This is a genomic window from Microbacterium sp. 20-116 (assembly GCF_041079415.1).
In the GTDB taxonomy this organism is placed as follows: domain Bacteria; phylum Actinomycetota; class Actinomycetes; order Actinomycetales; family Microbacteriaceae; genus Microbacterium.
Genome location: NZ_JBFYGP010000009.1, coordinates 1 through 55,917, shown reverse-complemented (window position 1 = coordinate 55,917; position 55,917 = coordinate 1). Strand labels below are relative to the sequence as shown.

The 55,917-nt window shown below is 69.2% G+C and carries 55 protein-coding genes (1 of these 55 only partly in view); 14 read left to right on the top strand and 41 right to left on the bottom strand.

Annotation, left to right across the window (positions count from 1 at the left end; genetic code table 11):
- Positions 1–574, bottom strand: partial view of an SDR family oxidoreductase gene (locus AB6V29_RS14885; RefSeq protein WP_369359580.1) — the 5' portion only. Its footprint begins 287 nt before the window's first position; only the first 574 of its 861 coding nucleotides appear in the window; the start codon lies at positions 572–574; its stop codon lies beyond the left edge, outside the window.
- Between the two features lie 93 nt (positions 575–667).
- Here AB6V29_RS14885 and AB6V29_RS14880 point away from each other — a divergent pair, with 93 nt between their 5' ends.
- The 3 genes from AB6V29_RS14880 to AB6V29_RS14870 all read left to right on the top strand — a co-directional run bounded on the left by AB6V29_RS14880 (position 668) and on the right by AB6V29_RS14870 (position 2,830).
- Positions 668–1,036 carry a winged helix-turn-helix transcriptional regulator gene (locus AB6V29_RS14880; RefSeq protein WP_369359578.1) on the top strand — a complete coding sequence of 123 codons (369 nt, stop codon included), beginning with the start codon at positions 668–670 and terminating at the stop codon, positions 1,034–1,036.
- 2 nt (positions 1,037–1,038) lie between these two features.
- Positions 1,039–2,094 (top strand): aromatic acid exporter family protein, encoded by a 1,056-nt coding sequence (locus tag AB6V29_RS14875; RefSeq protein ID WP_369359576.1) that lies wholly within the window; start codon positions 1,039–1,041, stop codon positions 2,092–2,094.
- Positions 2,095–2,176: 82 nt separating this feature from the next.
- A complete protein-coding gene (locus AB6V29_RS14870) occupies positions 2,177–2,830 on the top strand; it encodes an LON peptidase substrate-binding domain-containing protein (RefSeq protein WP_267786762.1) in 654 nt (217 codons plus the stop codon).
- Between the two features lie 120 nt (positions 2,831–2,950).
- Here AB6V29_RS14870 and AB6V29_RS14865 read toward each other — a convergent pair whose 3' ends face one another.
- The 4 genes from AB6V29_RS14865 to AB6V29_RS14850 all read right to left on the bottom strand — a co-directional run bounded on the left by AB6V29_RS14865 (position 2,951) and on the right by AB6V29_RS14850 (position 5,273).
- Positions 2,951–3,727, bottom strand: coding sequence for an isocitrate lyase/phosphoenolpyruvate mutase family protein (locus AB6V29_RS14865; RefSeq protein ID WP_369359573.1), 777 nt, complete (start codon positions 3,725–3,727; stop codon positions 2,951–2,953).
- Positions 3,724–4,398 (bottom strand): SDR family oxidoreductase, encoded by a 675-nt coding sequence (locus AB6V29_RS14860; protein ID WP_369359571.1) that lies wholly within the window; start codon positions 4,396–4,398, stop codon positions 3,724–3,726. The genes AB6V29_RS14865 and AB6V29_RS14860 overlap by 4 nt, the downstream gene beginning before the upstream one ends.
- Position 4,399: 1 nt before the next feature.
- A complete protein-coding gene (locus tag AB6V29_RS14855) occupies positions 4,400–4,783 on the bottom strand; it encodes a PPOX class F420-dependent oxidoreductase (RefSeq protein ID WP_369359569.1) in 384 nt (127 codons plus the stop codon).
- Positions 4,784–4,874: 91 nt separating this feature from the next.
- A complete protein-coding gene (locus AB6V29_RS14850; RefSeq protein WP_369359567.1) occupies positions 4,875–5,273 on the bottom strand; it encodes a YchJ family protein in 399 nt (132 codons plus the stop codon).
- 48 nt (positions 5,274–5,321) lie between these two features.
- Between AB6V29_RS14850 and AB6V29_RS14845 the strand changes: the two genes are divergently transcribed.
- Positions 5,322–6,233, top strand: coding sequence for a 5'-3' exonuclease H3TH domain-containing protein (locus AB6V29_RS14845; protein WP_369359565.1), 912 nt, complete (start codon positions 5,322–5,324; stop codon positions 6,231–6,233).
- A 6-nt stretch (positions 6,234–6,239) separates the two neighbouring features.
- On the opposite strand, the gene AB6V29_RS14840 is transcribed toward AB6V29_RS14845, so the two are convergent.
- Both AB6V29_RS14840 and trpD read right to left on the bottom strand, forming a co-directional pair.
- A complete protein-coding gene (locus AB6V29_RS14840; RefSeq protein ID WP_369359563.1) occupies positions 6,240–7,232 on the bottom strand; it encodes a PHP domain-containing protein in 993 nt (330 codons plus the stop codon).
- 2 nt (positions 7,233–7,234) lie between these two features.
- The gene (gene trpD, locus AB6V29_RS14835) at positions 7,235–8,296 is read right to left on the bottom strand and encodes an anthranilate phosphoribosyltransferase (protein ID WP_369359561.1); all 1,062 of its coding nucleotides are present in this window, start codon (positions 8,294–8,296) and stop codon (positions 7,235–7,237) included.
- Positions 8,297–8,428: 132 nt separating this feature from the next.
- On the opposite strand from trpD, the gene AB6V29_RS14830 reads away from it, so the two are divergent.
- From AB6V29_RS14830 to AB6V29_RS14805, 6 genes are all read left to right on the top strand, one after another.
- A complete protein-coding gene (locus AB6V29_RS14830; protein WP_094733763.1) occupies positions 8,429–9,100 on the top strand; it encodes a heme-copper oxidase subunit III in 672 nt (223 codons plus the stop codon).
- Positions 9,101–9,116: 16 nt separating this feature from the next.
- A complete protein-coding gene (locus AB6V29_RS14825; RefSeq protein WP_210076288.1) occupies positions 9,117–9,929 on the top strand; it encodes a c-type cytochrome in 813 nt (270 codons plus the stop codon).
- 39 nt (positions 9,930–9,968) lie between these two features.
- A complete protein-coding gene (locus tag AB6V29_RS14820; RefSeq protein ID WP_210076290.1) occupies positions 9,969–11,027 on the top strand; it encodes a ubiquinol-cytochrome c reductase iron-sulfur subunit in 1,059 nt (352 codons plus the stop codon).
- 125 nt (positions 11,028–11,152) lie between these two features.
- On the top strand, positions 11,153–12,865 hold the full coding sequence (locus AB6V29_RS14815) for a cytochrome bc complex cytochrome b subunit (RefSeq protein ID WP_369359645.1): 1,713 nt from the start codon (positions 11,153–11,155) through the stop codon (positions 12,863–12,865).
- Between the two features lie 191 nt (positions 12,866–13,056).
- Positions 13,057–13,464 carry a rhodanese-like domain-containing protein gene (locus AB6V29_RS14810; protein WP_369359558.1) on the top strand — a complete coding sequence of 136 codons (408 nt, stop codon included), beginning with the start codon at positions 13,057–13,059 and terminating at the stop codon, positions 13,462–13,464.
- 37 nt (positions 13,465–13,501) lie between these two features.
- On the top strand, positions 13,502–14,452 hold the full coding sequence (locus AB6V29_RS14805) for an alpha/beta fold hydrolase (protein ID WP_210076296.1): 951 nt from the start codon (positions 13,502–13,504) through the stop codon (positions 14,450–14,452).
- Between the two features lie 50 nt (positions 14,453–14,502).
- Here AB6V29_RS14805 and AB6V29_RS14800 read toward each other — a convergent pair whose 3' ends face one another.
- The 6 genes from AB6V29_RS14800 to AB6V29_RS14775 all read right to left on the bottom strand — a co-directional run bounded on the left by AB6V29_RS14800 (position 14,503) and on the right by AB6V29_RS14775 (position 20,361).
- Complete coding sequence (locus AB6V29_RS14800; RefSeq protein WP_369359556.1) at positions 14,503–15,294, bottom strand: PP2C family serine/threonine-protein phosphatase; 792 nt, start codon at positions 15,292–15,294, stop codon at positions 14,503–14,505.
- 4 nt (positions 15,295–15,298) lie between these two features.
- Positions 15,299–15,715, bottom strand: a complete 417-nt coding sequence (locus tag AB6V29_RS14795) for a cytochrome c oxidase subunit 4 (RefSeq protein WP_210076301.1) — start codon at positions 15,713–15,715, stop codon at positions 15,299–15,301.
- 2 nt (positions 15,716–15,717) lie between these two features.
- The gene (gene ctaD / locus AB6V29_RS14790) at positions 15,718–17,481 is read right to left on the bottom strand and encodes a cytochrome c oxidase subunit I (protein ID WP_056227796.1); all 1,764 of its coding nucleotides are present in this window, start codon (positions 17,479–17,481) and stop codon (positions 15,718–15,720) included.
- A gap of 2 nt (positions 17,482–17,483) precedes the next feature.
- Complete coding sequence (coxB, locus tag AB6V29_RS14785; RefSeq protein ID WP_210076303.1) at positions 17,484–18,365, bottom strand: cytochrome c oxidase subunit II; 882 nt, start codon at positions 18,363–18,365, stop codon at positions 17,484–17,486.
- Positions 18,366–18,529: 164 nt separating this feature from the next.
- A complete protein-coding gene (gene erpA, locus AB6V29_RS14780) occupies positions 18,530–18,895 on the bottom strand; it encodes an iron-sulfur cluster insertion protein ErpA (RefSeq protein WP_210076305.1) in 366 nt (121 codons plus the stop codon).
- Positions 18,896–18,966: 71 nt separating this feature from the next.
- A complete protein-coding gene (locus tag AB6V29_RS14775) occupies positions 18,967–20,361 on the bottom strand; it encodes a dipeptidase (RefSeq protein WP_369359552.1) in 1,395 nt (464 codons plus the stop codon).
- 46 nt (positions 20,362–20,407) lie between these two features.
- Between AB6V29_RS14775 and AB6V29_RS14770 the strand changes: the two genes are divergently transcribed.
- A complete protein-coding gene (locus AB6V29_RS14770; protein WP_210076309.1) occupies positions 20,408–20,980 on the top strand; it encodes a DUF3043 domain-containing protein in 573 nt (190 codons plus the stop codon).
- Positions 20,981–21,180: 200 nt separating this feature from the next.
- Here the strand turns inward: AB6V29_RS14770 and AB6V29_RS14765 are convergent, their stop codons facing one another.
- The 24 genes from AB6V29_RS14765 to AB6V29_RS14650 all read right to left on the bottom strand — a co-directional run bounded on the left by AB6V29_RS14765 (position 21,181) and on the right by AB6V29_RS14650 (position 47,974).
- Positions 21,181–22,206, bottom strand: a complete 1,026-nt coding sequence (locus tag AB6V29_RS14765; protein ID WP_267786746.1) for a quinone-dependent dihydroorotate dehydrogenase — start codon at positions 22,204–22,206, stop codon at positions 21,181–21,183.
- A gap of 10 nt (positions 22,207–22,216) precedes the next feature.
- On the bottom strand, positions 22,217–22,708 hold the full coding sequence (gene nrdR / locus AB6V29_RS14760; protein ID WP_369359549.1) for a transcriptional regulator NrdR: 492 nt from the start codon (positions 22,706–22,708) through the stop codon (positions 22,217–22,219).
- 12 nt (positions 22,709–22,720) lie between these two features.
- Entirely contained in the window at positions 22,721–24,022 is a 1,302-nt protein-coding gene (gene hisD / locus AB6V29_RS14755) for a histidinol dehydrogenase (protein ID WP_369359547.1), read from the bottom strand.
- A gap of 63 nt (positions 24,023–24,085) precedes the next feature.
- Positions 24,086–25,369 carry a hypothetical protein gene (locus AB6V29_RS14750; RefSeq protein ID WP_369359545.1) on the bottom strand — a complete coding sequence of 428 codons (1,284 nt, stop codon included), beginning with the start codon at positions 25,367–25,369 and terminating at the stop codon, positions 24,086–24,088.
- Positions 25,370–25,464: 95 nt separating this feature from the next.
- Positions 25,465–28,977, bottom strand: a complete 3,513-nt coding sequence (gene dnaE, locus AB6V29_RS14745) for a DNA polymerase III subunit alpha (protein ID WP_210076316.1) — start codon at positions 28,975–28,977, stop codon at positions 25,465–25,467.
- A gap of 142 nt (positions 28,978–29,119) precedes the next feature.
- Complete coding sequence (locus AB6V29_RS14740; protein WP_307316280.1) at positions 29,120–30,043, bottom strand: RluA family pseudouridine synthase; 924 nt, start codon at positions 30,041–30,043, stop codon at positions 29,120–29,122.
- A gap of 1 nt (position 30,044) precedes the next feature.
- Positions 30,045–30,629 carry a signal peptidase II gene (lspA, locus tag AB6V29_RS14735; protein ID WP_307316278.1) on the bottom strand — a complete coding sequence of 195 codons (585 nt, stop codon included), beginning with the start codon at positions 30,627–30,629 and terminating at the stop codon, positions 30,045–30,047.
- A 9-nt stretch (positions 30,630–30,638) separates the two neighbouring features.
- Positions 30,639–31,259 (bottom strand): DivIVA domain-containing protein, encoded by a 621-nt coding sequence (locus tag AB6V29_RS14730; protein WP_210076322.1) that lies wholly within the window; start codon positions 31,257–31,259, stop codon positions 30,639–30,641.
- A 133-nt stretch (positions 31,260–31,392) separates the two neighbouring features.
- Positions 31,393–31,695, bottom strand: a complete 303-nt coding sequence (locus AB6V29_RS14725; protein WP_094733641.1) for a YggT family protein — start codon at positions 31,693–31,695, stop codon at positions 31,393–31,395.
- A 2-nt stretch (positions 31,696–31,697) separates the two neighbouring features.
- The gene (locus AB6V29_RS14720) at positions 31,698–32,168 is read right to left on the bottom strand and encodes a cell division protein SepF (protein ID WP_103210686.1); all 471 of its coding nucleotides are present in this window, start codon (positions 32,166–32,168) and stop codon (positions 31,698–31,700) included.
- A gap of 31 nt (positions 32,169–32,199) precedes the next feature.
- Positions 32,200–32,886: a YggS family pyridoxal phosphate-dependent enzyme gene (locus AB6V29_RS14715; protein ID WP_369359541.1), complete on the bottom strand. Its 687-nt coding sequence runs from the start codon at positions 32,884–32,886 to the stop codon at positions 32,200–32,202.
- Between the two features lie 65 nt (positions 32,887–32,951).
- Entirely contained in the window at positions 32,952–34,139 is a 1,188-nt protein-coding gene (ftsZ, locus tag AB6V29_RS14710; protein ID WP_074694330.1) for a cell division protein FtsZ, read from the bottom strand.
- A 151-nt stretch (positions 34,140–34,290) separates the two neighbouring features.
- The gene (locus AB6V29_RS14705; protein WP_369359538.1) at positions 34,291–35,223 is read right to left on the bottom strand and encodes an FtsQ-type POTRA domain-containing protein; all 933 of its coding nucleotides are present in this window, start codon (positions 35,221–35,223) and stop codon (positions 34,291–34,293) included.
- A 2-nt stretch (positions 35,224–35,225) separates the two neighbouring features.
- On the bottom strand, positions 35,226–36,632 hold the full coding sequence (gene murC, locus AB6V29_RS14700) for a UDP-N-acetylmuramate--L-alanine ligase (RefSeq protein WP_267786737.1): 1,407 nt from the start codon (positions 36,630–36,632) through the stop codon (positions 35,226–35,228).
- A 247-nt stretch (positions 36,633–36,879) separates the two neighbouring features.
- Positions 36,880–37,953 carry a glycosyltransferase gene (locus AB6V29_RS14695; RefSeq protein WP_369359536.1) on the bottom strand — a complete coding sequence of 358 codons (1,074 nt, stop codon included), beginning with the start codon at positions 37,951–37,953 and terminating at the stop codon, positions 36,880–36,882.
- A 47-nt stretch (positions 37,954–38,000) separates the two neighbouring features.
- Positions 38,001–39,254 (bottom strand): putative lipid II flippase FtsW, encoded by a 1,254-nt coding sequence (gene ftsW / locus AB6V29_RS14690; RefSeq protein ID WP_210076334.1) that lies wholly within the window; start codon positions 39,252–39,254, stop codon positions 38,001–38,003.
- A gap of 10 nt (positions 39,255–39,264) precedes the next feature.
- Complete coding sequence (gene murD / locus AB6V29_RS14685; RefSeq protein ID WP_307461229.1) at positions 39,265–40,782, bottom strand: UDP-N-acetylmuramoyl-L-alanine--D-glutamate ligase; 1,518 nt, start codon at positions 40,780–40,782, stop codon at positions 39,265–39,267.
- Entirely contained in the window at positions 40,779–41,885 is a 1,107-nt protein-coding gene (mraY, locus tag AB6V29_RS14680) for a phospho-N-acetylmuramoyl-pentapeptide-transferase (RefSeq protein ID WP_267786734.1), read from the bottom strand. Before mraY ends, murD begins: the two co-directional genes overlap by 4 nt.
- Positions 41,882–43,294 carry a UDP-N-acetylmuramoyl-tripeptide--D-alanyl-D-alanine ligase gene (murF, locus tag AB6V29_RS14675; RefSeq protein WP_307459868.1) on the bottom strand — a complete coding sequence of 471 codons (1,413 nt, stop codon included), beginning with the start codon at positions 43,292–43,294 and terminating at the stop codon, positions 41,882–41,884. The genes mraY and murF overlap by 4 nt, the downstream gene beginning before the upstream one ends.
- A gap of 62 nt (positions 43,295–43,356) precedes the next feature.
- Positions 43,357–45,150 carry a peptidoglycan D,D-transpeptidase FtsI family protein gene (locus tag AB6V29_RS14670; protein WP_369359534.1) on the bottom strand — a complete coding sequence of 598 codons (1,794 nt, stop codon included), beginning with the start codon at positions 45,148–45,150 and terminating at the stop codon, positions 43,357–43,359.
- A 5-nt stretch (positions 45,151–45,155) separates the two neighbouring features.
- Positions 45,156–45,779, bottom strand: coding sequence for a hypothetical protein (locus AB6V29_RS14665; protein ID WP_267786731.1), 624 nt, complete (start codon positions 45,777–45,779; stop codon positions 45,156–45,158).
- Complete coding sequence (gene rsmH, locus AB6V29_RS14660; protein ID WP_369359532.1) at positions 45,776–46,729, bottom strand: 16S rRNA (cytosine(1402)-N(4))-methyltransferase RsmH; 954 nt, start codon at positions 46,727–46,729, stop codon at positions 45,776–45,778. The genes AB6V29_RS14665 and rsmH overlap by 4 nt, the downstream gene beginning before the upstream one ends.
- 100 nt (positions 46,730–46,829) lie before the next feature.
- A complete protein-coding gene (gene mraZ / locus AB6V29_RS14655; RefSeq protein ID WP_056227713.1) occupies positions 46,830–47,261 on the bottom strand; it encodes a division/cell wall cluster transcriptional repressor MraZ in 432 nt (143 codons plus the stop codon).
- Between the two features lie 335 nt (positions 47,262–47,596).
- On the bottom strand, positions 47,597–47,974 hold the full coding sequence (locus AB6V29_RS14650; protein WP_210076348.1) for a DUF3040 domain-containing protein: 378 nt from the start codon (positions 47,972–47,974) through the stop codon (positions 47,597–47,599).
- A gap of 64 nt (positions 47,975–48,038) precedes the next feature.
- On the opposite strand from AB6V29_RS14650, the gene AB6V29_RS14645 reads away from it, so the two are divergent.
- Complete coding sequence (locus tag AB6V29_RS14645) at positions 48,039–49,130, top strand: polyprenyl synthetase family protein (protein ID WP_369359530.1); 1,092 nt, start codon at positions 48,039–48,041, stop codon at positions 49,128–49,130.
- 12 nt (positions 49,131–49,142) lie between these two features.
- On the opposite strand, the gene AB6V29_RS14640 is transcribed toward AB6V29_RS14645, so the two are convergent.
- The gene (locus AB6V29_RS14640; RefSeq protein ID WP_324289885.1) at positions 49,143–49,487 is read right to left on the bottom strand and encodes an Rv2175c family DNA-binding protein; all 345 of its coding nucleotides are present in this window, start codon (positions 49,485–49,487) and stop codon (positions 49,143–49,145) included.
- A 147-nt stretch (positions 49,488–49,634) separates the two neighbouring features.
- Between AB6V29_RS14640 and AB6V29_RS14635 the strand changes: the two genes are divergently transcribed.
- Both AB6V29_RS14635 and pknB read left to right on the top strand, forming a co-directional pair.
- A complete protein-coding gene (locus AB6V29_RS14635; protein ID WP_369359528.1) occupies positions 49,635–50,621 on the top strand; it encodes a LysM peptidoglycan-binding domain-containing protein in 987 nt (328 codons plus the stop codon).
- Between the two features lie 67 nt (positions 50,622–50,688).
- Complete coding sequence (gene pknB / locus AB6V29_RS14630) at positions 50,689–52,641, top strand: Stk1 family PASTA domain-containing Ser/Thr kinase (protein ID WP_267786727.1); 1,953 nt, start codon at positions 50,689–50,691, stop codon at positions 52,639–52,641.
- Positions 52,642–52,764: 123 nt separating this feature from the next.
- Here the strand turns inward: pknB and AB6V29_RS14625 are convergent, their stop codons facing one another.
- From AB6V29_RS14625 to AB6V29_RS14615, 3 genes are read right to left on the bottom strand one after another with little or no spacing between them, the layout of a single operon-like run.
- Complete coding sequence (locus AB6V29_RS14625) at positions 52,765–54,102, bottom strand: class II 3-deoxy-7-phosphoheptulonate synthase (protein ID WP_369359525.1); 1,338 nt, start codon at positions 54,100–54,102, stop codon at positions 52,765–52,767.
- A gap of 9 nt (positions 54,103–54,111) precedes the next feature.
- The gene (locus tag AB6V29_RS14620; RefSeq protein WP_210076358.1) at positions 54,112–54,825 is read right to left on the bottom strand and encodes a 1-acyl-sn-glycerol-3-phosphate acyltransferase; all 714 of its coding nucleotides are present in this window, start codon (positions 54,823–54,825) and stop codon (positions 54,112–54,114) included.
- 2 nt (positions 54,826–54,827) lie between these two features.
- Positions 54,828–55,763: an ROK family glucokinase gene (locus AB6V29_RS14615; protein ID WP_210076359.1), complete on the bottom strand. Its 936-nt coding sequence runs from the start codon at positions 55,761–55,763 to the stop codon at positions 54,828–54,830.
- Positions 55,764–55,917 lie beyond the last annotated feature (154 nt).

The window sequence follows — 55,917 nt, the reverse complement described above, 5'->3', positions numbered from 1 at the left end:
TGCGGTCGGCGAGGTCGTCGGTGGTGAGTGCGATGGCCGCCGCCTCGGCGTAGTCGCGACGATTCGCGCTGGCGACGCGCGCGTCACCCGTTGCCGCGACGATCTCGCCGGTGTCCGCCGCGCGGGAGACCGCGTCGAGGTAGTTCTCCGTGTACCAGTTGTGGCGGAGGATGGTGGCGCTGACGCCCGCCGCGGCGATCGCCTGCTCGGTCGCCTTGTGATCGGCCCCGAGGGCGTAGTCGATCTCGTCGACGCGGGGGGCGCTGGTGTAGACGAGGCGCTCGACACCGGCGGCGCGGACGGCGTCGATGACGTTGCGGTGGCCCGCGACGCGGTCGGCGTCGGTGCCGGAGATGAGCAGAACGCGGGTCACGCCCTCGAGGGCGGGTGCGATTGTCTCGGGGCGCGCGTAATCGAGCTCGGCGACGGCGATGCCGCGGGCGGCGAGGCCGTCGACCTTGGCGGGGGTGCGCACACCGGCCACGATGTCGGAGGCCGCGATGCCGCGCTCGAGCAGAGCGTCGACGACGAGGCGCCCGAGGTGGCCGGAGGCGGCGGTGACGAGGAGGGTCATGATGGAATCCTTTCGGTGGGTTCGTCGGGCTCAACGCCCCGTGGCTCGTCACATTCCGGAATGCCGGTACCCACTTTCTGGTTAGGTACTTACATGAGCGTCAGTCTCGCGTCGATGCGCGCCGAACACCCCGGACTCTTCGCCGACGGGTGCCCCACACGCACGGTCCTCGATCACGTCATGGGCAAATGGGGGGTCCTGGTGCTGCTCGCCCTCTCGGACGGCACGCAGCGCTGGGGAGCCCTCCGGCGCAACATCGAGGGCATCAGCGAGAAGATGCTCGCGAGCACGCTGAAGACACTGGAGGCCGACGGCCTCGTCCTCCGTACGGCCTATCCCGAGGTTCCACCCCGCGTCGAGTACGGCCTCACCGACCGCGGGCGCGGCCTCATGACGCACGTCATTCCCCTCATGGGATGGGTCGCCGATAACGCGACCGACATCGTCGGACGACGGGAGTGAGGGTGCGCGTCCCCTCCGCCCGCGCCATGCGCGACAGCCTCACCTTCCGCGCCCCGCGGCGCGTGCCGCTGCTGCAGGTCGCCAAATCGGCCATCGCGATCGTGGCCGCATGGCTGCTGGCCGGCTGGCTCGTCCAGGGCCCGCCCCCGATCTTCGCCGCCATCGCCGCACTGCTGGTGGTCCAGCCGAGCATCAACCAGTCCTTCACGAGGGCGGTCGAGCGCAGCGTCGGAGTGATCGTCGGCGTGCTCATCGCGGCCCTGCTCGGCCTCGTGTTCGGCTCGCACCCGTGGGTCGCGTTGCTCTCGGCGGGAGTCGCCCTGGTGGTCGCGTGGGCGGCGCGCATCTCCGCCGGAGCGACGAACCAGATCGCGATCAGCGCCCTGCTCGTACTGGCCCTCGGCACGGCGACCCCGAACTACGCCCTCGACCGCGTCCTCGAGACGCTGATCGGCGCGGTCATCGGCATCGTCGTCAACGCCGTGCTCGTTCCCCCCGTCCTCGTCCCCACCGCGCGCACGAAGGTCGACATCCTCGGTCGCGAGCTCGCGGCGGCACTGGAGCGTCTCGCAGACGCCCTCGAGACGCCGCAGACGTCGGCCTCTGCCGAGGGGCTCCTGCTCGAAGCGCGTCTCCTGCGTCCGGTTCGGGATGCCGCGGCCGACGCGATCCGCGACGGTGCCGACTCGCTGGCGCTGAACCCTCGGAGCGGTCGGCACCGCACCGCCCTCGCGGAGATGGATGCGCTCGTCGAGCGCTTCAGCCCCGTCGTCACGCAGACGATCGGCATGACGCGCGCCGTCTACGACGGCTACGAGCCGACGATCGTCGACGAACCGGCCGTCCGCGCGATCGCCGAGCAGCTGCACCGCGCCGCACACGACGTGCGGCTGGCGTTCGCCCTCGACGCGGGTCCCGAGCGCGTCGTCGAGGAAGAGCCGGCCCTCACCCGCCCCCTGCAGATCCGCACGCCGTCGACCGCGCACTGGGTGCTCGTGGGCTCTCTGCTCATGGACCTGCACCGCATCCACGAGACGCTGCGCGACGACCAGGACTGAGAGCGCACGGCCGACCTGGGAACTCGCTCGCTGATCGCGCTCCCCCGGCCCCGCGTCCGCCCGCCCCTGATTGACTGAGCGCATGGGTACCGCGATGTTCCCCCTCGGGGCCGTCCTCTTCCCGCACACGCCCCTCGCGCTGCGGATCTTCGAGGAGCGCTATCTGGTCATGCTCGGGCGTCTGCTCGACGAGACGGATCCCGCCTTCGGCGTCGTCCTCATCGAGCGCGGCAGCGAGACCGGCGGAGGCGACCAGCGCTTCCCCCTCGGGACGATGGCACAGCTGAGCCAGGTCGTGCCGCAGGCCGGACAGATGCAGATCGTCGCTCTCGGAACCGAACGCTTCGAGATCGTCGAGTGGCTCGACGACGACCCCTACCCGCGGGCAGACGTGCGCGCGCTCCCCGATCTCGAGTGGAACGACGCCCTGCTCCCCCTGCTCGAGGAGGCCGAGAGGATCGTCCGACGTGTCCTGGGCCGCGCCCAGATGTTCGGCGGCACGCGGTGGGATCCCGAGGTGGAGTTGGCCGAGGAACCGCTCCCCCGCGCCTGGCAGGTTGCAGCGATCGCCCCGCTCGGCGAGCTCGACCAGATGGAGCTGCTGCGGTCGGCGACCCTCGGCGGGTTGCTGCGCGCGACGATCGACCTCACGCTCGCGGCCGAGCCGCTGCTCGGCGACCCCGTCCCCGACGGCGTGATCATCGTCGACGACGAGGGCCCGAGCGACGCGGACTGAAACGCACCGCCGCCCGCCACCGCGGGCGGGCAATGCCGGGGCACTGCATCGCGTCAGCGCCGGCGTCCCGACCAGGAGCCGGCCGGGACGCCGCGCCGAGGAGCGACGTCCCGACTCTCGTCAGTTGAGTTCGCGCACCGACGAGGGGATGACCCCGTCGCCGTAGAGATCGACCGCGAGATCCTGCAGCGAGGTCAGCGCGACCCGCTGAGTGAGCGGACCGTACGAGATCCGGGCGACGCCGAGCTTCTCGTACTCGCCGGCCGAGAGCGCCCCGGGGAAGCCGATGACGCTCAGACGCTGCTCTCCCAGACCCTCGACCAGCCGACGGGTCGTCTCCGCGTCCAGAAGACCGGGGACGAAAACCGAGGTCGCTCCGGCATCGAGGAAGGCGCGTCCGCGCTTCACGGCATCCGCGATCTTCTCGTCGAGCGGGCGATCGCCGCCCTTGACGAACACGTCGGTGCGCGCGTTGAGCACGAAGGGCACGCCCTCGGCCTCCCCCGCCTCGATGACGGCCTCGACCGCTGCCACCGCCTCGTCGAACGGCTTGACCCGGTCCTCGACGTTGGCGCCGACGATGCCGACGCCGATCGCGCGGCGCGTCGTCTCGCCGGGGTTGCCGAAGCCGGCGTCGAGGTCGGCGGTCACCGGCACATCCACCGCCGCGACGATGCGTCCCACCATGTCGAGCATGACCTCGAGCGGGATGTTCTCGCCGTCCTCGTAACCGAAGGTGGCGGCGATCGAGTGTCCGGCCGTGGCCAGGGCCTTGGTCTCGGGCAGGGCGGCGACCGCACGGGCCGAGACGACGTCCCAGATGTTCACGACCCGCAGGATCTCGGGCGCCGTGTGCAGCTTCGCGAAGGCCTCGGCCTTCTCGCTCAGAGCGTTCATGCCTGTTCTCCGTTCGTGCGACCGGCATCGGCCACGACGGCCTCGGCGATCGGGGTCTGCCCGGCGCCGAAGCGGATGAAGCGCCCCACCGTGGCGGGCTGGAGGAGTACGGCCGCCGCGACGGCCGCGACGTCGGCTCGCGAGACCTCGGCCTTGCCCTGCGGCGCCGTGGTGATGCGACCCGTGGGCTCGTCCGTGGTGAGCGTCCCGGGGCCGAGGATCGTCCAGTCCAGATCGCTGGCGCGCAGGTGGTCGTCGGCCGCGAGCTTCGCATCCGCGTAAGCGAAGAACGCGTCGTCGGGGTCGATGCCGTGGTCGGGCGTCGAGCCGATCCACGAGACCATGACGAAACGTCGAACGCCGGCCTTCGAGGCCGCGTCGATCGCTCGTTGCGCGGCATCGCGGTCGACCGCGTACGTGCGCTCGGCGCTGCCGCCGCCCGCTCCCGCCGACCAGACCACGGCATCCGCTCCCGAGAAGGCCTCGACCATCTCGCCCACATCGGCCTTCTCGACATCGAGCACGAGCGGCGTGGCGCCCGCGCTCTCGATGTCGGACGACTGCTCCGCCGCGCGGATGACCGACGTCGCCTCGTCTCCACGGTCGGCGAGCAGCCGAGCCAGATGGAGGGCCACCTTGCCGTGCCCTCCCACGATCACGATGCGTTCCATGTCACTGTCCTCCTACTTTGTCGATCGACATCTTCAGGATCACTCGATCCGCGCTGTCCGGCGGAGCCGCCTGCTCGGCGTTGCCGTAGCGCTGCCCGAGGCGCACGTAGAACGCCCCTGTCGGGTCGGGCTCGGCCGCGATCAGACGCCCGCGCACCTCGACATAGCGATACGGGCGTTCGGGATCGAACACCATCAGGCTCATCGAGGGGTTGCGCTGCAGGTTGCGGAACTTCTGCCGCGTCGAGGTGTGGGTGAAGAGCAGGTGCTCCCCGTCGAACTCGAACCACATCGGATTGACCTGCACCGTGCCGTCGGGGCGAACGGTACCGAGGCTGCCGTAGTTCGGGTTCTCGAGGAGGTCGCGGTGTTCGTCGAGGATCATCCGTGTCCTTTCGCCGAGGATCCTGGACCGACCCTACGCACCACCCCCGACATGCCCCGCGGGCTTGACGACCCCCGCGAGCGGCTCCGTGTCAGTCGACGTCGCCGTCCACGTAGACCCAGCGCCCGCCGCGCCGCGCGAACCGGCTGCGTTCGCGCAACTCGCCACGCTCACGGCCATGCCGCCAGGCGGCGCGGAAGGTCACGGTCGCGGCATCGCCGTCCTCGGAGGCATCCTCGATCACGAGCGCTATCCACTCCGTGCCGTCGTCGACGACGATGTCGTCGGGGCGGGTGCGCGGATGCCATGACCTGGCCAGATGCACCGCGTCGCCGACCGAGAACGCGGTGTAACGCGAACGCATCAACCGTTCCGCGCTCGGGGCGACCGCGCCGTCCAGGATCGGTCCGCAGCACTCGCCGAAGGGAGCGCGACCGCACGGGCACGCGGCATCCGGTGCCGGACGATACGAGGCGGAGCCGAAGGACATCCGGCCACTCTAGGTCAGCGGGCCACCCCGCGTGCCAGGATCGAGGGCGTGACCGATCGCCTCATGCTCCTCGACACCGCCTCGCTCTATTTCCGCGCGTTCTACGGGGTACCCGACAAGGTCAAGGCGGCCGACGGCTCGTCGGTGAACGCCGTGCGGGGCCTGCTCGACATGATCGCGAAGCTGGTCACGGCATACGAGCCCTCGCGGCTCGTCGCCTGCTGGGACGACGACTGGCGCCCCGCGTGGCGCGTCGATCTCCTGCCGAGCTACAAGGCCCACCGCGTGGTCGAGGCCGTTCCCGCCGGGGCCGACGTCGAGGAGGTCCCCGATCCGCTCGAGGCGCAGATCCCCCTCATCCGCGAGGCGCTGGCCGTGCTCGGCATCCCCGTGGTGGGCGCCGCCGAGCACGAGGCCGACGACGTCATCGGGGTCCTCGCCACGCGCGCCGACGTCCCGGTCGACGTCGTCACCGGCGACCGCGACCTCTTCCAACTGGTCGACGACGATCGCGGCATCCGGATCGTCTACACCGCTCGAGGGATGAGCAATCTCGAGCTCGTCGACGACGCGGCCGTCTTCGCCAAGTACGGCGTCCACGCCAAGCAGTACGCCGACTTCGCGGTGCTGCGCGGCGACCCCTCCGACGGGCTGCCCGGCGTTTCGGGCATCGGCGAGAAGTCCGCTGCGGCGCTGCTCACCGCGTGCGGCGACCTCGACGGCATCCGCGCGGGGGTCCTCGAGGGCACCGCGGGAACACCCGCCCAGCGCGCGAAGATCGCCGCCGCCGCGGACTACCTCGAGGTCGCCCCGACCGTGGTGCGCGTCGCGCGCGAGCTCGACCTCGAGCCCTTCGACGACCGCCTCGGTCCCGTGGACCGGTCCGCCGCCGAAGAACTCGCCGAACGCTGGAACCTCGGATCGTCGATGACGAGGGCGCTGGCCGCCCTCCCCGCCTGAGCGGGCTCAGCGACCGCGCTCGAGCCAGGCGCGCAAGCGCTCGAGCGGCCAGGTCGTGACGATCCGGTCGACGGGCACCTGCAGAGCCTCGGCGCGCGCGGCACCGAAGTCCAGCAGCGACAGTTGACCGGGAGCGTGCGCGTCCGAATCGATCGCGAAGAGGCATCCCGCCTCGATCGCCAGAGCCAGCAGGTCGTCCGGAGGATCCTGTCGCTCGGGTCGCGAATTGATCTCCACCGCCACACCCGAGGCCGCCGCCGCTGCGAAGACCTCGCGCGCGTCGAACTCCGATCGAGGTCGCGTCCCCCGCGCTCCCTCCACGAGCCGGCCGGTCACATGCCCGAGCACGTCGACCCGCGGGTCGCTCGCCGCCGCGACGAGCCGTTTCGTCATGGGCCCGCGTTCCATGCGCAGCTTGGAATGAGCGGATGCCACGACCACATCGAGCGCGTGCAGCAGCTCGTCCTCCTGGTCGAGGGCACCGTCGTCGAGGATGTCGACCTCGATGCCGCTGAGGAGCGTGAACCCGTCGCCCCGATGACCGCGCACGATGTCCATCTGCGCGCGGAGCCGCTCGGGCGAGAGTCCGTTCGCGACGGTGAGTCGCGGAGAGTGATCGGTGAGGGCGAGGTACTCGTGACCGAGTCCGCGCGCCGCGTCGACCATGGCCTCGATCGGCGTCAGTCCGTCGGACCACTCGCTGTGGCTGTGCAGGTCGCCTCTCAGCTGCGCCCGCAGCTCGGAGCCTCCCACCGGCGCCGATTCGGCGCGCAGCTTCGCCAGGCGCTCGGGCACCTGGCCCGCGAGCGCCTGCTGGATGACCGAGAAGGTGGACTCGCCGATGCCCGCACGACGACGCAATGCAGGATCGCGCAGTTGCACGTCGCTCAAGCCCGCGATCGCGGCAGCCGCCGTGCGGAAGGCCTTCGACTTGTACCGCGAGGATCGCTCCCGCTCGAGCAGGTACGCGATCTCCGTGAGCGCGTCGAGCGGGTCCACGGCTACTCCGCCAGCGCTCTCGACGCCTCGACCCAGTCGTCGAGCTTCGCGGAGGCGCGGCCGTCGTCGATCGCGGCCGCGGCATCGGCCATGGCCTCGGCCAGTCGCTCGAGGATCGGACGCTGGACCTGCGCGGCATCCTGGAACAGTCGGAACGACACCAGACCGGCCGCGGCGTTCAGCAGCACGATGTCGCGCACGGCCCCGAGGTCGCCGCCGAGCACGCGCCGCACCACGGCGGCGTTGTGGTCGGGAGACCCACCCAGCAGGTCGTCCATGTCGGCGAGCGGGATGCCGAGATCGCGCGGATCCAGGTCGTGCTCGTGGACGTCACCGCGGCTGATCTCCCACACCCGGCTGTGCCCGGTGGTGGTCAGCTCGTCGAGACCGTCGTCGCCGCGGAACACCAGGGCGGTCGCTCCGCGCGTGCGGAAGACGCCCGTGATGAGCGGCACGCGGTCGAGGTGCGCGACGCCCACCGCATTGGCCTCGGCGCGCGCGGGGTTGCAGAGCGGGCCGAGGAAGTTGAACACCGTCGGCACGCCGAGCTCCGACCGGGTGGCCGCTGCGTGGCGGAAGCCCGGGTGGAAGGCCGAGGCGAAAGCGAAGGTGATGCCCGTGCGGTCCAGGATCTCGGCGACCTTCTCGGGCGACAACGTCAACCCGATCCCCAGAGACGACAACACGTCCGAAGACCCCGAGGCCGAGCTCGCGGCACGGTTGCCGTGCTTGACGACGGGAACTCCGGATGCCGCGGCCACGACAGCCGCCATCGTCGAGATGTTCACGGTGCCGTAGCGGTCGCCGCCCGTACCGACGATGTCGAGGACATCGGCGCGGACCGGGAGGGGCACCGCGGCTTCGAGGATCGCGTCGCGGAAGCCGACGATCTCCTCGACCGTCTCGCCCTTGGCCCGCAGCGCCATGAGGAACCCGCCGAGTTGAGAGGGCGTCGCCTCCCCCGCCATGACCTTGCGCATGGCCCAGGTGGACTCCGACACGCTGAGGTCGTCGCCGGCCAGCAACGACGTGAGGATATCGGGCCAGGTGAAACGTTCCGCCATGCCATGATCCTTCCACACGCGTGTCGCGCGACAGCGCTCCGCACCCGCCGACGAAACAGCCTCCGTACCGGGGATTACTTGGAGATTCTGAGGCTTCCCTAAGTCTCGACGATGGAATATCGCAGGGTAGGGATGGGAATATCGGGCTCTCGGATCGCGCATAATGGAACGGTGACGACCTCAGCGACGTATTCCCAGGCTGTGCGTGCCGTGAAGCGGCCCGACCCGGTCGCCGTGGGCACCATCGTGTGGCTGGGCAGCGAGGTCATGTTCTTCGCCGGCCTGTTCGCGATCTACTTCACCCTCCGCAGCACGTCGGCCTCTCTGTGGGCCGAAGAGACGCAGCTGCTGAACGTTCCCTTCGCGACCGTCAACACGATCATCCTCGTGCTGTCTTCGGTCACCTGCCAGATGGGCGTCTTCGCCGCGGAGCGGTACCAGCCGTACCGCACCGGCAAGGCCACCGGCTTCCTGAAGTGGGGAATGGTGGAGTGGTTCTACCTCACCTTCATCCTCGGCGCGGTCTTCGTGTCGGGTCAGGTGTGGGAGTACGCGACCCTGGTAGCCGAAGGCATGCCCATCAGCGCCAACCCCTACGCCTCGGCCTTCTACATCACCACCGGCTTCCACGCCCTGCACGTGACGGGTGGCCTCATCGCCTTCCTGCTCGTGATCGGCCGTGCGTACGCCGTGAAGAACTTCGGTCGGAAAGAGATGACCACCTCGATCGTCGTGTCGTACTACTGGCACTTCGTCGACGTCGTCTGGATCGCCCTGTTCTTCGTCATCTACTTCCTCAAGTAAGAGAGCAGTACTCCACATGGCACGCGAGAAGAAGACTCGTCGGGCGTCCGGGCGTCGTAGCCCCCTGGCCGCCGCCGCGCTCATCGGCATCGGACTCCTCCTGACCGGAGGCGTCTACGCCGGCGCATCGGCCGCGATGGCCGCTACCTCCAGCACCCCCACGAGCGAGGCGAACTCGGCGTCGGCGGTCGAAGAAGGGCAGAAGCTCTTCCAGGCCAACTGCGCCACGTGCCATGGTCTCGACCTGCAGGGCAGCCAGCAGGGCCCGTCGCTCTTCGGCGTCGGCGAGCTCTCGGTGCACTTCCAGGTGTCGACCGGTCGTATGCCGTTGCAAGCCCAGGGTCCGCAGGCTCCGGTCAAGCCCGTGCAGTTCACCGAGGAGCAGGTCAACGCGATCGCCGCGTACGTCCAGTCATCGGCCCCCGGCCCGAGCTACCCCACCGAAGACCTGGTCGACGGTCAGGGCGACCTGTCGCACGGCGCAGAGCTCTTCCGCATCAACTGCGCGATGTGCCACAACGTGGCCGGCGCCGGTGGCGCGCTCACCGAGGGCAAGTACGCCCCCGACCTGCACACCACCACCCCGGTCAACATCTACGCGGCCATGGTCACCGGCCCGCAGAACATGCCGGTGTTCAACGACCTGAACCTCACCCCCGAAGACAAGCGCGACGTCATCTCCTACCTGATGTACCTGCAGAAGAGCGACTCGCCCGGTGGCTACGCCCTCGGTTCGCTCGGCCCGGTCTCGGAGGGTCTGTTCATCTGGATCTTCGGTATCGGGGCGCTCATCGCCCTGACCGTGTGGATCACGGCGAAGTCCAACTGACCGTCGTCTTCGACATTACGTAAACGCACGAGGAGCACCATGGCACACGAGGACGACGCACTCGAGCACGAGAGGGCTTCCTGGAAGCCCACCTCGGGGCTCGCCGTCGCGGTTCCCGACGCCGTACAGAACCCCGGCCTTCCCGGCCACCGTCAGCGCATGACCGACCAGGACCCGCAGGCGATGAAGCGTGCGGTTCGCACGGTCTACACCCTGTTCTACTTCTCGGTCGCGGCGAGCATCTGGGCGAGCATCGCCTACATGATCTTCCCGATCGAGTCGGGCGCGCTGATCGACATCCGGTACAACAACCTCTTCATCGGACTCGGCATCGCCTTCGCGCTGCTGGCGATCGGCATCGGCACCATTCACTGGGGCAAGTCGGTCATGTCCGACAAGGAGTACATCGAGGACCGTCACGCCACCCGTGGCCGTGACGAGGTCCGCGAGGGTGCGATCAATGTCTTCGCCGAGGCCGACAAGGACTCGGGGTTCGGGCGTCGCGAGATCATTCGCAACTCGATGTTCGCCGCCCTGGCCGCCTCGGTCATCCCGGGTATCACGCTGTTCCGAGGCTTGGCGCCGCAGGACCAGGACCCGGTGAAGCTCCTCAGCCACACCATGTGGAAAGAGGGCATGCGCCTGACGCACGACCCCTCGGGTCGTCCGATCCGCGCGGCGGACGTGACCCTGGGGTCCGCCTTCCACGTGATCCCCGAGGAACTCGCGGGCCTGGGCCACGACGAGGGCTACCTCGAAGAGAAGGCCAAGGCGATCGTTCTGCTCATGCGCATGCAGCCTGAGCAGCTCAACCCCGAGACCAACAATCTGGACTGGTCGTACGACGGCATCATCGCGTACTCGAAGGTCTGCACCCACGTCGGTTGCCCCGTCGCGCTCTACGAGCAGCAGACCCACCACCTCCTGTGCCCCTGCCACCAGTCGCAGTTCGACGTCGCCAACGGTGCGGCCGTCATCTTCGGCCCGGCCGCCCGTCCCCTGCCGCAGCTCCCCATCACCGTCGACGCCGAGGGTTACCTCGTCGCGCAGAGTGACTTCCACGAGCCCGTCGGCCCCAGCTTCTGGGAGCGCTCATGAGCATCGGTACCCATCCCGCCGAGAACGTCACCACCGAACCCGCGGTGCACGCGGGTCCCCCCGCGACGAGCGGGCGCGACGGCAAGCCGCTCGGCGGCCGCTTCGTCGGCTCGGTCGCGAACTACATGGACGAGCGCACGAGCATGTCGGGCATCGTCAAGGAGCTCGGCCGCAAGGTCTTCCCCGACCACTGGTCGTTCATGCTCGGCGAGATCGCTCTGTGGAGCTTCGTCGTCGTGCTGCTCTCCGGCACCTTCCTGACGTTCTTCTTCCAGGCTTCGATGGTCGAGACGCACTACAACGGTGCGTACGAGCCCATGCGCGGTATCGCGATGTCCGCCGCGATGGAGTCGGCTCTGCACATCTCGTTCGATCTGCGCGGCGGCCTGCTCGTTCGCCAGATCCACCACTGGGCGGCGCTCGTGTTCGTCGCCGGTATCGGCGTGCACATGCTCCGCGTGTTCTTCACGGGCGCGTTCCGCAAGCCCCGCGAGCTCAACTGGGTCGTCGGCTTCATCCTGTTCATCCTCGCGATGGCCGAGGGCTTCACCGGATACTCGCTCCCTGACGATCTGCTCTCCGGCAACGGCCTGCGCATCATCGACGGCATGATCAAGGGTCTGCCGATCATCGGCACGTGGACGTCGTTCCTGCTCTTCGGTGGCGAGTTCCCCGGTACCGCGATCGTCGGACGCCTCTACACGCTGCACATCCTGCTGCTGCCGGCGATCCTCGTGGCGCTCCTCGCGGTGCACCTCATGCTGATGATCATCAACAAGCACACCCAGTTCGCCGGCCCCGCCCGCACGAACAGCAACGTCGTGGGCTACCCGATGCTCCCGGTCTACGCCTCCAAGATGGGTGGCTTCTTCTTCATCACGTTCGGTGTGATCGTGCTGATCGCCGCTCTCGTGACCATCAACCCCATCTGGAACTACGGTCCGTACGACCCCTCCCCGGTGTCCGCGGGAACGCAGCCCGACTGGTACATCGGCTTCGCCGACGGCATGCTCCGTCTGATTCCGCCGCACCTCGAGTTCGTGCTCTGGGACCACACCTTCTCGTGGAACATCATCATCCCCGTCGGCGTGCTGGGGCTGTTCATCGTCCTGGTTCTCGTGTACCCCTTCATCGAGGCCTGGGTGACCGGAGACAAGCGCGAGCACCACATCGCCCAGCGTCCGCGCAACGCCGCGACGCGCACCGCGATCGGCGCCGCCGGCGTAACGTTCTATGCCGTGATGTGGGCGGCTGCGTCGTCCGACATCATCGCGACGCACTTCCACCTCACGATGGAAGGTGTCATCCACGTCCTGCAGGCCCTGCTGATCCTGGGTCCGATCCTCGCCTACTTCATCGCGAAGCGCGTCTGCATCGCGCTGCAGAAGAAGGACCGCGAGATCGCGCTGCACGGCTATGAGTCCGGTCGCATCGTCCGTCTCCCCGGTGGCGAGTACATCGAGGTCCACCAGCCCGTCGACGAGTACGAGCGCTGGAAGCTGATCGACAACGAGACCTACGAGCCGCTGGTCGTGCGTCCCAACGCCAAGGGTGAGATCTCCTGGTACGAGAACGTCCGCGGTTCCGTGTCGCGCTGGTTCTTCGAGGATCGTCTCGCTCCCCTCACGCAGGCCGAGCTCGACGCCGCGGTGGCTCACCAGCACCACGAACTCGACCACATCGATCACGAAGAGGCCGACGAGATCGCTGGCGCCAACGCTCGTGCCGACGAGGATGGTCGCCCCCGTAACGCGGTGGGTGAGCGTACCGAGGTCGAGATCCCGGCTCCCAAGGGTCTCGAAGAGCGCAACCGCCCGGAGGGCGACAAGAGCGAGTGATCGCCTCCCCCAAGAACCCCGGTGCTTCGGCACCGGGGTTCTTGCGTTCTCCCCGCCGTGCCTCACGTCCGCGAGAGACACGTAGCCCGAGCCACACCTCCATCCACGCGGAGAGGGTCTGGCAGGCAGGCACCGCGGAATGGCATCCGTGCTCCTCCCCCGGCGTGAGGCGCTCCCCTAACGTGGGAGACATGACCGACGCTCAGGATTACTTCTCGCGCCGCCTCGCCTTCGAGACCGACCCCAGCGACGTGCACGCGGCCCAGAAGAACGGCGACCGCTTTGTGCTCGTCGACGTGCGCGGCGACGAGGCCTGGGCGCAGGGACGCATCTCGGGCGCCGTACACATGCCGTATCGAGAAATCGACGGTCGCGCACCTCTCGAGATCGCGCTCGATACCCCCGTCGTGGTGTACTGCTGGAGCCCCGGCTGCAACGCCGGGCAGAAGGGCGCCCTCGCCTTCGCCCGCCTCGGCTACGAGGTCCGCGAGATGATCGGCGGCTACGAGTACTGGGTACGTGAGGGTCAGCCCTTCGAGAACGACCGGGGTCCCTGCGAGCGGGTCTTCGACCCGACGGTCATGGTCGTCCGCTCCTGACCTCGAACACGTCACGGGATGCCGTTAGGCTGCCGAGATGCAGCATCCCCCTCTGGAACCGTTCGACTCCGGGTTCGTGGAAAGGCCGGACGGCGCCCGGCTGTATTGGGAGACCTCCGGTAATCCGCGAGGGCGACCAGCGCTCTATCTGCATGGCGGACCCGGCGGGAATCTCGGCAAGGGCGGGTACCGACGCCGGTTCGACCCCGCCCTTCATCTGATCGTCGGGATCGATCAGCGCGGTTGCGGGCGGAGCGAGCCCTGGGCGATGGATGACCTCTCCAGCCTGCAGCATCAGACCATGGACGACCTCCTCGCCGATATCGAGGCGGTGCGGGTGCATCTCGGCATCGACCGCTGGCTCTTGCACGGAGTGTCCTGGGGATCCACCCTGGCGCTCGCGTACGCCCTCGAGCATCCCGATCGCGTCACGGAGATCGTCAACTTCGCCGTCACGACCGGAGGGCGATGGGAGATCGATTGGATCACCGACGGCATCGCTCCGGTGTTCCCCGAGGCGTATGAGCGCCTCCGTTCGCTCCTGCGCGCGGATGAGCGCACGATCGAGGGCTACGCACGGCTCTTGACCCAGGGCGATCCGCACATGCGCCAAGTGGCCGCCGACCAGTGGGACGAGTGGGAGGCCACCCACATGTCCCTGGGCCCGCTCTCCACCCCGGGTCCGCTGCACGACGACGAGCGGCACAGACGAAACTTCGCCACCCTGGTCTCGCACTACTGGGCGCGCGACTGCTTCCTCACCGGTGACGCGGCCATCCTCGCCCGTGCGGAACAGCTCGCCGGCATTCCCGGGGTCCTCGTCCACGGACGGCGTGACATCAGCGGGCCGGCATTGACGGCGTGGAGACTGCACCGCGCCTGGCCGGGATCCCGCCTCGAGATCGTCGAAGAGGACGGCCACGGTGGACCGCGGAGCGCGGAGCTCTCTCAAGAAGCGATGGACGCGTTCGCCCGGGCATCGCGATGAACGCCGATCGACCAGACCGAGCGTGACCGGACTCTTCGTTGCCGGACGCGTCAGGCTGTTTCGACGTCCTCGGCGAACCAACGCGCCGCAGAACCGCAGAACACCGGGTCGCCGCCCACCGTCTGATCGTCGTCGACGACATCGCAGACGACGACGGTCACGTTATCGCGCGTGCCGGCCTCGAGCGCGAGCGCCACAGCTGCGGCCGCAGCAGATCGCGGGTCCGCCGCCTCGCCGACGAGGCGGGCGACATCCGCCTCGGGGACGTAGTCGGTCAGGCCGTCGCTGCAGAGCACCCATCGGTCGCCGGTCACCGGCGGACGCTCGGCGACGGAGACGACGTCTCCCTCTGCGCCCCCGAGCGAAGCGGTGATGATGTTGCGCCGCGGGTGCGCCTGCGCGGCCTCGGGAGGGATGATCCCGTGGTCGACGAGCGCCTGAACATACGAATCATCACGCGTCTCGCGCGTGAACTCGCCGTCGCGGAGCAGGTACGCCCGCGAGTCGCCGGTGTGCGCGAGCAGCAGCTCGCCGCTCACACTGAGGAAGATACCCGTGAACGTCGTCGCCATGCCCTGCAGCGCAGGGTCACGCTCGACGTGGGCGCGGATGTCCCAGTTCGCTTCGCGGATGCGCACGAGCAAGCCGTCGGCATCCATCCCGCCGCCGCGCGTGGCGACGAGGCGATGAAGGAGCGCAGCAGACGCGAGGTCTCCAGAAGGCCCTCCTCCGACGCCATCTGCCACCGCCGCACCCCAGGACGCCGAGAAAGCGGCGTCCTGGTTGGTGGGACGGTGGGAGCCGGCGTCGGAGACGGCGGCCGCATTCAGCCGAATGGGCACGGGATCAGCGCGCGAAGTACCCGCGGTAGTACTCGTACACCCAGCCGACGATGGCGATGACGAAGATCGCGAATCCGACGGGGACGAGCCAGCTTCCGACGGCAAGACCGATCACCGCGATCGCCGCGGAGGCAGCGAGAACGATGGGCCACCACGACCACGGGCTGAACTCGCCCATCTCGGGGTCACCGTCGTCGATGTCCGCCGTGAGGGTGTCCTCAGGAAGATCACCGCGCTGCGCCTTCATGACGCGCGAGATGTAGAAAGCGATCATCGACGACATCAGTCCGAGGAAGACGAGCGCGACGCTGCCCACCCACTCGACTCCACCGTGCTGGAGAAGACTCCAGACGGTGTAGACGGCGGCGATCAGGAAGCCGAAGACGGCCAGGAGCCACCAGAGTCCAACGTTGGTACGCATTCTTACTTGACCTCTCCAGCCGCAGAGTCGACCACGGGCGCCTCGGGCGCGTCCTTCGCGGGGCCCACGCCGACCGGGATGCCGGCCTCGGGGTGGTTCAGATCGAAGGCGGGACGCTCACTGCGGATACGCGGGATCGAGGTGAAGTTGTGACGCGGCGGGGGGCACGAGGTGGCCCACTCGAGCGAGGCACCGTAGCCCCACGGGTCGTCGACCGTCACGCGCGGCGCCTTGCGGGCGGTGATCCAGACGTTCAGGAGGAACGGGATCATCGACGCGCCGAGGATCATCGACCCGACGGTCGAGAGCTGGTTCTCCCACGTCCATCCATCAGCGGCCGCGTAGTCGGCGTAGCGACGGACCATGCCGTCGACACCCAGCCAGTGCTGGATGAGGAAGGTCATGTGGAAGCCGATGAACAGCATCCAGAAGTGAACCATGCCCAGACGCTCGTTGAGCATCTTGCCCGTCCACTTCGGCCACCAGAAGTAGAAGCCGGCGAACATCGCGAACACCACGGTGCCGAACACGACGTAGTGGAAGTGGGCCACCACGAAGTACGAGTCGGACAGGTGGAAGTCGAGCGGGGGCGACGCGAGGATGACGCCGGTCAGACCACCGAAGACGAACGACACGAGGAAGCCGAGGGCGAAGACCATGGGCGTCTCGAAGGTGACCGAGCCGCGCCAGAGCGTTCCGATCCAGTTGAAGATCTTCACGCCGGTCGGGACCGCGATCAGCATCGTCATGAGGGCGAAGAACGGCAGCAGCACACCGCCGGTGACGTACATGTGGTGCGCCCACACCGCGACCGACAGGGCCGCGATCGCGATGGTCGCGTACACCAGGGTCTTGTACCCGAAGATCGGCTTGCGGCTGAAGACCGGGAAGATCTCGGAAACGATGCCGAAGAACGGCAGCGCGATGATGTACACCTCGGGGTGTCCGAAGAACCAGAAGAGGTGCTGCCAGAGGAGCACTCCGCCGTTCTCGGGGCTGTAGATGTGGGCGCCGAGAACGCGGTCGGCGGCGGCGGCGAAGATGGCCGCGGCCAGCACGGGGAACGCAAGCAGGATCAGGATGCTGGTGATCAGCGTGTTCCACGAGAAGATCGGCATGCGCCACATCGTCATACCGGGGGCACGCATCGTGAGCACGGTGGTGATGAAGTTGACCGCACCGAGGATCGTGCCGAAACCGCTGATGCCGAGACCGAGCATCCAGAGGTTGCCGCCGACGCCCGGCGAGAAGCTGGCGTTGGCGAGTGGCTGGTAGGCGAACCAGCCGAAGCCGGCCGCGCCCTGCGGGGTGAGGAAGCCGGAGACGGCGATGGTCGACCCGAAGAGGAACAGCCAAAACGCGAACGCGTTCAGACGGGGGAACGCCACGTCGGGGGCGCCGATCTGCAACGGCAGCAGCGCGTTCGCGAAGCCCGCGAACAACGGCGTCGCGAACATGAGCAGCATGATCGTGCCGTGCATGGTGAAGAGCTGGTTGTACTGCTCTTTGGTCGGGATGATCTGCATGCCCGGCTCGAACAGCTCGGCGCGGATGATCAGCGCCATGACACCACCGAGCATGAAGAACATGACGGAGGCGATCAGGTACATGTACCCGATGGTCTTGTGGTCGGTGGAGGTGATCCACTTGACGACCAGGTTGCCCTTCTGCTCGACACGCGTGGTGCTGAGCAGTGCGGCTTGACGCGGCGGGAGAGTCGTCGGCCGCGAGGGGCCCGTCCCCTGGAGCGGAAGCGTCGTGGCCATGATCACTCGTTCCCTTCGGTACCGGCCGTCGTCAGGTTCTGCAGACGCGACAGGTCGCTGATGTCGCCCACGTCGCCGGCACGGCGCAGCGAGTCGAGGTAGGTGTTGTACTCGTCTTCGCTGACGACCTTGACGTTGAAGAGCATGGCGGAGTGGTACTCGCCGCAGAGCTCCGCGCACTTGCCCTCGTACGTGCCTTCACGGGTGGGCGTGAACGACCACTCGTTGTCGCGACCGATGTACATGTCTTTCTTGTAGAGGAAGTCGATGATCCAGAACGAGTGGATGACGTCGCGCGAGCGGAGGTCGATCTTCACGGTCTTGTTCACCGGCAGGTACAGCGTCGGGACGTCCTGGAGGTCGTACCCGTCGGACGTGGCCTTGGCCTGGACGCCCATGGAGTACACGGCGTCGGAGTTGTCTTCCTTCGTGCCGTTGTACTGGAAGTCCCACGCCCACTGCTTGCCGTAGGCGGTGATCGAGACGTCGGGGTTCTCGTACTGCGTCTCGAGCGTGTTCTGGTCGCGCGCCGTGAAGGCGAAGAAGCCCACCACCAGAATGAGCGGCACGACCGTGTAGAAGATCTCGACCGGCATGTTGTAGCGCAGCTGCACCGGCAGACCGGACTGACCCTTGCGACGGCGGTACGCGATGACCGACCACAGCATGAGGCCCCAGGTGATCACACCCACGGCGAGAAGGACGATCCACGAGTTGACCCAGAGCCCTGCGACCATGTCGGTGTGGTTCGTGGCGGCCGGGCCGTCATCGACGAAGCCGGGCAGGAAGCCGTGGAGCTGGGTGGTGGTGCAGCCGGAGAGGGCCGCGACGGATGCGATTCCGAGGGGAAGCGCTGCCCAGCGAAGGCGACGTTTGGAGGGCACAATGCACCTTTCCGGGTCGTGGATGTTGCTCTGACAGTCTAGAGCAACCTCTCACCGTTCTCAGGCCATTCGTCCAGTGCCGAGACATCGAGAACCCCCGGTTTCCGCGGTGTGATCCGGGATTCCGGGGGCTCTCGATTCAGCGCCGGAGACCGGCGTCGGGGTCAGTGGAAACTGTCTCCACAGGCGCAGGAACCCTGCGCGTTGGGGTTGTCGATCGTGAAGCCCTGCTCCGAGATCGTGTCCTTGAAGTCGATGTTGGCGCCGTCGAGGTACGGAACGCTCATGTCGTCGACGATGACCTCGACGCCGTCGAAGTCGACGACCTTGTCTCCGTCGAGGTAACGCTCGTCGAAATACAGCTGGTATATGAGGCCGGAGCAGCCGCCGGGCTGGACGGCGACGCGCAGACGCAGGTCGTCGCGGCCCTCCTGCGAGAGCAGGCTCTTCACCTTGTCGGAAGCGGCCGCGGTCAGGCCGACGCCGTGCTCGCGGGTGTCGGCGGAGGACGACAGTGTGGTGTCGGTCATGGCGATGCCCTTCGGTTGTTCGGTCGCGGGGACGGGACGAGTCTACGCCCGTCCCGCCCGCGCGGCCTCGATCAGTGCGAGCGCGCGTTTAGACGCGCGAGCAACAGCGCCTCGGAGACCAACGCGTTGCGGAAGGTCTCGAGGTGCAGCGACTCGTTCGGACTGTGCGCCCGGGCGTGGGGATCTTCCACGCCCGTCACGAGGATCTGCGCCTCCGGGAACTCGCGGACGAGGTCGGAGATGAACGGGATCGACCCGCCGATGCCGACGTCGACGGAGTCGACCCCGTATCCGTCGGCGAACGACGCCCGCGCCTCTTCCACGGCCCACCCGCTCGTGTCGACGAGGAACGAGTCACCGCAGTCGACGTCGCTGAATTCCAACTGCGCTCCGAACGGGGCGTGGGCGCGCAGATGCGCCTCGACCGCGGCGAAGGCCTCTCGGGCGTCCTGCCCGGGGGCCACGCGCGCGCTGATGACCACACTCGTCTGCGGAGAGAGGGTGTTGGATGCCGCCTCGACCGGGGTGGCATCCCAACCGGTGATCGTGATCGACGGCTTGTTCCAGATGCGACTGAGGATCGAATCGCGTCCGATCGGGCTCACCCCTTCGAGCAGGCCGGATTCGGCGCGGAGCGCGGACTCGTCGTAGGCGGGCGTCTCGGCGTCGCGCACGGCGAGGCCGTCGACCGCGACGGCGCCGTCGTCGTCCCACAGGGTCGCGAGCAGCTTGACCGCGGCGAGCATGGCATCCGGAACCGCCCCGCCCATCATCCCGGAGTGCGACGCGTGTTCGAGAGTGCGCACGGTCAGGGTGAAGCGGGCGTTGCCGCGCAGGGAGACGGTCAGACCGGGGGTGCGCTCGTCCCAGTTGCCGGAGTCGGCGACGACGATCACGTCGGAGCGGAGGACCTCGGCGTTGTCGGCGAGGAACTGCCCGAAGGAGCGCGAGCCGTACTCCTCCTCGCCCTCGATGAAGACGGCGATGCCGAGGTCGAGGTCGTCGCCGAGAACCTCGGAGACCGCACGGATGGCGCCGACGTGCGCCATGACGCCGGCCTTGTCGTCGGCTGCGCCGCGACCGTAGAGACGCCCGTCGCGGACGGTGGGCTCGAACGGCGGCGAATCCCAGAGCGCCTCGTCTCCGGGGGGCTGCACGTCGTGGTGGGCGTAGAGCAGCACCGTGGGGCGACCGTTTCGGGCCGCGCGCGTGGCGAGAACGGCGGGCTGACCGAACTCCTCGGTTCCGGGGATCGCGGCGCGCTTCACCTCGACGGAATCGAAGACGCCGGTGCCCTCGAGGAGGGCGGCCACGGCGTCTGCGCTCTCCACGAGCGCGGACTGGTCGAAGGCCGGCCATGCGATCGAGGGGATGCGCACGAGGGAGCCGAGATCGGCGAGGGCGGAGGGGATGCCGGCGTCCGCTGCTTTTTGCACAGCGTCCTGCCGGGACAGGTCGAGGGTCATGCGGGTAATCTTAAATCTCCCGATCAGCGAAGCACCGAGGTTTCCCGTGGCCAAGTCCCCCGCACCCGCCCCCAACGACACTCCCGTCGAGCCGACGGAGCTCGGTTCGGGCAAGGGCCGCGCGACGCCGTCGCGCGCCGAGCAGGAGGCCGCCCGCAAGCGTCCGCTCGTGCCCGACACCAAAGAGGCCAAGGCCCGCGCCCGCGCCGAGCTCGCCGCTCAGCGCGAGAAGGCGCGCATCGGAATGGCCGCCGGTGAGGAGAAATACCTCCCCGTGCGCGACCGCGGTCCGCAGCGTCGCTTCGCCCGCGATTTCGTCGACGCCGGGTGGCACCTCGGTGAGGGCGTCATGCCCTTCATGATCCTCGTGATCGTGGCGACCCTGATCCCCGTCTCGTTCTTCCAGTACTGGTCGTTCGTGGCGCTGTGGATCTTCATCCTCTTCGTCGTCGGCGACATGATCATCACGTCGATCCGCATCAAGAAGGCCGCCAAGGAGAAGTTCGGCGAGAGCCGGCTCGAGAAGGGCCTCGGCTGGTACGCCGCTATGCGCACCGTCCAGATGCGCTTCATGCGCCTCCCCAAGGCGCAGGTCAAGCGCGGTCAGTACCCCGTCTGACCCCGGGTTCCACGAAACGGCGCGCCTTCGGGCGCGCCGTTTCTGCGTTGCGGGCCCATCACCCCGTTTCGGCGTTGAGTGTCCAAGACACGCCGCTCGAGAACGTCTGGGCACGGCGTGTTCTGGACACTCGACACGCGTGCCGGCGCCTGCGGGCGGGGTCCGCGCCGGGGCGCGAGAGTGGGAGACGCGTGCGCGGGTCAGCGGGTGCGGGCGAGACCGCGGTTGATCTGGCGGGCCCACAGCGGGCCGCGATAGAGGAATCCGGTGTACCCCTGCACGAGGGTCGCACCGGCGTCGAGGCGCTCGCGCACGTCGGCAGCGGTCTCCACTCCCCCGGCCGAGATCACGACGAACTCCGCCGGGACGACCTCGCGGACGAGCCGGAGCACGTCGACGGCACGCTTCTTCAACGGCGCGCCCGACAGCCCACCGGCGCCCATCGCCTCCACCCTCGCGGCATCCGTGCTCAGACCGGTTCGCGCGATCGTCGTGTTCGTGGCGATGATGCCGGCGAGCCCCGAATCGACGGCGAGGCGCGCGATGTCCTGCACCTCCGCGTCGTCGAGATCCGGGGCGATCTTCACGAGCAGGGGCGTATCGCCCGCGGCATCCCGCACCTCGGTCAGGAGCGGACGCAGTGTCTCGACGGCCTGCAGACCCCGCAGACCGGGAGTGTTGGGAGAGGAGACGTTGACGACGAGGTAGTCGGCGAGAGGGGCGAGCAGTCGCGCGCTGCGGACGTAGTCGGTCGTGGCGTCCTCGACGGCGACCACGCGGCTCTTGCCGATGTTGACGCCGATGATCGGGCGCCGACGCGAACGACGCACGCGGCGCAGTTTCGCCGCGGCCGCGGCCGCACCGTCGTTGTTGAACCCCATGCGGTTGATGACCGCGCGGTCGGCGACCAGGCGGAACAGACGGGGTTTCGGGTTGCCCGGCTGCGGGAGCGCGGTGATGGTCCCCACCTCGACGTGTCCGAACCCGAGGGCTCCGAGGCCACTGACCATCGTGACGTTCTTGTCGAAGCCCGCGGCGACACCGAAAGGCGAGTCGAATACGAGGCCAAGCGCCTCGACCTTCTGTGCGGGCACGGGCGCGGTGAAGCGACGGACGAGGGATGCCACCGGCCCCGCCCCCGCAGCACGGATCACGACCGCGCCGAGATGGTGAGCGAACTCGGGGTCGAGGCGGGTGAGGACCGTACGGAAGAGAAGGGGATACATCCCCGCCAGGTTACTGGACCGGGTCGTCCTCGCCGATCCGTGCCGTCGAGCGCTCGGCGTGGTCGGCCCGGAGCTGAGCGATCGCGACGTCGAAGTCGTCGAGCGAGTCGAACGCCTGATAGACGCTCGCGAAGCGCAAGTAGGCGACCTCGTCGAGCTCGCGCAGCGGACCGAGGATCGACAGACCGATCTCGTTCGCCTCGATCTGCGACGACCCGGTCTGACGGATGCTCTCTTCGACCTGCTGGGCGAGCACCGCCAGGTCGGCATCGGTCACCGGCCGCCCCTGGCACGCCTTGCGGACGCCCGACATGACCTTCTCCCGGCTGAAGGGCTCCACGACACCGGAGCGCTTGATGACGTTGAGGCTGGCGGTTTCCACCGTCGAGAAACGCCCGCCGCACTTGGGACACTGGCGACGTCGACGGATGCTGAGGCCATCGTCGCTCGTGCGCGAGTCGATGACGCGAGAGTCCGGGTTCCGGCAGAAGGGGCAGTGCATGACGCCGCCAGACTACGCGTCGAAGCGCGCGGTCACGGCCTCGCCGTGCGCGGGCAGCGCCTCGGCGTCGGCGAGGGTCACGATGGCATCGCGCACCCGCGCGAGGGCGTCGCGGTCGTACTCGACGACCTGCTGGGGCCGCAGGAAGGTCGCCGCCGACAGACCGGCGCCGTAGCGTGCCTGTCCCCCGGTGGGCAGCACGTGGTTACTGCCCGCGAGATAGTCGCCGAGGCTGACCGGGGTGTAGGGGCCGACGAACACGGCGCCCGCGTTGACGAAGTCCTCGGGCCGCGGGTCGGAGAGGTGCAGCTCGAGATGCTCGGGCGCGTAGGCATTGCTGAACGCGGTGGCCTGGGCGAGGTCGTCGACCAGCACCACGGCCGACTGCGGGCCGTGAAAGGCCGCGGTGACGCGCTCGCTGTGGCGGGTGGCGGCGACGCGGCCAGGCAGAGCCGCGAGCACGGCCTCGGCCAGGTAGGCGGAGGCGGTGACCAGCACGGCGGAGGCCTGCTCGTCGTGCTCGGCCTGGCTGACCAGGTCGGCGGCGACGAGGGAGGGGACGGCGCTGTCGTCGGCGACCACGAGGATCTCGGTCGCTCCGGCCTCGGAGTCCGTTCCGACCCGACCCGCGACGGCGCGCTTGGCGGACGCCACGAAGTTGTTGCCGGGGCCGGTCACCACATCGACCGGGTCGAGCCCGATCTCGCCGACGCCGTGGGCGAAGGCGCCGATCGCTCCCGCGCCGCCCATGGCGTAGACCTCGGTGACGCCTAGAAGCTTGGCGGCGGCGAGGATGACCGGGTGCACGCGTCCGCCGAACGCGGCCTGCGGCGGAGAGGCAAGGGCCACCTCGCGCACTCCCGCCACCTGTGCGGGAACGACGTTCATCACGACGCTCGAAGGATAGACGGCCTTGCCACCCGGGACGTACAGACCCACGCGGCGCACCGGCTGCCACCGCTGGGTCACGCGTGCACCCTCGCCGAGCTCGGTGACGACGGGGGCAGGCACCTGGGCCGCGGACGCGGTGCGCACGCGCGCGATGGCCTCGTCGAGAGCGGCACGGATGCCGGGATCCAGATCGCGCAGGGCTTCGTCGAGGTGGTCGGCTGGCACGCGCAGGGCGTGATCGCTCACCCGGTCGAAACGCGCGGCCTGCTCGCGAAGAGCTTCTTCGCCGCGCCGGGCGACGTCGTCGACCAGCCGGGCGGCGGTAGCGAGGGCCTCGTCGCGGGCGGCGTCGGCTCGCGGGACGACGGCGAGAAGCTCGGCCGGCGAGAGCACGCGGCCGCGGAGATCGATCGTGCGAAGCATGTGTTCCAGGCTACCGGCGCCTGCGAGCCGCCTCGCGCGGGGCGGGCGGCTCGCAGGCTCTGTTCAGCCGCGGGTGACGCCGGAGACGTCGTGCAGGTAGCCGATGCGGCCGTCGTCGTGGCGGACGACGAAGGTCTCGCCGCGGTCCTCGATCACGAGCGCCCACGCCATGGGACCGATGTGGAAGATCGGTGTGCCGTAGTCGTCGACGATCTCGCGCTGCTCGGGAGCAAGCGCCCAGAACGCCTGCGCGTGCGGGTGGTCTTCGTGAGCGGTGCGCTGCTGGGCGGTGGGCTCGTCGCCCGCGGGGGCCTCCCAGCGCGAGTGATCCTCGCGATCGTTCGCGCGATCGTCGTCGTCGGCCCGCAACGGAGCGAACACATCGGTGTCGTTGGCGTCGGCATGGGCGGGGAACACGCTGGTCGCCGGTGCCGGGTCGTGGGAGAGATCGGTCGAGCCGGTGTAGCTGCCCGGGACGGAGACGTCCGCCCCGGCCTCGGCGCCCGAGTCGGCGGCCGGCACGGGGGTCGCCGTCTGCTCCGCCGCTTTCGGGGTACGCGGGTTACGCGGGCGCGCCACGACCGGACGGATCGGACGCGCGTTGCGGTGAGCCGGGATCTCTTCTCGACCACGGAAATCGGCCGAGAAGGGCGGGATCAGCGGCGCGAACACGGTGAGGACGACGCCCGCCAGCAGGAGGACGGCCTCGACCCAGATCACCCAGGAGCGCGTCCAGACTTCATTCGAACCGAAGACCGCGACCGTGTCCCACACCCACGCGATCCACACCAGGGCCGAGACGGTGAAGGCGACGGAGGCGAACTGGTCGATGCCGAGCGAGCCGACGCGCCGGATGCCCTGGGGCGACAGGCGCCGGAGCACGATGAGGCCGACCGCGACGGTGGGAAGGGCGATGGACGGGATCCACCACAGACCCGAGAGCCAGACGTTGGCACCACCGACGAGGACCCCGGAGCCCGATTCGAGGATGTTGGTGCGGAAGAACGAGACGAAGAACGCCACGACCCAGATGCCGAGGAGCGCGACCTCGCGAACGGAGAACGGACCGACGCCGTAGTTGGGGCGGTCGGCACCTCCGTCGACCTGCGAGTGAGTGCCGGTGCGGGCGTTCGCGTGCGCCGCGGCGGGTACGGACGCGCCGCGGGATCCGGCGTCGAGAGCGCCGGTGTCGTGGCCTCCCGTGTCGGTCAGATCTGCGACGTCGCCATCGGAGCCCCGTCGACGTGCGCCGGTCGGCTGGTAGGGCGCGCGATCCTCGGTGCGGGATGGGTCGAGTGCGTCGGGGTCGGTGGGCGTGAAGCCGTCGTGGGGGGTCGGATCGGTCACGGTGGTCCTTTCGGAGGGCGGCAAGCGCCCGGTCATCCTAACCAGGGGGTCCCCAGCATCCGCTGGGGTTGCAACTCTTTACGGAGGTGCGTCGATCAGCCGAGGCAGTTCGGGCCGAGGAGGCCCTTGAGCTCGCCGAACAGGTCGGCGGTCACGCGGACGGGCATCGGCACCTCGAACACTTTGGCGGTGCCGCCTTTGTGCAGCTTGAGGACGACCTCGGTCGAACCGGAATGCCGGCGCAGCATCTGCGCGAGCTCGCCGACGAGAGCCTCGTTCGCGCGCTGCTCCGGAACGACGAGGGTGAGCCCGCCCGCATCGTCGAGACCCTCGAGGTCGGGAGCGAAGGCACTCTGCGCGTGCAGGTTCAGCCCGTCGTCGCGGCGCGAGACCCGACCACGCACCACGAGGATGGAGTCTCCCTGCAGGATCGGCGCGAACTCCGCGTAGGTCTTGCCCATGAACATCACGGTCACCTCGCCGTTGAAGTCCTCGACGGTGACCATGCCGTAAGGGTTGCCGCTCTGCTTCGCGACGCGGTGCTGGACACTCGTCAGCAGGCCCGCCACGGTGACCTGATCGCCGTCCTGGACGTCCTCGGAGGCGAGGAGATCGTGGATCGACGTCGAGGCGTGCTTGGCGAGGGGCACCTCGAGACCGGCCAACGGGTGGTCGGACACGTAGAGCCCGAGCATCTCGCGCTCGAAGGCGAGTTTGTCCTTCTTGGTCCACTCGGGACGCTCGGGGACCTTCTCGACCTGCTGCGGTTCGTCCCACAGAGAGTCGAAGTCGAAACCCACCTCGCCGTTCGCCTCGCGACGCTTGTCGAGCACGGCCCCCTCGCACGCGTCCTCGTGGATCTCGACGAGGGCGCGGCGGGTCGACCCGAGCGAGTCGAAGGCGCCGGCCTTGATGAGCGATTCCACCGTGCGCTTGTTCGCCACGTGCAACGGGACCTTCGACAGGAAGTCGTGGAACGACGTGTACTTGGCATCTTGTCTGGCCGAGACGATCCCGTCGACGACGTTCGTTCCGACGTTGCGGACAGCTCCGAGGCCGAAGCGGATGTCCTCGCCGACGGCCGCGAAGAAGCGGATCGACTCGTTGACGTCGGGCGGCAGCACCTTGATCCCCATGCGACGGCACTCGTTGAGGTAGACCGCCATCTTGTCCTTCGAGTCCCCGACGCTCGTGAGCAGAGCGGCCATGTACTCGGCGGGGTAGTGCGCCTTGAGGTAGGCGGTCCAGTACGACACGAGACCGTAGGCGGCGGTGTGCGCCTTGTTGAAGGCGTAGTCCGCGAACGACTCGAGCACCTTCCACAGCGTCTGCTGCGCGACCTCGCCGAAACCGCGCTCGGTCATGCCGCCGAAGAACGTCTCTTTCTGCTTGTCGAGCTCGCTCTTCTTCTTCTTGCCCATCGCGCGACGCAGCAGGTCGGCCTGGCCGAGGGTGTAGCCGGCGACACGCTGGGCGACGGCCATCACCTGCTCCTGGTAGACGATCAGGCCGTACGTGGTGTCGAGGATGTCCGCCAGCGGTTCTTCGAGCTCGGGGTGGATGGGCTCGATCTCTTGCTGCTTGTTCTTGCGCAGCGCGTAGTTGATGTGCGAGTTCACGCCCATGGGGCCCGGGCGGTACAGCGCGAGCACCGCCGAGATGTCCTCGAAGTTGTCGGGGCGCATGAGACGCAGAAGCGAACGCATCGGCCCGCCATCGAGCTGGAACACACCGAGCGTGTCCCCGCGGGCGAGGAGCTCGTACGAGGCGGGGTCGTCGAGCTCGAGGTCCTCGAGCACGAGGGGGTGACCGCGGTTGGCTTCGATGTTGTCGAGGGCGTCGTTGATGATCGTGAGGTTTCGAAGCCCCAGGAAGTCCATCTTGATCAGGCCGAGCGACTCGCACGCCGGGTAGTCGAACTGCGTGACGATCTGGCCGTCCTGCTCGCGGCGCATGATCGGGATGATGTCGATCAGCGGCTCGCTCGACATGATGACACCGGCCGCGTGCACGCCCCACTGGCGCTTCAGGTTCTCGAGCCCCAGAGCGGTGTCGAAGACCGTCTTGGCCTCGGCATCGGTCTCGATGAGGGTGCGGAACTCGCTCGCCTCTTTGTACCGGGGATGCTCGGGGTTGAACATGCCGTCGAGCGGCATGTCCTTGCCCATCACGGCCGGGGGCATGGCCTTGGTGAGGCGGTCTCCCATGCTGAAGGGGAATCCGAGCACGCGACCGGCGTCCTTCAGCGCCTGCTTGGCCTTGATCGTGCCGTAGGTCACGATCTGGGCGACGCGCTCGTCACCGTACTTCTCGGTGACGTACTGGATGACCTCGCCGCGGCGACGGTCGTCGAAGTCGACGTCGAAGTCGGGCATCGAGACGCGGTCGGGGTTGAGGAAGCGCTCGAAAATGAGGCCGTGCTGCAGCGGATCGAGGTCGGTGATCTTCATCGCATACGCGACCATCGAGCCGGCACCGGAACCACGGCCGGGACCGACGCGGATCCCGTGGTCCTTCGCCCAGTTGATGAAGTCGGCGACGACGAGGAAGTATCCGGGGAACCCCATCTGGAGGATGACGTCGGTCTCGTACTCGGCCTGCTTGCGCACGGCATCCGGGATGCCGCCGGGGTATCGGTCGTGCAGCCCGTTCTCGACCTCTTTGATCATCCAGCTGCCCTCGGTCTCGCCGTCGGGCACGGGGAAGCGCGGCATGTAGTTGGCCGAGGTGTCGAACTCGACGTCGCAGCGCTCGGCGATGAGCAGCGTGTTGTCGCACGCCTCGGGGTGATCGCGGAACACCTGACGCATCTCGGCGGGCGACTTGACGTAGTAGCCGTCACCGTCGAACTTGAAGCGCTTCGGATCATCGAGCGTCGAGCCCGACTGCACGCAGAGCAGCGCGGCGTGGCTCGTCGCGTCGTGCTGGTGCGTGTAGTGCAGGTCGTTGGTTCCCAGGAGCGGGATGCCGAGATCTTTCGACAGCTTCAGCAGGTCGCCCATGACGCGGCGCTCGATCGAGAGGCCGTGGTCCATGATCTCGGCGAAGTAGTTCTCTTTGCCGAAGATGTCCTGGAACTCGGCGGCCGCGGCCCGGGCGGCTTCGTACTGACCGAGGCGCAGGCGCGTCTGCACCTCGCCGGACGGGCAGCCGGTGGTGGCGATGAGGCCCTTGCTGTAGGTCTGCAGCAGCTCTCGGTCCATGCGGGGCTTGAAGTAGTAGCCCTCCATGCTCGCCTTGGACGACAGCCGGAAGAGGTTGTGCATGCCCTGCGTCGTCTCCGACAGCAGTGTCATGTGCGTGTAGGCACCCGAACCCGAGACGTCGTCGCTCTGCTGTTCGGGCGTGCCCCAGCGCACGCGCGTCTTGTCGGAACGGTGAGTGCCGGGGGTGACGTAGGCCTCGATGCCGATGATCGGCTTGATGCCCGCGTCTTTCGCGGTCTTGTAGAACTCGAAGGCCGCGAAGGTGTTCCCGTGGTCGGTGACGGCGATGGCCGGCATGCCCTGTTTGACGGCCTCTTGGACCATCGGGCCGATGCGGGCCGCACCGTCGAGCATCGAATACTCGCTGTGCACGTGAAGGTGAACGAAGGAGTCTGCTGCCACGGGTCGAGTCTACGTTCGGCCCCCGACATCGATCACGGAAGTTCGCAGCCGGCGCTCAGTTCGACGCGCTCCCCCGGGCGCGTCGCCGGGGTCCCGGCATCCGGTCCGTCCGTCTGCGCCCAGGGAGCGTGCCGATCGTCGGTCAGGCCCCGTCGCCGAGCAGCTCGAGGGCGTGCGCGAGATCCGCGGGGTACGGGGACTCGAACTCCACCCGCTCCCCCGAGCCGGGGTGCGTGAAGGCAAGTCGATGCGCGTGCAGCCACTGGCGCGTAAGACCGAGGCGGGCCGACAGCGTGGGGTCGGCGCCGTACAGGGGGTCGCCGGCGCAAGGGTGGCGGTGGGCCGCCATGTGGACGCGGATCTGGTGCGTGCGTCCGGTCTCGAGATGGATCTCGAGGAGGGAAGCGCGCGGGAACGCCTCGATCGTCTCGTAGTGCGTCACGGAGTCTTTGCCGTCCGGCGTCACGGCGAACTTCCACGAATGATTCGGATGCCGGCCGATCGGCGCGTCGATGGTGCCGGAGAGCGGGTCGGGGTGGCCCTGCACGACCGCGTGGTAGATCTTGTCGACCTCGCGCTCCTTGAAAGCGCTCTTGAGCAGCGTGTAGGCACGCTCGGTCTTGGCGACCACCATGAGTCCGCTCGTTCCGGCGTCGAGGCGGTGTACGACACCGCGCCGCTCGGCCGGTCCGCTCGTGGCGATGCGGAAGCCCGCCGCGGCGAGGGCGCCGAGCACGGTTGGTCCGTCCCACCCCACGGAGGGGTGGGCTGCGACACCGGCGGGCTTGTCGACCACGACGATGTCGTCGTCGTCATGCACGATGCCGAGGTCGGGGACCTCGACCGGCACGATCTCGGGCTCTCGCCTGGGCTCCCACTCGACGCTCAGCCAGGTGCCGGCGCGCAGGCGGTCGGAACGGCCGGCCACCCGGCCGTCGATGCTCACGCCACCGGCGTCGGCCACCTCGGCCGCGAACGTGCGCGAGAAGCCGAGCATCTTCGCCAGGCCCTGGTCGATGCGCGTCCCGTCGAGCCCGTCGGGGACGGGCAGGCTCCGCGACTCCATGTCAGCGAGCGCCCGGATCGGCGGGGGCTTCGACGTCGCCCTCGGCGGCATCCGCCGCCGTGCTCGAGGCCTTGGTCTCGCGGGTCCCGTCGAGCTTGAGGCCGAAGAGCACGAGGACGGCCACCGAGATCATCATGGTGACGATGAACATGTCGGCGACGTTGTAGATCGCGGGCATCATCCAGGGCGTCGAGATGAAGTCGACGACGTGACCCACGGGGAACCCGGGCTCTCGCACCAAGCGGTCGGTGAGGTTACCGAGCACACCGCCCAGAAGCAGTCCCAGCACGATGGCCCAGAGACGGGAACGGACACGACGAACGCCCAGATAGACGATCACGCACGCGACCACCGCCAGAGCGATCGTGAAGATCCATGTGACGCTTTCGCCGAGCGAGAACGCCGCACCGGGGTTACGGACGAGATAGAACTGCAGGAAGTCACCGATGATCGGGACCACGCGCTCCGAGGGGAGGCTGGCGATCGCGGCGTTCTTCGCAAACTGGTCGGCGGCCAGCACCAGCACCGCGAGAATCGCGATGGTGATGCCGGCCGCCGCCGTACGCAGAGGAGGTCGACTGCGCAAAGAGTCGGCCTACAGACCGATCGCCGACACCGGCGTCGAGCCCGAGGACGTCGCGGTGGTGTCGAGGTCACGGAGCTGACCCTCGATGTACGAGCGCAGCTGCGAGCGGTAGTCGCGCTCGAAGTTGCGCAGCTCGGTGATGCGACCCTCGAGCGTGGTGCGCTCCTTCTCGAGACGGGCGCGCTCTTCGCGGCCCTTCTGCTCGGCCTCGGCGACGATGGACGCCGCCTGAGCCTGCGCCTCACCGATGAGCTGGTCGCGCTGGGCCTTGCCCTCGGCGACGTGCTCGTCGTGCAGGCGCTGCGCCAGCTCGATGATGCCGGCGCTCTGGGCGGCGGGCTCGACGTCGTTCGACGGCGCGGAGGCGACGGGGGCCGGAGCGGGCGTCTCGGCGACGACCGGCTCTTCGACCTTGGGGGCCTCGGCGGGGGCTTCGGCGGCGGCCGGGGTGGCCTCGCCGGACTCGTACGCCGCGAGCTTGGTCTTCAGCTCTTCGTTCTCGGCGATCGTCTTGCGCCACTCGACGACGATCTCGTCGAGGAAGTCGTCGACCTCATCGGGGTCGAAGCCCTCCTTGAAGCGGACGTGCTGGAACTGCTTGGTGACGACGTCATCGGGGGTCAGTGCCATGGTGTTTCCTCTTTCGAGAGCTCTGATGTCGGAACTGTGGGGGTGTCGCACCGGGGCGTACCGCTTCGGAACAGCATAGCCGCCGCCCTCCACCGGTGTCGAAGATCACCGGTGAAGAAGCGGCGGCGAAGAGTCACACGGCCGCGAGGGACCGCGTCACACTCAGAAGCATGAAGCAGACGAACATCACGATCGCGAAACCGAAATCGATCGCGATCCCCCCGATGCGCAGGGGTGGGATGAAGCGACGGATCAGCTTGATGGGCGGGTCCGTCACGGTGTAAACGATCTCTGCCAACACCAGCGTGACGCCGCGTGGACGCCACTCACGGTTAAACATCGGGATGTACTCGAGCACGAGGCGCGCGAGCAGGAGCACGATGAAGATGAACAGGATCGCGCTGAGGATGGAGCCGACGAGGCTCAGAACGGCCACTGTTACTGGGACGCGAAGGGCGCAGCTTCAGGGTCGGCCTGCGCGATCGCACCATCGCCAGACACGGCGATGTTCTCGGGCGAGAGCAGGAAGACCTTGCTCGTGACCCGCTCGATGCGACCGTACAGCCCGAGCGAGAGACCGCTCGCGAAGTCGATCAGGCGGCGCGCGTCGGCGTCGCTCATCTGCGACAGGTTGATGATGACCGGGATTCCCTCGCGGAAGTTCTCGGCGATCGTCTGCGCATCGCGGTACTGCTTGGGGTGCACCGTGAGGATCTCGCTCACGGGTCCGGCCGCGGGCTGGCGCACCACGGCGGGACGGTGCAGGGGGGTCACCGGCGCGGCCTTCTCGAGGGGAGCGGCAGCGGTGGGCTGCTTGCGCGCGATGGGCTGCGGCGCGGTCTCCTCGTAGGTCTCTTCCTCGTCGGCGAGGCCCAGGTACACCATCGTCTTCTTGAGGGGGTTCGACATCGCATCCTCCGTTCGCTCGTCTGATTTGAGGCTAGTCGCGCACGGGGCGCGGGCCCGTGATTGCCGAGCCGATCCGCAGGTGTGTCGCGCCCATTGCGACGGCTTCGGCGAAGTCTCCGGTCATACCGGCCGAGATCCAGCGCGCGTCCGGGACGACGGAGCGCACCGTCCCGGCGCACTGGTGCAGTCGTTCGAAGGCACGGGCGGGTTCTTCGTCGAGCGGGGCGACGGCCATGACACCGCGAAGGCGCAGCGTCGACAGCCCCGCGACGTGCGCTGCGAGTTCCTCCACGCTCTCGGGAGCGACTCCCCCGCGACCCGGGTCGTCGGTGAGGTTGACCTGCACGAGGACGTCGAGGAGCTCACCCGCGGCACCGGCGGCGTGCAGCGCGTCGGCGATCCGCGATCGGTCGACCGAGTGCACGGCATCCGCCCCCGCCCGCACCGCGCGGGCCTTGTTCGTCTGCGCCTGACCGATGAAGTGCCAGACGAGGTCGGGGACCTCCTCGAGCTCGGCCCGCTTGGCGGTGAGCTCCTGCTGGCGGTTCTCGCCCACGTGCCGGACGCCGAGGGCGTGCAGATCGGCGACGAGGGATGCCGGGTGGAACTTCGTGACGACGATGCGGGTGATCTCACCGGGGTCGCGGTTCGCGCTACGCGCGGCGTCGCGGATGCGCGCGTCGACGTCGGCGAGGCGGTCGGCCAGGGCGGTGTCCATGCTGCTCCTTCGACGACGAGAGCGGGCCCGGTGGAGACCGGACCCGCTCGTCGTACCGTTCGCTCTTACTTCAGGAAGTCGGGCACGTCGAGATCGTCGTCGGCGTAGCCGCCGTCGTACGAGGTCTCGGGCACGCGGGCGGTCACCGGCGCAGGCTCAGGGCGACGCTCGGGAGCGCGCTCCGTCGCCGCCTTCTGCTCTTCGGCCGCGTCGAGGTCGCGAGCGACGTCGTCGGCCGGGATGACGGGCACGACGGGCGCCGAGACGGGACGCTGGGCGCCGACCGCGTCGATGCGCAGCGACGGCTCGCCGCCGTCGAAGCCGGCAGCGATGACGGTGACGCGCACCTCGTCGCCGAGCGTGTCGTCGATGACGGTTCCGAAGATGATGTTGGCCTCGGGGTGCGCGGCCTCTTTCACCAGCTGGGCGGCGTCGTTGATCTCGAAGATGCCGAGGTTCGAACCACCCTGGATCGACAGCAGCACACCGTGAGCGCCCTCGATCGAGGCCTCGAGCAGGGGCGATTCGACGGCGAGCTCCGCGGCCTTGATGGCGCGGTCGGCGCCGCGGGAGGAGCCGATGCCCATGAGGGCGGAGCCGGCTCCCTGCATGACCGACTTCACGTCGGCGAAGTCGAGGTTGATGAGACCCGGGGTCGTGATCAGGTCGGTGATGCCCTGCACACCGGCGAGCAGCACCTGGTCGGCGGTCGCGAACGCCTCGATCATCGAGATGCCGCGGTCGCTGATCTCGAGCAGGCGATCGTTGGGGACGACGATGAGGGTGTCGACCTCTTCTTTCAGGCGCTGCACACCGCCCTCGGCCTGGCTCTGACGGCGGCGGCCTTCGAACGAGAAGGGCTTGGTCACGACACCGATGGTCAGTGCGCCGATCGACTTCGCGATCTTCGCGACCACGGGAGCACCACCGGTGCCCGTGCCGCCGCCCTCGCCCGCGGTGACGAACACCATGTCGGCGCCGCGCAGCGCCTCTTCGATCTCCTCGGCGTGGTCCTCGGCGGCGCGTCGCCCCACCTCGGGGTCGGCGCCGGCACCGAGGCCGCGCGTCAGCTCACGACCGACGTCGAGCTTGACGTCGGCGTCGCTCATCAGCAGCGCCTGGGCGTCGGTGTTGATCGCGATGAACTCCACGCCACGAAGGCCGAGCTCGATCATGCGGTTGACGGCGTTGACGCCGCCCCCGCCCACACCGACGACCTTGATCACGGCGAGGTAGTTCTGGTTGTGGCTCATGCCGGCCTCCGTTTGTCCCCGAACCCGAAACTTTAAACCTCATGTTGAGGGTTAAAGAATTGCCCGGTATGCAATTCCTTAGCTCGAACGTAGGCGGCGGATGAGACCCCACCCGCCCGACACGCGGCGTGTCGGATTATCGCCTCGAAGATCAGCGGACGACGCCCGCCTCGGGCGAGGTCACGTCGTATTCCTTCGCCCGATCCGGAGGGCTCTTCTGCATGAGACGGTCGAGGACGACGGCCTTCTCGGCGGAGCGGTCGGCGCTGCCCCACACGACCTTCGACCCCGACGCCCCGAGCGTCAGCGTCACGTCGTCGGGCGTCGAGGCCGACACCGCGGTGACCTGCGACCGCACGGCATCCGGAAGGGAGCGCACCACGCGTCCCGCGGCCCGGAAGGCGGCCGAGGCGGTGCCACCGGTGATGTCGAGCACGGGCTGACCGGCGGGCGCGTCGGGGGTGGTCGACAGCGCGACGCCGGCGGCATCCACCACCGTGAAACCCGCCGCGGACTGCATCGCGCCGATCGGGGTGCGCTCCACGATGCGCACGACGAGATCGTGCGGCGGACGCGCCTCGAGCGTGTACGACTCCACGAGGGGGAAGCGCACCAGCGCCGCCTTGACGGCGCTGTCGTCGACCATCGCCAGGGGAACACCCAGCTGATCGCCCAGGGCGGCGGAGACGGCTGCCGGGTCGAGCTGCGAGGTTCCGACCACGTCGACCTTCTCGACCGCGAACAGAGGGCTGTACGCCACACCCGCCGTGCCGAGCGCCATGACGAGGAACGCCGAGATCACCCCGATCCACACGCGCCTCCGACGCCGCTGGCGCACGGTGAACCGGCGCACCTCGGCCGAGAGCGCCCGGCGCCGGGCCCGGGAGGCGCGCCACACGTCGCGCAGACCCGCTCCCTGGGCATCCGACTCCCCCGCACCCGAGCCGGCATCGCGCGACCGATCCAGAGGCGTGAGGGCCGTGGTGTCGTCGACCGAGGCCGGACGCCGCGGCGCCGCGGAGCGCTGAGGCGTGGGGCGGCGCGCGGACTCCGGCGTCGACGGCAGGGGCGAGGGCCGCTTCACGCTCAGACCGCCGCGGCCTCGGTGCGGGACAGCGCCTCGAGCACCTGCGGGATGATCTGGTACACGTTGCCGCAGCCCAGGGTGATGACGTAGTCGCCGGGGCGGGCGATCCCGGCCGTGTAGTCGGCTGCCGCCTGCCAGTCGGGCACGTAGTGCACGTGGGTCGGATCGGCGAAAGCGCCGCTGACGAGTTCGCCGGTCACGCCGGGCACCGGGTCTTCGCGCGCGCCGTAGACGTCGAGCATGACCGTGTGGTCGGCGTGGGTCTCGAGCACCTCGGCGAATTCGCGGTACATCTCCTGCGTGCGCGAGTAGGTGTGCGGCTGCTGGATCGCGATGATGCGTCCCTCGCCGACGACCGTGCGCGCGGCCGAGAGCGCGGCGGCGACCTCGGTGGGGTGATGCGCGTAGTCGTCGTAGACGCTGACACCCTGCTGCACGCCGTGCAGCTCGAAACGGCGGACCGTGCCGCCGAAACCCTCGACGGCGCGCGCGGCCTCGACGAGCGAGTGGCCGAGCACGCGGAGCACGGCGACCGCACCGGCGGCGTTGACGGCGTTGTGGGCCCCGGGGACGCGCAAGCGCACCTCGACGCTCTCGCCGTCGGCGGTGAGCGTGAAAGCGACGGGACCGTCGGTCCGGATGCCGCTGAGACGCACGTCGGCCGCCGCATCCTCGCCGAAGGTCACGACATTCGCGTGCGTGATGCGCTCGCGCACCGACCGAGCGCCGGCGTCGTCGGACGAGATCACCACGGCCTCACGCGCGGCATCCGCGAACCGGGCGAAGGCCGCGTCGAAGGCGTCGCGCGAGCCGTAATGGTCGAGGTGGTCAGGGTCGACGTTGGTGATGAGGGCGACGGAGGTGTCGTACAGCTCGAAGGTGCCGTCGGACTCGTCGGCCTCGATGACGACGAGGTCGTCGCTCCCCGTGCCGCTCGAGGCTCCGAGGTCGGCGATCACGCCGCCGTTGACGAACGTGGGGTCGACGTCGAGGGCGCGCAGGGCCGTGACGATCATGCCCGTCGAGGTGGTCTTGCCGTGAGCACCGGCCACCGAGACCAGGCGGCGCCCGCCGATGAGCCAGTGCAATGCCTGGGAGCGGTGGATGACGTGCAGCCCGCGTTCCTTGGCCGTGACGAACTCGGGGTTCTCGGGCCAGATCGCTCCGGTGTGCACGACCGTGTCGGCGTCCCCCAGGTGCGCGGCGTCGTGACCGACGTGGACGACCGCACCGCGTGCGGCGAGATCCCGCAGAGCGGCACTGTCGGAGCGGTCGGAGCCGGAGACCCGGATCCCGCGGTCGAGGAACATGCGCGCGAGTCCCGACATGCCCGAACCGCCCACTCCGATGAAGTGGGCAGAGGAGATCGTCTCGGGGATGGGGAGGCTCAGGTCGGGTCTGATCATGGCGCTTGCGAGTTTACGTCGCCGATCCTGAGCGAAGGTCTCGGCGCGCTGGGGAGGCGGGGCGGTCGAGGCCGGACGTCGGCGGCGGACCGTCGGACAGACCCGGGCGGGCCGGATGCCCGCGGCGGGCCGTCAGGCGGAGTTCTCGGACGACACACCGACCGCACACAGCCCGAACCGGCATGTCGCCGACGAACTCCGCGCGACGGCACCGGCGGAGAGTGACGCCGGCGGCGGGTCGGAGGGTTCAGCCGCCGAGCGCCTCATCGATGAGGGCGATGACGTTCTCGGTTCCCGTGCGGATGCCGGTGCGCGCGGCGGCGTCGCGCATCGCGGTGCGGCGATCCTCGTCGCGCAGCAGCGGCACGATGTCGGCGCGCACGCGCTCCGGCGAGAAGTCGGCGTCGGGGATGAGCAGTGCGGCGCCCGCGCGGACGGAGGCGCCGGCGTTGAGGCTCTGCTCGCCGTTGCCGACCGCGTAGGGCACGTACACCGCCGGGATGCCGAGGGCATTGATCTCGCTGACCGTTGCGGCGCCAGAACGGGAGACGACGAGATCGGCGAGGGCGAAGGCGAGATCCATGCGGTCGACGTAGCGGACGACGGCGTAGCCGGCGACACCCGGGTCGGGCAGATCGGAGTTCTGCCCCGTGACGTGCAGCAGCTGCCAGCCCGCGTCGAGGACGTCGCGCCACGCTCCGCCGAATGCGGTGTTCAGGCGCAGGGCGCCGAGCGACCCGCCGAAGACCAGGAGCGTGGGGCGCGCGGCGTCGAGCCCGAAATGCGCAGCCGCCTCGGCACGGAGTGATGGGGCGTCGAGCTCGACGATCTCTCGGCGCAACGGCATCCCGACCTCGCGCGCTCCGCGTAGCGGCGTGCCCTCGAAGGCCACACCGACGCCCGCCGCGCCACGGGCGCCCAGCACGTTGGCCAGGCCGGGCCGGGCGTTGGCCTCGTGCACGACGAACGGCACGCGTTCGCGCCGAGCCGCCACGTAGGCAGGCGCAGCGGCGTACCCGCCGAACCCGACGACGACGTCCACTCCGCGCGAGCGGATGAGGCGGCGAACGTGGGCGACCGCGCGCAGGAACCGCACGGGGAACGCCGCGGCTGCCCCGTTCGGTCGGCGCGGGAAGGGGACCTTGGCGACGGTGAGCAACTCGTAGCCGCGCAGCGGGACCAGACGGGACTCGAGGCCTTCGCGCGTACCGAGGACGAGGACATCGGCGGCGCCGTCGCGCGCACGAAGGCCGTCGGCGACCGCGAGCAGGGGGTTCACGTGTCCGGCGGTGCCGCCGCCGGCGAGGAGGTAAGTCGTCACTGTTCGACCCTAACCACGTCGAGCGCGGCCGAGAGGCGAGCGCGCGCTCAGCCGCGCGGACGGCGGGCGGATGCCGCGGCCCGGCGCGCCGTGCGCGGGGGCGCCTCGCTCACCGCGCGGCGATCCGGCAGGGTCCGTGCGCAGGACAGCAACACGCCGCACCCGATCAGCACCGAGAGGAGCGACGTCCCCCCCTGGGACATGAACGGCAGCGGCACACCCAGCACGGGGAACACGCGCAGCACCACCGCGACGTTGATCATGGCCTGGCCGACGATCCAGATCGTGATGCCGCCCGCGACGATGCGCACGAAGGGGTCGTCGGTGCGGCGGATGATGTGGAAAGCGCCGACGGCGAAGAGGCCGAAGAGGAGGAGGACCACGACGCAGCCGATGAGTCCGAGTTCCTCGCCCACGATCGCGAAGATGTAGTCGTTCGCCGCGGCCGGAAGCCAGTCGTACTTCTCGGCGGAGTTGCCGAGGCCGACACCGAAGATCCCGCCGGCGGCGAGACCCCAGATCCCGTGCAGCGGCTGATAGCAGTCGCCGAGGTAGTTGGCGATGCAGTCCTGATCGAGGAAGCTCATGATGCGGCGCATGCGGTCGGCGCTCGTGATGGCGAACAGGGCGATGGCGCCGACGGCCGCGAGGGCCGGCAGCACGAAGATGCGCAGCTTCACGCCCGAGAAGAACAGAGCCCCCAGCAGGACGAGCACGAGGATCATCGTCGTCCCCAGGTCCTTGCCGCCCATGACGGTGGCCACGACGAGAGCGAAGACCGGAACGATCGGGATGAACACGTGCCGCCAGTCCCCCAGCAGCGTCTGCTTGCGGTACAGGACGTAACCGAGCCAGAGCGCGAGAGCCAGCTTGAGGAACTCCGCCGGCTGAGCCTGGATGCCCGCGAGATTGATCCAGTTGCGGTTACCGTTCGCCGAGATGCCCAGGGGGGTGAACACGAGCAGCTGGAACAGGGTCGCGAGGATCAGCGCGGGCCACGCCATGCGCTTCCAGAATCGCAGGGGCGCTCGGCTGAGGACGAACATCAGCGGGACGCCGATGACGGCGAAGACGCCCTGCTTGATCACGTGCTCGAAGGGGTTCTGCGCGCCGTCGAGAGCGGAAGTCGCCGACAGCACCATCACGAGACCGAAACCGGTCAGCAGGAGCGCGGCGGAGGTGATGAGCAGGAACTCGCTCGGCACGGGCCGGAACGCCCGGCCCAGGGAGACACGGGCGGCGAGCCCGGTGCGTTCGGGTTCGTCGGGTGTGCGCCGCGGAGGAGGTGCCGTCGTGGTCACGCGAGTCCCCTCAGTCGTGCGGTCGAGAATCTCCGTCGTGGCCCGCGATCCACACCTGCACCGCTTCGGCGAAACGGTCGCCGCGGTCGGAGTAGGACGCGAACTGATCGAAGGATGCCGCCGCGGGAGCCAGGAGAACGGTGTCTCCATCCCGGGCCACACCCGCCGCCAGTTCGACGACCCGGGCCATGACGTCTTCAGTCTCGGCGTGGTCGACCTCGAACAGCGGCACCGCCGGGGCGTGTCGCTCGAACGCCGTCACGATCTCGTCGCGCTCGGTGCCGATCACGACGACCGCTCGCACCGACGCGCCACGAGCACGGACGAGGTCGCCGAGGTCGACGCCCTTGAGGAGCCCCCCGACCACCCAGACGGCGCCGGGATAGGCCGCGAGCGACGAGGCCGCCGCGTGGGGGTTCGTCGCCTTGGAATCGTCGACCCAGGTCACCCCCCGGTGGACTCCGACGACCTGGATGCGGTGCGGGTCGAGGCGGAAGCGCTCGAGCGTGTCGTGGATGTGCGCGGGGCTCGCGCCGAGGGAACGCGCGAGCGCCGAGGCGGCGAGGATGTTGGCGACCATGTGGGGGGCCGCGAGCCCCCGCTCGGCGAGGTCGGCCACCGTCGTGAGTTCGAGAGCGGAGGTGGCACGTTCCTCGAGGAACGCCCGATCGACGAGGATGCCGTCGACCACGCCCAGGTCGCTGGGGCCGGGGACACCGAGGTCGAAGCCGATGGCGCGAGCGCCCTCGATCACCTCGGCGTCCTCGACCATCTCGCGGGTGGCGACGTCCGCCTTGTTGTAGACGCAGGCCACCCGCGTACGAGCGTAGACGCCGGCTTTCGCCGACCGGTACGCGTCAGCACCGCCGTGCCACTCGAGGTGGTCGTCCGCGAGGTTGAGGCACACCGAGGAGTGCGGCGACAGCGCGTCGGAGCCGGTCTGCAGGTTCAGGTACCAGAGCTGGTGGCTCGAGAGCTCGACGACGAAGACGTCGAAGCCGCTCGGGTCGCGCACCGCGTCGAGCACGGGGGTTCCGATGTTGCCCACCGGAACCGCCCGCTGGCCCGCGGTCATGAGCATCTCGGCGGTCAGGCGCGTCGTGGTGGTCTTGCCGTTCGTGCCGGTGATCAGCACCCAGTCGGCGGGGCGCCCGTCGGCCCGCACGACCTTGTCGCGCACGCGCCACGCGAGTTCGACGTCGCCCCACAGCGCGATGCCCCGCTCCCGCGTCCACGCGATCACCGGGTGGTGCGGGGGGAAGCCCGGGGACGCCACGACCACCTCGGGTGCAAAGTCGGCCATCTCGGCGGGCACGGTCTCGAGCGGGCCCTCATGCAGATTCACGCCCAGCACCGGGAGGAGGCGGGAGTACTCGGCATCCGCCCGCTCGGTCACCACGAGCACCTCGGCGCCGAGCTCGGCGAGGGTGTCGGCGACGGAGAAACCGGTCACCGAGAGACCGAGGACGACGACGCGCAGCCCCTTCCAGTCGGCGTGCCAGCTGGTGAGGGTGGAGAGGTCGGTCATACGCGTGACAGCCATTCGACGTAGAAGAATCCGATGCCCGAGACGGCCAGGAGCCCGGCGATGATCCACATGCGCACGACGATGGTGACCTCGGGCCACCCGCGCATCTCGAGGTGGTGGTGCAGCGGGCTCATGAGGAAGAGGCGCTTGCCCCGGGTGATCTTGAAGTAGGCCCGCTGCAGGATGACCGAGCCCGACGCGATCACGTAGACGCCCGCGATGAGGATGAGCAGGAGCTCGGTGCGGGTGAAGATCGCCAGGGCGGCGATCACGCCGCCGATCGCCATCGAGCCGCAGTCCCCCATGAAGACCTTCGCCTTGGGCGCGTTCCACCAGAGGAAGCCGACGAGGGCTCCCACGAACGAGGCACCGACGATGGCGAGGTCGAAGGGGTCGCGTACGGCGTAACACCCGGCCTGCACGGTGGGGTCGAGCACGTCGGCGCAGACCTGCTTGTTCTGCCAGAAGGCCATGAGGCTGTACGCGCCGACCACGAAGATGCCCGAGCCCGCGGCGAGGCCGTCGAGACCGTCGGCGACGTTGACCGAGTTGGAGGTCGCGGTTCCGATGAGCGAGATCCACGCGAGGTAGAGCAGCCATCCGAGGATCGGCCCGAGCGCGAAGAACGACAGCAGCTGGATGTCGCGGAACACGGAGACGTAGCCCGAGGCGGCGGTCTGTCCGACCGTGTTCGGGAAGTTCAACGCCACGATCGCGAAGGGCACGACCACGATCACCTGACCGGCGATCTTGCGCCAGCCGGAGAGTCCGAGGCTGCGCTGCTGGCGGATCTTCATGTAGTCGTCGATGAAGCCGACCACACCGAAGCCGAGCATGAGCCACAGCACGAGCAGGCCCGAGACCGTGGGCGGGTTGTTACCGGCGTACGAACCGATGAAGTACCCGACCATCGTCCCGAGGATGAAGATCGTGCCACCCATGGTGGGAGTGCCGCGCTTGGCCCCGTGCGAGGGGTTGTGCACGTTCTCGGGGGTGCGGATGACCTGGCCCCAGCCCCACTTGCGGAACCACCGGAGGAAGACCGGGGTGAGGAAGAGGGTGAAGGCGAGCGAGATCGCAGCCGACGTCAGAAGTGATCTCACGCGAACAAGTCTCCCAGACGGTCGCCGAGGTGCCGGAGCCCCGCCGAGTTCGACGACTTCACCAGCACGCGATCACCGTCGCGCAGTTCGGTCGAGAGGTAGTCGTAGGCCGCATCGGCGTCGGCGAAGAAGACGGCCTCGCCGTCCCAGGAGCCCTGGGCGATGGCCTCGAGGTACATGCGGCGCGCCTCGGGTCCGATCACGACGATCCGCTGAATGCGCAGGCGCACGGCCAGCAGTCCCACACGGTCGTGCTCCTCGTCGGCGTACTCGCCCAGCTCGCTCATCGCGCCCAGGACGGCGACCGTTCGCTCCTCGGGACCGGTGATCTGGGCGAGGGTGCGAAGGGCCGCGGCCATGGAGTCGGGGCTGGCGTTGTACGCGTCGTTGATGATGCGCACGCGATCGGAACCCAGCGGCTGCATCCGCCAGCGCTCCGCGATCTCGACGGTCTCGAGACGGGCGATCGCGTGGGCTGCCGGCACTCCGAGCGCGGTGGCCGCGGCGAGGGCCGCGAGGGCGTTCATCACGTGGTGCTCACCGAGCACGCGCAGGGTGAGGGTGAAGGGTTCTCCGTCGATCACCAGATCGGCGCGGGTCCCGGATGCCGAGACCTCCACGTCGACGGCGCGCACCTCGGCCCGCTCGCCCCGACCGAACCACCGCACGTCCTGCCCGCGCTCGCGCGCGATCGGCTCCATCGCGGCCACGCGCGGATCGTCGGCATTGAGGACGGCGAGGCCGCCTTCGCGGGTGGCCTTCACCAACTCGCTCTTGGCGTGGAACGTCGACTCGATGCCGCCGAACCCGCCGGCGTGCGCCATGCCGACCATCAGCACGACTCCGATGTCGGGGGTGACCAGACCCGCGAGGTGGGCGATGGCGCCCGGGGCGCTGGCTCCGAACTCGCTCACGAGGTAGCGCGTGTTCTCGGTGACGCGCAGCATCGTCAGCGGGGCGCCGACCTCGTTGTTGAACGAGGCGCGCGGTGACACCGTCTCTCCCTCGTCCTCGAGGATGCGGGCGAGGAGGTTCTTCGTGGTCGTCTTGCCGTTCGACCCCGTGATGCCGACGATCTTGAGCGCGCCCGTCTCGCGGACTCGGGCCACCACGTCCCGAGCCAGGTCGCCGAGGGCGGCCACGGCATCCGGGACGACGATCTGGCTCACCGCGTCGTCGAGCTCGCGTTCGACGATCGCGAGGGCCGCGCCCCGCTCGACGGCCGTGCCGACGAAGAGGTGGCCGTCGGTGGTCTCACCGGGCTTGGCGACGAAGATGCCGCCGGGCTCGATCAGGCGCGAGTCGGTGTCGACGAGCCCCGAGACGAGGGTGTCGGCAGTGTCGTCGCCGCGGACGACGAGGCGCCCGCCGAGCACGTCGGCGAGGTGGGAGAGGCTGAGGGAGATCATTGCTGTGGGACGCCCTTTCCGGTCGCATTCGTTACCGAGACGAGACCGACGTGGGCCCTTTCTCAGCCGAACTTGGGCAGTTCGGGGGTCGTGGTTCCGGACGGGATCACCCGGTAGGACTTGAGAACCTGGGTGAGGGCCTTCTGGAACGCGGGGGCGGTGGCCGCCGACGATTTTACCGTCCGCGGCTCATCCAGGTTGACCGCGACGACGTACTGCGGGTCGTCGGCGGGGGCGAAACCGATCATCGTGGTGAAGTACGCGTCGGGCTTGTAGGCACCCGTGTTCTCGTCGACTTTCTCACCCGTACCGGTCTTGATCGCGATGCGGTAGCCGGGAATGGCGATCTTCGAGGCGAGCTCGCCCTGCGTGGCGACGTTCTCGAGCATGAGCGAGACCTCCTTCGCCGTGTCGGTCGAGATGACCTGGGTGCCCTCGGTCGAGGGGACGTCGGTGACGGTGCCGTCGGCCGCGGTGCAGCCCTCGACGATCGACAGCGGCTTCTTCACGCCGCCGTTGGCGATGGTCTGGTACGCGCCCACGAGCTGGGGCACGGTGACCGACAGGCCCTGACCGAAAGCCGTGTTGAAGAAGGTCTGCTTGTCCCAGTCCTGGACGGGGTGCAGGATGCCGCCCGACTCACCCGGGAAGTCGATCGCGCTCGTCGTTCCCATGCCGAACTTCTGCAGGTAGTCGAAGCGCGTCTGCGCGGGGATCATCTCGGCGAACTTGGAGATACCCACGTTCGAGGAGTCGATGAGGACGCCGGTGGGGGTGTAGACGTTCGGGCCGTGCGAGAACGCGTCGGAGACGCGCGCGTCGCCGTCCAGCACCTCGCGCCCCGAGGCCGTGACCGTCGTCTGCGGCGTGTACGAGCCGCTGTCCAGGCCGATCGCCGTCGTGAGGGCCTTGAACGTCGAGCCGGGCTCGAACGGGCTCGAGAACGCGCGGCTGCCGCGGTCCTCGGGGGCCGTGGCGGTGGGGTCGTTGGGGTCGACCGTCGGGTACTCGGCGAGGGCCCGGATCTTGCCGGTCTTGGCCTCGACCACGGTGATGGTGCCGCGCAACGACCCGGTGTTCTGCACCTGCTCGGCGATGAGCTGTTGCAGGTACCACTGCAGGTCGCGGTCGATCGTGAGCTTGAGGGTGCCGCCGTCGACGGCGGGCTGAGTGACGACCTCGGTGCCCGGGAGCACCACGCCGTCGCGGCTCTGCTGGAAGACGACCTTGCCGTTGGTCGAGGCGAGGCATTCGTTGTCGGCCGCCTCGAGGCCGGCGAGGGCCTGACCGTCGCTGCCGACGAAGCCCAGCAGGTTCCCCGCCACCGCCCCGTCGGGATACATACGACCGGCCTGCGGCGGGAAGCTGAGGAACGGCAGCCCCAGGGCCACGAGGGCTCGGTACTGCTCGGTCGAGACGTTCTTCGCGATCATCGCGTAACGCGACTCGGGGTTGTCGGCCACGGCATCCTGGACGATCTTCTGCACGTCGGCGGCGTCCTGGCCGGTGACACCGGCGATCTGGGCCGCCAGGTCGGGCCAGGCCGTCGTGGTCTCGTTGCCGTCGTCGTCGCGCGTGGTCACGCCCTTCGCGGCGAGCATCGGGTCGATCTGCACGTCGTAGCGATTCACGCTGGTGGCCAGGGGCACCCCGTTGTCGTCGACGATCGATCCGCGCGAGGCGTACTCGATGCGGGAGTTCTGCAGACCCATCGAGAGCGAGTCGTCCACGTGGTCTCGGGCGTTGACGACCTGGATGTCGACCAAGCGGACGACGAAGGCGATGATCACGATCAGGACGACCGCGAGGGCGACGACGGTGCGACGCCGCGGGGAACGGGAGGTTGTCGTCGTCATGGCTCTCATCGTGTCGCGGGAGTCGGCAGACCGTCGCTGATCGGCGGGGGTGTCGCGGATTGGGCGGTCGGGGCGGCGGCCTCGGTCGGCGAGGGCGACCCAGGTGCCGCGGGCGCGGGAGTGGCCGTGCCGTTCTCGGTGGTGGATGCCGCCGGGTCGGTCACCAGCGGGACACCCGAGATCAGGGCGTTGCCGACCGAGCCGCGGCCCTTGGCGTCCACCGAGGAGGCGGTGTCGGCGGGCTTGTCGGAGCCGATCACGGCACCGTCGCTGAGGCGCAGGTACGTCGGCGACTCGTCGATGACCATGCCGAGCGCCGCGGCGTTGGCCGCGAGGTACTGCGGCGAGCTGAGTCCCGCGCTCTCGTCGGAGAGGATCTGCTTCTGGTAGGTCAGATCGCGCTGCTGCTGGGTGAGCGACGAGATCTCGAAGGAGCTCTGGGTCGTCAGGATGCCGAGCCCCATCTGCACCAGCACGATCGCCAGCGCGCCGAGCACGGCGATGACGCCGAACAGGCGCCGCGGGGCCCGACGACGCGCGGTCGCGGGCACGACGGTGAGCCGGCGCTCGCGAACGGGCGTCGGGAAGTCGGGCAGGAAGGCCGCATCGATGGCCTGGGGTGCACTCATGCGTCCTCCTGGATTCTCTCGGCCGCGCGCAGACGCACGGGGGTGGCACGGGGATTGACAGCGCGCTCTTCGTCGCCCGCCAGCTCCGCGCCGCGAACGAGGAGCCGGAACTTCGGCGCGTGCTCGGGCAGCTCCACGGGCAGTCCGCGCGGAGCCGTGGACGTCGACGCGTCGGCGAAGACGCGCTTGACCAACCGGTCCTCGAGCGACTGATACGACAGCACGACGATGCGCCCGCCGACACCGAGCACGCTCAGCGCGGCCGGGATCGTTCGCTCGAGCACCGACAGTTCGGCGTTGACCTCGATGCGCAGGGCCTGGAAGACGCGTTTGGCCGGGTGACGCTCGCGCAGCACCGCGGCGGGAGTGGCCGCCTGCAGGACGTCGACCAGCTGGCCGGAGCGCTCGAGCGGCGCCTCGGCGCGGGCGGCGATGATCGCGCGGGCGTAGCGACCGGCGAGCTTCTCTTCGCCGTAGCGCTCGAAGATGCGGCGCAGATCGCCCTCGCCGTACGTCGCCAGCACCTCCGCGGCCGTCACGCCGGTGGTCTGGTCCATGCGCATGTCGAGCGGCGCGTCCTGGGCGTAGGCGAAGCCGCGGTCGGCGACGTCGAGCTGGAGCGACGACACACCGAGGTCGAACAGGATGCCGTCGACCTTAGCGACACCGGCAGAGGCCACGGCCTCGGCGATCCCGTCGTAGACGGTGTGCACCAGGGTCACGCGGTCGCCGAAACGCGCGAGACGCTCCCCCGCGATGCGAAGGGCGTCGGTGTCGCGGTCGAGGCCGATGAGACGGGTCTCGGGGAAGCGTTCGAGGAACGCCTCGGAGTGGCCGCCCATACCGAGCGTTCCGTCGACGAACACCGAGCCGGGCTTGTGGAGCGCAGGGCCCAGCAGCTCGGCGCAGCGCTCGAGCAGGACGGGGGTGTGGATGTCGCGGATGTCCATGATGTGTCGGGCGGAACCTTCGGACTCTGATCCCCATCCGCGTCGACCTGGCGCCGGGGAAGTGCGTCAGGGCGAGCGGCTGGGCATCACAGCCGAAGGGTCAGAAGAGTCCCGGGATCACCTCCTGTTCCATCTCGGCGTACGTTTCTTCGTTGCTCTCCGCGTAGGAGTTCCACGCCTCGGCGTCCCAGATCTCGGCGTGTGCTCCGACGCCGGTGACGACGAGTTCGCGACCGAGCCCCGCGTAGGTACGCAAGGCGGGCGGGACGGTGATGCGGTTCTGACTGTCGGGCTTCTCGGCGCTGGCCCCCGAGAGGAACATGCGCAGGAAGTCGCGGGCCTGCTTGTTGCTGAGCGGGGCCTCGCGGATCCGCTCGTGCACGCGCTCGAACTCCTCGGTGCTGAACACGTAGAGGCAGCGGTCCTGCCCGCGCGTGATCACCACTCCGGCGCCGAGATCGTCACGGAACTTCGCCGGCAGGATGACCCGACCCTTGTCGTCGAGCTTGGGTGTGTGCGTTCCGAGCAGCATTCGGGCGTCCACCCCCTTCGTCCGGCCTGCGAAGTTTCCCCCACTTTACTCCACCGCCCTCCACTTTGCTATCAAATTCCGGGGCTTCTGTGCGCAAGCACAGCCGTGTACTGTGATCGACCGCCCCGACGGATCGCGTCGGACTCCGCGTGTTTCCGCCACCGAACCGCGACAATCACCCCCGAAGACAGCTCGAGTGGAGGAAAAGGGAGCGATTCGAGGCCTTATCTCGCCCCTCTTCCCCTCCACGGCGCTATTCCGTCGCGGACAGGCCCCCGGGCGCACGAAAAAGCACCGGCTCCGAAGAGCCGGTGCTGAAGAAGTGGGTGTCGGGCTTAGGGTCCGTCGTGGCGGCGGTCCCAGCGTTCGTTCATGCGATCCATGAAGGACGAACCGGAGGCGCGAGCCGGTCGGGGCTTCGCGGCGGGTGCGGCCTGAGCGGCGCCGCGCGTCGGGGTGACGGCGAAGACGACCCCGCCGACCATGAGGAGGAATCCGACGACGCCCACGGCGATGCCGACGAAACCGGTGTTGAACCCGATCGACACGCCCGCGACGAGAGCGCCGAGACCGGCCAGCACGAGGATGGAACCGAGGACGATGTTGCGGTAGCTGAGGGCACGACTGGGGGCAGACACCACATCGGTGTCGTTGCTCATGAGATGGCGCTCCATCTCGTCCAGTAGACGCTGCTCCTGCTCTGACAGTGGCATGCATCCCCCTTTGTTGTTCGTTGTGGACGATTCTACGCGCGGCGTGGATCACTAGGCTAGGCCCGTGGCGACCTCCCCGGAACCGATCGAAGCTGTTTCCCAGCGACTCGACAAGTTCCTCTCCGAACAGCTATCGTACGCCTCTGCACTGGGCCCGGAGGCGGAGGCGTTCACCCGATCGGGGGCTTCCGCCCTCCAGGGCGGAAAGCGTCTGCGGGCCCGCTTCTGCCTCGCCGGGTGGAGTGCGGTTCGCGCGCTCGACGCCCCGCCCTCCTCCGCATTCGACGAGTCGGCGCTGGCCGTGGCCACCTCCCTCGAGATCTTCCATGCCGCAGCCCTCGTCCACGACGACCTCGTCGACAACAGCGACACGCGCCGAGGTCAGCCCGCGGCCCACCGCGCGTTGCAGAAAGCGCATCAGGATGCCGACTGGGCCGGCGACTCCGACGCGTTCGGCCGATCCGGAGCGATTCTCCTCGGCGACCTGCTGGTCGCGTGGAGCGACGATCTGCTCGAGGAGGGTCTGAAGGGCCACCGCCATGCCGCCCCGACCCGTCGCGCCTACGCGCGGATGCGCCGCGACGTGACGATCGGCCAGTTCCTCGACGTCGCCGAGGAGTCCGCCTACACCGTCTACCCCGACGACGCCCATGCGGAGCGGGCGCTGCGCATCGCCTCGTACAAGTCGGCGCGCTACAGCATCCAGCAGCCCCTCCAGATCGGCGCGGCTCTCGCCGGCGCCGACGAGGCGCAGCTCGACGCCCTCGGGCGCTTCGGTCACGACGTCGGCATGGCGTTCCAGCTGCGCGACGACGTGCTGGGGGTCTTCGGCGACAGCGCGGTCACCGGAAAGCCGGTCGGTGACGACCTGCGCGAGGGAAAGCGCACGGTGCTGGTCGCCTACGCCCGTGAGAGTCTGTCACCTCAGCGACGCGAGGGCTTCGACGCCCTCCTGGGCGACCCCGCTCTGGATGGGGCGCAGATCGCGGCGCTGCAGCAGACGATCCTCGACACGAGAGCGCTCGAACGCACGGAGGACCTCATCGCCGACTACTCGCGGCGAGCCGATCTCGCTCTCGCCGACGCCGAGGTCGACACGGCCGCACTCGAGGACCTCCGCGCTCTCGCGCGTGCCGCCACCGAACGAACGGCCTGAGGCCGGAACGTCTCAGGCGAGGGTCGCGGCGACTCGGCGGACCTCGCTCTTGCGCCCGGCGAGCAGAGCCTCGATGGGTGCCATGCCGATGCTCTCTTCCGGAGTCAGGAGCCAATCGATGGTCTCGTCGGCGTCGAACCCGGCATCGTGCAGAACGATGATCGTGCCGCGCAGCGACGCCAGCGGGCGCCCGTCCACGATGAAGACCGCCGGCACCTTGAACACGCCTTCGCGGCGCGAGCCGACGAGGTAATGCTCGTCGAACAGGCGGCGGACGCGGCCGAGCGACTCGTCGAGCATCTCGACCAGGTCGGGAATGGTCAGCCACGCGGTCTCGTAACGGGAAGTCTCACTCACTCGCCCATCCTCTCATTTCCGCCGCCCCGGACCGCCCCGCGGTCCATCTGCACACGAGTCACATGCGTCACAACCGTCACTTTCGTTGACATCAGCCCCGAGGCATGCCAGCGTGTCGGGCAGTCGAACGAACGGAATCCCCCCACCATGCGACGACTCACGCTGTCCCCCCTGCCCTCGCGACGCCGCGCGGTCGCCATCTGGCCGGCCGCTGTGGCCGGCTCGATCGCCCTGACCCTCGCCGCCGAGCACGCCGCTCACGCCGCGCCCCCCGAGCCTGCCCTCACGGTCCTGCCTCCCGCCCCCCGCGGTATCGGGGTGCCGGCAATCGCGGCCGTCACCGCCCCCACCACCTACACCGTCAAGTCAGGCGACACGGTGTGGGGCATCGCTCGGGCTCATGGTCTCGACACCGCGGCGGTCCTGGCGGCCAACGGCCTGACACCCGACAGCCTCATCCGACCCGGCCAGGTTCTCGCACTCACCCCCGCGGCGACGCCCGCTCCCCCGGCTCCCGCCGCTCCCGAAGCCGCGCCCCGGTCGCACGAGGTCCGCCCGGGCGACACCGTCTCGGCCATCGCCCGCGCCAACGGCGTCTCGCTCGACGCCGTGCTCAGCGCGAACGCCCTCACGCGCGCCTCGATCATCTACCCGGGCGACGTATTGCAGATCCCGTCGGGATCCCCCGCACCCGCACCCGCGGCCGTGGCCCCCGCCACCGCCCCCGGGCTGGATGCCGAGCAGTCCGAGAACGCACGCCTGATCATCCGCATCGGACGAGAACTCGGCGTCTCGGATCGCGGAATACTCATCGCCCTGGGCACCGCGATGCAGGAGTCGTGGCTGCGCAACCTCGATTGGGGCGACCGCGACTCGCTCGGCCTGTTCCAGCAGCGCCCCAGCACCGGCTGGGGCACCCCGGATCAGATCCTCGACCGAGAGCGGTCCACCCGCGTGTTCTACGGCGGAGCGGCCGACCCCAACGGCTCCGCGACCCGCGGCCTGCTCGACATCCCCGGGTGGGACCAGCTGTCGTACGCCGACGCCGCTCAGGCCGTGCAGATCTCGGCCTACCCGGACCGGTACGCCCAGTGGGAGCAACCCGCCACCACGTGGCTCTCCGTTCTCGGCTGATCTTCTCGTCCGAGGTGAGGGTGAGCCGCTCCCCGGCCTCACAGGGGGCGCTCCGTAGACTCGACCTGTGAGCACGAGTCAGCAGGCAGACCCGCTGATCGGCCGTCTCGTCGACGGCCGATACCGGGTCCGCGCGCGTATCGCGCGCGGCGGGATGGCGACCGTGTACGTGGCGACCGACCTGCGCCTCGAGCGCCGCGTCGCGCTGAAGGTCATGCACGGCCACCTCAGCGACGACACCGTGTTCCAGAGCCGCTTCATCCAGGAGGCCCGCTCGGCCGCCCGCCTGAGCGACCCGCACGTCGTGAACGTGTTCGACCAGGGCCAGGACGGCGAGATGGCCTACCTGGTGATGGAATACCTCCCGGGCATCACCCTGCGCGAGCTGCTGCGCGAGCATCGGCGCCTCACGATCGATCAGACCCTCACGATCATGGATGCCATCCTGTCGGGGCTCGCGGCAGCGCACCGGGCCGGGATCGTCCACCGCGACGTCAAGCCCGAGAACGTGCTGCTCGCCGAGGACGGCCGCATCAAGATCGGCGACTTCGGTCTGGCGCGCGCGACGACCGCGAACACCGCGAGCGGCGCCCAGCTCATGGGCACGATCGCGTACCTGGCGCCCGAACTCGTCACCCGCGGCACCGCGGACGCCCGCAGCGACATCTACTCGCTCGGAATCATGCTCTACGAGATGCTCGTCGGCGAGCAGCCCTACAAGGGCGAGCAGCCGATGCAGATCGCCTATCAGCACGCCACCGACTCCGTCCCGCGCCCCAGCGCCAAGAATCCCGGCGTTCCGGAGCAACTCGACGAGCTCGTGCTGTGGTCGACCGAGCGCGAGCCGGGCGATCGCCCCCTCGACGCCGGTGCGATGCTCGAGCGGCTGCGTGCGATCGAGAAAGAGCTCGGCCTCGCCCCCCAGGTCGCTCGCGCCGTGTCGGTGGGCACGACGGGCCCGGCCTCCGCAGCGGAGTCCCGCGAGCTGACCAAGGTCCTTCCCCAGACGGCATCCCTCCCCTCCGCCACCATCGATGAGCCCGACAACGCCGCGCGTCTGCGCACCCGCACGCGTCGACGCACGGCGCGCGGGGCCTGGCTCCTCGTGCTCGTGCTGCTGCTCGCCGGCGGCGCCGGATTCACCGGCTGGTACTTCGGGTCGGGGCCGGGCTCGCTCGTCGCCGTCCCCGACGTCTCGGGGCGGAGCTTCGCCGACGCCCAAGCCCTGTTGACGCAGCAGCAGCTGCAGGCGCAGGCGCAAGAGGTCACGGATCGAGAGATCCCCTCCGGCACGACGGTGGGGTCCGACCCCGCCCCCGGCGAACGGCTCGACAAAGAGACCGTCGTCACCGTCTTCGTCTCGATCGGACCGGCGACCCATCAGATCCCGGCCCTCGCCGGCAAGAGCGCGGACGAGGTGCGCGCGATCCTCGAGCAGGCCTTCGTCGGCGTCGCGGGCGACCCCGAGCGCCAGTTCGCCGACCCCGCCGACGGAACGGTCCTGGGCGCCTCGGTCATCCCCCGCTCGGGCGGCGACGCGATCGACTGCACGCAGGGATGCACCGTCTACGAGGGTGACGCGGCCTCGCTCGTCGTCTCTCTCGGCCCGATCCCCGACGTCACCGGAGACTCGCGCTCGCAAGCCCAGCGCGCCCTCGACGGCGTCGGGCTGAAGTCCTCGGTGACCGAGGATTACAGCAACTCCGTGGCATCCGGCAACGTCATCTCCATGGGCCAGCGCGACGGCGGCGGCAACTGGCGCCCCGGTGACACGGTCCCCCTGCGCGTGTCGATCGGGCCGAAGCCCGTCGAGATCCCCGGCAACGTGGTGGGGATGTCCATCCGGGATGCCGTGAAGACCCTCGAAGCGCTCGGATTCCAGGTCAACGCGGGTATCGACGACGGCACCCTGCCCCTCGGCTTCAAGTACTGGGACATCTACAAGGTTCGCGCCACGAACCCCAAGGCCGGGACGACCGCTCCGCAGGGATCGACGATCACGCTGACGCCGACGTTGTAGGCATCGCCGCCGAAGAGATCGTCGAGCCGCTCGCTGCGATCACCTTCGCGTCCTGACCGCGACCTCACGAACGACGACGCCCCCGACCTGAAGGCCGGGGGCGTCGTCTGATTCACGAGAGAGTCAGCGCTTCTCGAGCTCCTCGGCCACGAGGAAGGCCAGCTCGAGGCTCTGGCGGTGGTTCAGACGCGGGTCGCACAGGCTCTCGTAACGCGTAGCGAGAGTCGCCTCGTCGATCTGCTCCGAGCCGCCCAGGCACTCGGTGACATCGTCGCCGGTGAGCTCGACGTGGATGCCGCCGGGGTGCGTGCCCACCGAGCGGTGCGCCTCGAAGAAGCCGCGCACCTCGTCCACGACGTCGTCGAACCGGCGCGTCTTGTAGCCGGTGGGGGTGGTGATGCCATTGCCGTGCATCGGGTCGGTGACCCAGAGCGGGGTGGCGCCCGAGTCGCGGACGGACTCGAGCAACGGCGGCAGGGCGTCGCGGATCTTGCCCGACCCCATGCGGGTGATGAAGGTCAAGCGACCCGGCTCGCGCTCGGGGTCGAGCTTGTCGATCAGCGCCAGCGCGGTGTCGGTCGTCGTGGTGGGGCCGAGCTTGACACCGATGGGGTTGCGGATCTTCGAGAAGTAGTCGACGTGAGCGCCGTCGAGCTCGCGGGTGCGCTCGCCGATCCACTGGAAATGCGACGAGGTGTTGTACGGCTGGCCCGTGCGCGAGTCGATGCGCGTCATGGGGCGCTCGTAGTCCATGAGCAGGCCCTCGTGGCCGGTGTAGAACTCGACACGGGTGAGCTCGTCGAAGTCCGCCCCGGCGGCCTCCATGAACTTGATGGCCCGGTCGATCTCGGTCGCCATGCTCTCGTAGGCCTGATTGGCCGGGGTGCTCGCGAAACCCTTGTTCCAGCTGTGCACCTCACGGAGGTCGGCGAAGCCGCCCTGCGTGAAGGCGCGGATGAGGTTCAGGGTCGACACGGCCGTGTGGTAGCCCTTGAGCAGACGCGCGGGGTCGGCCTTGCGCGACTCCTCGGTGAAGTCGTAACCGTTCACGATGTCGCCGCGGTAGGCCGGCAGCGTCACGTCACCACGCGTCTCGACATCGCTCGAGCGCGGCTTGGCGAACTGACCCGCCATGCGGCCCATCTTGACCACGGGCATAGAGGCGCCATAGGTCAGGACGACGGCCATCTGGAGCACCGTCTTGATGCGGTTGCGGATCTGCTCGGCGGTGGCACCGGCGAAGGTCTCGGCGCAGTCACCGCCCTGCAGGAGGAAGGCCTGGCCGGCGGCGGCACGAGCGAGGCGCTCGCGCAGGTTGTCGACCTCACCGGCGAAGACCAGAGGCGGGAGGGTCGAGAGTTCTGCGGATGCCGCGGCCACAGCGGCCTCGTCATACCACTGCGGCTGCTGCTTGATGGGCAGGGTTCGCCAGTGGTCGAGGTCGTGGAGCTGCTGATTCACCCCTGAAGTCTAGTGGCGGGAGACCGGCGCCTTCGCCGCCCGTGACGTGGCGAGACGGTCCTTCACGGTCGAGGCGTAGACGTCTTCGTACCGCTGCTCGCCGAGACGCTGGAGCGCCACCATGATCTCGTCGGTGACGGAACGCAGCACGTAGCGGTCGCCCTCCATCCCCTCGAAGCGCGAGAAGTCGAGGGGCTCGCCGATCACGATGCCGACACGCCCCACGCGGGGCAGGCGCTGGCCGATCGGCATGACGGCGCCGGTGTCGACCATGACCACGGGCACGACCGGGACGCGCGCCTCGAGAGCCATCCGTGCGATGCCCGTGCGCCCGCGGTACAACGTGCCATCCGGGCTGCGCGTTCCCTCGGGGTAGATGCCGAGCAGCTCGCCACGCCCCAGCACCCCCAGGCCCGTGTTGAGAGAGGCCTCGGAGGCCTTGCCGCCCGACCGGTCGATGGGCAGCTGGCCCGTCGCGGTGAAGAACATGCGAGTGGCCCAGCCCTTGAGACCCTTGCCCGTGAAGTAGTCGCTCTTGGCGAGGAACGCCATCCGGCGGTCGATCATGAGCGGCAGGAAGATCGAGTCGGAGAACGACAGGTGGTTGCTGGCCAGGATCGCCGCGCCGTCGGCGGGGATGTTGCGCCGGCCCACCATCCACGGGCGGAACACGGCCTTGATGACCGGCCCGATCACCACGTACTTCATGAGCCAGTAGAACATCGTCAGCGCTCCTTCCCGGCGAGGTCCGCGACCCCGATGAGACCGGCGTCGTTGCCCAGACGTGCGATCGCGAACTCGGCGACCGGACGTTCACCGTACCCCGGGAGCGAGGTCTCGTACGCGAGCTTCACGGGCTCGAGCAGGTCGGCGCCGAGCTGGGCCACTCCCCCGCCGATCACGAAGACCTCGGGGTCGAGCACCGCCTGGAAGCCGCCGCACGCCTCGCCCAGGGCCGTGGCGACACGGCGGAGGGCCTCGATCGCCCCCGGATCGCCGGCGAGGACCAGGCGCGAGACGGCGGGGCCGGGGATCGCGCCCCGCTCCTCGCGCACGGCGGCGAGAGCCGCGCCGATGCCACCCTCGTCGGCGATGGCGTTGGCCTCGCGCTGCAGTGCGCGTCCCGAGGCGTACTGCTCGAGGCATCCGTTCTGCCCGCACCCGCAGGGGTGACCGCCGCGCACGAAGCGCATGTGGCCCAGTTCGGCGCCGATGCCGTGCCCGCCGCGGAAGAGCTCCCCGTCGGTGACGACGGCACCGCCGACGCCGGTGCCCATCGTGAGCATGACCATGTCGCGCACGCCCCGACCCGCACCGAAGCGGTACTCGCCCCAGCCCGCGGCGTTCGCGTCGTTCTCGATCGTGACGGGGGCGTCGAGACGCTGCTCGAGACGCGCGCGGAGGGGCTCGTCACGCCAGTCGATGTTCGGCGCGTAGATGACGGTGCTGCGGTCGCGGCTGATGAAGCCGGCGGCGGCCACGCCGATCGCGTGGATCTCGTGGGCGCGGCGCAGGTGATCGGCCATGTCGACCACGGCGTCCACGAGGGCCGCGGGGTCGATGGGAGTGTCGACACGAAGCTTCTCGACGATGGTGCCGTCGTCGTCGACGACGCCCCCCGCGATCTTCGTTCCCCCGATGTCGATGCCGACGTTGCGCACCGCGCTCCCTTCCGGGCCCACCGTGCGGCTCGGCCCGGAGCAGTCTAGCCACCCGGTGCAACCGACGATGATGCCGTGGGGGGGGGGGGGGGGGGGGGGGGGGGGGGGGGGGGGGGGGGGGGGGGGGGGGGGGGGGGGGGGGGGGGGGGGGGGG

Excerpts from the sequence above, each read along its gene's own strand:
- AB6V29_RS14670 (WP_369359534.1), bottom strand. The coding sequence starts at position 45,150 with ATGACGACGACAACCTCCCGTTCCCCGCGGCGTCGCACCGTCGTCGCC.
- AB6V29_RS14850 (WP_369359567.1), bottom strand. The coding sequence starts at position 5,273 with ATGTCCTTCGGCTCCGCCTCGTATCGTCCGGCACCGGATGCCGCGTGC.
- AB6V29_RS14825 (WP_210076288.1), top strand. The coding sequence starts at position 9,117 with ATGGCACGCGAGAAGAAGACTCGTCGGGCGTCCGGGCGTCGTAGCCCC.
- AB6V29_RS14855 (WP_369359569.1), bottom strand. The coding sequence starts at position 4,783 with ATGATCCTCGACGAACACCGCGACCTCCTCGAGAACCCGAACTACGGC.
- AB6V29_RS14880 (WP_369359578.1), top strand. The coding sequence starts at position 668 with ATGAGCGTCAGTCTCGCGTCGATGCGCGCCGAACACCCCGGACTCTTC.
- AB6V29_RS14810 (WP_369359558.1), top strand. The coding sequence starts at position 13,057 with ATGACCGACGCTCAGGATTACTTCTCGCGCCGCCTCGCCTTCGAGACC.
- nrdR (WP_369359549.1), bottom strand. The coding sequence starts at position 22,708 with ATGCACTGCCCCTTCTGCCGGAACCCGGACTCTCGCGTCATCGACTCG.
- AB6V29_RS14820 (WP_210076290.1), top strand. The coding sequence starts at position 9,969 with ATGGCACACGAGGACGACGCACTCGAGCACGAGAGGGCTTCCTGGAAG.
- AB6V29_RS14775 (WP_369359552.1), bottom strand. The coding sequence starts at position 20,361 with ATGACCCTCGACCTGTCCCGGCAGGACGCTGTGCAAAAAGCAGCGGAC.
- AB6V29_RS14635 (WP_369359528.1), top strand. The coding sequence starts at position 49,635 with ATGCGACGACTCACGCTGTCCCCCCTGCCCTCGCGACGCCGCGCGGTC.
- murC (WP_267786737.1), bottom strand. The coding sequence starts at position 36,632 with ATGATCAGACCCGACCTGAGCCTCCCCATCCCCGAGACGATCTCCTCT.
- AB6V29_RS14870 (WP_267786762.1), top strand. The coding sequence starts at position 2,177 with ATGGGTACCGCGATGTTCCCCCTCGGGGCCGTCCTCTTCCCGCACACG.
- AB6V29_RS14805 (WP_210076296.1), top strand. The coding sequence starts at position 13,502 with ATGCAGCATCCCCCTCTGGAACCGTTCGACTCCGGGTTCGTGGAAAGG.
- AB6V29_RS14620 (WP_210076358.1), bottom strand. The coding sequence starts at position 54,825 with ATGTTCTACTGGCTCATGAAGTACGTGGTGATCGGGCCGGTCATCAAG.
- AB6V29_RS14860 (WP_369359571.1), bottom strand. The coding sequence starts at position 4,398 with ATGGAACGCATCGTGATCGTGGGAGGGCACGGCAAGGTGGCCCTCCAT.
- hisD (WP_369359547.1), bottom strand. The coding sequence starts at position 24,022 with ATGCTTCGCACGATCGATCTCCGCGGCCGCGTGCTCTCGCCGGCCGAG.
- AB6V29_RS14715 (WP_369359541.1), bottom strand. The coding sequence starts at position 32,886 with ATGGACACCGCCCTGGCCGACCGCCTCGCCGACGTCGACGCGCGCATC.
- AB6V29_RS14765 (WP_267786746.1), bottom strand. The coding sequence starts at position 22,206 with ATGTATCCCCTTCTCTTCCGTACGGTCCTCACCCGCCTCGACCCCGAG.
- AB6V29_RS14730 (WP_210076322.1), bottom strand. The coding sequence starts at position 31,259 with ATGGCACTGACCCCCGATGACGTCGTCACCAAGCAGTTCCAGCACGTC.
- mraZ (WP_056227713.1), bottom strand. The coding sequence starts at position 47,261 with ATGCTGCTCGGAACGCACACACCCAAGCTCGACGACAAGGGTCGGGTC.
- AB6V29_RS14865 (WP_369359573.1), bottom strand. The coding sequence starts at position 3,727 with ATGAACGCTCTGAGCGAGAAGGCCGAGGCCTTCGCGAAGCTGCACACG.
- AB6V29_RS14795 (WP_210076301.1), bottom strand. The coding sequence starts at position 15,715 with ATGCGTACCAACGTTGGACTCTGGTGGCTCCTGGCCGTCTTCGGCTTC.
- rsmH (WP_369359532.1), bottom strand. The coding sequence starts at position 46,729 with ATGGACATCCGCGACATCCACACCCCCGTCCTGCTCGAGCGCTGCGCC.
- trpD (WP_369359561.1), bottom strand. The coding sequence starts at position 8,296 with ATGGCGGAACGTTTCACCTGGCCCGATATCCTCACGTCGTTGCTGGCC.
- AB6V29_RS14665 (WP_267786731.1), bottom strand. The coding sequence starts at position 45,779 with ATGAGTGCACCCCAGGCCATCGATGCGGCCTTCCTGCCCGACTTCCCG.
- AB6V29_RS14740 (WP_307316280.1), bottom strand. The coding sequence starts at position 30,043 with ATGGAGTCGCGGAGCCTGCCCGTCCCCGACGGGCTCGACGGGACGCGC.
- ftsZ (WP_074694330.1), bottom strand. The coding sequence starts at position 34,139 with ATGAGCCACAACCAGAACTACCTCGCCGTGATCAAGGTCGTCGGTGTG.
- AB6V29_RS14830 (WP_094733763.1), top strand. The coding sequence starts at position 8,429 with ATGGGAATATCGGGCTCTCGGATCGCGCATAATGGAACGGTGACGACC.
- AB6V29_RS14815 (WP_369359645.1), top strand. The coding sequence starts at position 11,153 with ATGGACGAGCGCACGAGCATGTCGGGCATCGTCAAGGAGCTCGGCCGC.
- murF (WP_307459868.1), bottom strand. The coding sequence starts at position 43,294 with ATGATCTCCCTCAGCCTCTCCCACCTCGCCGACGTGCTCGGCGGGCGC.
- AB6V29_RS14650 (WP_210076348.1), bottom strand. The coding sequence starts at position 47,974 with ATGCCACTGTCAGAGCAGGAGCAGCGTCTACTGGACGAGATGGAGCGC.
- murD (WP_307461229.1), bottom strand. The coding sequence starts at position 40,782 with ATGACCGACCTCTCCACCCTCACCAGCTGGCACGCCGACTGGAAGGGG.
- ctaD (WP_056227796.1), bottom strand. The coding sequence starts at position 17,481 with ATGGCCACGACGCTTCCGCTCCAGGGGACGGGCCCCTCGCGGCCGACG.
- AB6V29_RS14720 (WP_103210686.1), bottom strand. The coding sequence starts at position 32,168 with ATGTCGAACCCCCTCAAGAAGACGATGGTGTACCTGGGCCTCGCCGAC.
- erpA (WP_210076305.1), bottom strand. The coding sequence starts at position 18,895 with ATGACCGACACCACACTGTCGTCCTCCGCCGACACCCGCGAGCACGGC.